The organism is Dyella mobilis (assembly GCF_016904945.1).
In the GTDB taxonomy this organism is placed as follows: domain Bacteria; phylum Pseudomonadota; class Gammaproteobacteria; order Xanthomonadales; family Rhodanobacteraceae; genus Dyella_B; species Dyella_B mobilis.
The window spans coordinates 229,128-285,438 of record NZ_JADIKF010000039.1; the positions used below are offsets into that span (position 1 = coordinate 229,128).

A 56,311-nucleotide genomic window follows, 5' to 3' on the forward strand; every position below is an offset into this window, starting at 1 on the left:
CCGACGTGCGTGTGTGGATGCCGGAGATTCGCGTCGCGCTGCGCACGCGCCTGGAATCGCGCCTGGCCGACCTGAAGCAGCCCGCCGATCCTGGCCGCCTGGAGCAGGAACTGGTTTTGCAGGTCACCCGTTCCGACGTGGACGAGGAGCTGGACCGGTTGAGCACCCACATCACCGAAACGCGTCGCGTGCTGGGCCTCAAGGAGCCGGTGGGCCGGCGCCTCGACTTCCTGATGCAGGAGTTCAACCGCGAGGCGAACACGCTGGGTTCCAAATCGGTGGATGCGCGCAGCACGAACGCAGCGGTTGAGCTGAAGGTGCTGATCGAGCAGATGCGCGAACAGGTGCAGAACATCGAATGAGAACGCTGCGCGCTACTGCGACGCCACGCTCATCGTGGCCCCTTACCCCAGGACGCCTCCCCCTTTTTAATCGGGGCTGGGGCAGCGGGGACGAAGGAGCTGCGCGTCATGTCGGCTAATCACGGCGGCACGCTGTTTATCGTGGCGGCCCCCTCCGGGGCGGGCAAGTCCACCTTGGTCAATGCCTTGCTGGAGCGCGAACCCGGCATTTCGCTGTCGATCTCGCACACCACGCGCCCGCCGCGGCCGGGTGAGCAATACGGCCGGCACTACTATTTTGTGGAGCGCGCGGAGTTCGAGCGCGAGGTGGCCGAGGGCATTTTTCTCGAGCACGCCGAAGTGCACGGCAATTTCTATGGCACCTCGTGCAAGACGGTGCAGGAGTTGTTGGAGCAGGGCCGCGACGTGCTGCTGGAAATCGATTGGCAGGGGGCGGCGCAGATCCGCAAGACCAAGCCCGATTGCGTGAGCGTGTTCATTCTGCCCCCGTCGCGGACCGAACTGGAGCGGCGCCTGCGCGGTCGCGGATCGGACAGCGAAGAGGTGATCGAGCGGCGCCTGCGCAACTCGCGAGGCGAGATCGCCCACGCCCACGAGTTCGATTACATCGTCGTCAACGATCGTTTCGAGGACGCGCTGGACGGGATTCAGGCCATCGTGCGGGCCGTACGCCAGCGCAGCGAACTGCAATGCCAGCGGCATGAAGCCCTGATCGGGGAACTTCTGGCCGAGGACTAGGCTCTCTTTGGGCTCGGGTGATTACTACACTGGTCCGTATAGCATTGGATGCCCACTTCAGTTAACTTCAACACTTTGGCTGCTCCCCCGCCTATGACCACTACCGTCCCCGCCAAGTCCGACGATCGTGCCCTGGTGCGCATCCGTGGCCTCACCACGGTGCTCAGCGGCAAGACCGTGTTCGACGCCCTGGACCTGGACATCCCGCGGGGCAAGGTCACGGCCATCATGGGCCCCAGCGGCACCGGCAAGACCACCCTGCTCAAGCACATTACGGGGCAGATGCGCAGCGGCCGGGGCGAGGTGCGGGTGGATGGCCTGAACGTGCCGGAGCTGTCCCGCGACCAGCTTTTCCAGCTGCGCGAGCGCATCGGCTATCTGTTCCAGAATTCCGCGCTGCTCACCGATTTCGACGTCTTCGAGAACGTGGCCTTCCCGCTGCGCCAGCACACCAAGCTGCCGGAAGTGCTGATCCGCAATATCGTGCTCACCAAGCTGCAGGCCGTCGGCCTGCGCGGTGCGGCCGCGCTGATGCCCAACGAGCTGTCCGGCGGCATGGCGCGGCGCGTGGCGCTGGCGCGTGCGATCGTGTTCGACCCCATGCTGATCCTGTACGACGAACCGTTCGTGGGGCTGGACCCGATCGCCCTCAACCAGGTGCTGAAGCTGATCCGTACGCTCAACGACACGCTGGGCATCACCAGCGTGCTGGTCGCGCACGAGCTGGCGGCCATCAAAGAGGTGGCCGATCACGTTTTCCTGATTGCCAACGGCAAAGTGGTCGCCCAGGGCGACCCGAAAACCATCGCCGACGACGGTTCGCCGTGGACGCGCCAGTTCTTCGGGGGCGAGGCCGATGGCCCGGTGCCGTTCCAATACCCGGCTGGCGATTACGCGCAGGCCCTCGGTTTCAAGCAAGGTGAGGCATGAGCGCGCAAACCGGACGCAGCAATAATGTGGTGATGGATTCGCTGGCGCAGATCGGCCACTGCGGGCTGTTCCTGCTGCGCATCCTCGCGTCCGTTCCGCGCAGCATGCGTTACGTGCGCGAAACGGTGCGCCAGCTTTGGTTCGTGGGGGCCATGAGCCTCACCATCATCATGACTTGCGGCTTGTTCGTGGGCATGGTGCTGGGGCTGCAGCTCTATCACGTGCTGGCCATCTTCGGCGGCACTTCCGCCACCGGATCGGTGGTGGCGCTGGCCATTTACCGCGAGCTGGGGCCGGTGGTGACCGCGCTGCTGTTTGCCGGCCGCGCAGGCACTTCGATCACCGCAGAAATCGGCCTGATGCGCGCCACGGACCAGATCGCCGCGATGGAAATGATGGCGGTCGATCCGATCGCCTATGTGGCCGCTCCGCGCTTCCTGGCCGGCCTGATCGCCATGCCGCTGCTGTGTTGCGTGTTCTGCGCCATGGGCGTTTTCGGCGGTCATCTGGTGGGCGTGTCCTGGCTGGGCATCGATAACGGCACCTTCTGGTCGAACATGACCGCCACCGTGGACGTGTGGCAGGACATCGTCAGCGGTGTGGTGTGGAAGAGCGCCGCCTTCGGTGCGGTGATTGCGCTGATTGCCGTGTTCCAGGGCTATACCACGCCCCCCACCAGCGAAGGCGTGGCGTATGCCACCACGCGTACCGTCGTGGCCTCGTCGATCGCGATTCTCGCGTTGGACTTCGTGCTCACCGCCTTCCTGATGTGACCATCATGACTATTTGCTTCTTTTTGAGGACTTTGCCGTGAGCCAGAGAAAATCCTATGCCGTCGGCACCGGCATGTTCATCGTGCTCGGATTTGCCGCGCTGGCTTATCTGGCCACGCAGACCAGTTCGATCGCCAACAGCCACCAGGGCGCCAGCTATGCCGTGCAGACCCAGTTCGCCAATGTCGGGCAGCTGAAGGAGCGCGCGCCGGTCAAGGTGGCGGGCGTGCGCGTGGGGCAGGTGCAGTCGATTTCGCTGGAGCCGGGCAAGGACGTCGCCGACGTGACCTTGTCCATCGAAAAGAAATACGGCCAGATCCCCACTGACTCGGTAGCGACGATCTACACCAGCGGATTGCTGGGCGACCAGTATGTGGGCGTGCAGTTCGGCAGCGCAAAAACCTTCGTCAGCGATGGCGGTCACCTTGGCCTGACCCGCTCGGCGACGTCGCTGGAAGACATGCTCAGCAAGTTCGTGGGTGCGGGCGGGGCTGCCGATGCGATCGGCGGCACGTTCTCGGTCAAGGCCGACTTCACCAACGTGGGGGCGCTCTCGGTGGGCGCGCCGGTGAAGATGTCCGGCGTGGCCATCGGCAGCGTGGCCTCGATCAAGGCCGATCCGACCAAGCTCGACGCCGAGGTGACCCTGGCCATCGATAAAAAGTTCAGCCAGATCCCGGACGATTCGTCGGCCGCCATATTCACCAGTGGTTTGATTGGCAGCCAGTATGTTGCGATCCAACCCGGTGGCTCGCCGAATTCCCTCAAGGATGGTGACCAGCTCGTGCTGACGCAGTCGTCTATGCAGCTGGAAGACCTGATCGGCAAGTTCCTGGTGAATGGTTCGTCCAGTGGCGCCAACAACGCCGGTGGCAACGGTTCGTCCAATACCCCTGCCGGCAAGCATTGAGCCGGCCTTACTAGGAGTCATCCATGTTGCGTCACCTGGCTATTGCCACCGCCATCGCCCTGGGCAGCATCGTGATCGCCGCTCCCGCCTTCGCGCAGGATGCATCGAGCGCACAAGCATCCAACGCAGCGACACCCGAAGCGGTGGTGCAGGACATCGTCAACAACCTCAACACCCAGATTGCCGACCACAAGGCCGAGCTGCAGAACAACAAGCAGAAGCTGGTCGGGGTGATCAACCAGATTTTCCTGCCGCATTTCGATACCGATTGGGCATCGATCCTGGTGTTGGGCATGCATGCCCGCGAGGCGACGCCGGAGCAGCGCGCGCGCTTTGCCAAGGCGTTCTACAGCTCGCTGACCAGCCGTTACGCGGAAGGGTTACTGAGCTACTCCAAGGGTTCGGTGAAGGTGTTGCCGTTCCAGGGCGAGCTCAACGACAAGTACACCGTGGTGAAGACCCAGGTCGAAACCGACGACAAGAAGCAGATCGCCGTGAACTACGTGTTCCACAAGACCGCCGACGGTCAGTGGAAGGCGTATGACGTGATCATCGAAGGTATTTCCTACATCACCAACTATCGCAACCAGGTTGATGCCCAGATCAAGAAGGAAGGCCTCGACAAGCTGATCCAGGATCTGGAATCCGGTGGCGACAAGGTGTTGCAGCAGATGGACAAGGACAACAAGGGCAATGGCGCCAAGTAAATCTGGCCAGTTTCAGGTCGCATCGAACATACCGGACACGGTCAGCGTGTCCGGTACCTTGAATTTCGCCACGGCGGCGAGCGCGTTGAAGGCCATGCGCGCGGCATTCGACAAGCACGATCGTCACACGCTGGACCTGTCCGGCGTGGTTATCTGCGACAGTGCCGGCCTGGCCTGCATACTGGCGGCGCTGGCGGAAGCCGACCAGTGCGGCCAGCGGGTCGCCGTGCACCACGTCCCGGAAGGCATGCAGGCGCTGGCGCAGGTTTGCGGCGTGGAGCCGATGCTGCACTAAGGGAAGGGCTGTTTCGGGACGCATAAAAACGGGGCTTTGAGCCCCGTTTTTTTGCCTTCGATGAATCGCCGACCTTACTCGTTTCCGGACGGCTTGCTCGAAGGGTTCTGCTTTTGCTTCTGCTCCCACTGCTGTTGTTCTTTCAGCAGTTCGGCGGGATCGAAATTCTGGTTGGAGTTGTTGTTGTTCGAACCCTGGCCCTGCTGCAGTTTCAGCATGACGTCTGCGGGCGGGTTGCCGTCGTAGAGCTTGTTGAGACGGGTCTGGCGCCACGCATCGCGTACGAACGCATAGGGATCGTAGGCCGACTGCAGGAAGCTGTCGGCATCGAGCAGCTGCGCACGCATCTGGATGAAGTACACCGCCTCGGGGATGTAGTACTGGCCCCAATGGAACTGGTGATTGCGCTCGAAGTAGCTGATGGGATCGAACAGGTAGCCGTCAACCGGGTACTGCCAGACGTCGCGGAAGGTGGACGGCCCCAGCAGGGGGATCATCAGGTAATCGCCTTCAGGCACGCCCCAACGGGCCAGGGTGATGCCGAAGTCGGTTTCCTTCAGCGGGATCTTCATCTTGGTGGCCGGGTCGAAGAAGCCCGCCAGGCCCACCGTCATGTTGATCATGAAGCGGCCCGTATCGGTGATGGCATCGCTCGGGCGGGCCTGCAGCATGCTGTTGGCGATGCTGATCGGCAGCTTGATATTGGTGAAGAAGTTGCTGACGCCGGTCTGCACCGGCTTAGGGGTGACCTTGGTGTAGCCCACGGCCACCGGACGTAGTACGTGCTTGTCCAGCGCCATGTTGAAGGCGTAGCTCTTGCGGTTGAACTTCTCCAGCGGGTCGTCCGTGCGCGGCGGCGCGATGGCGCAACCGACCAGCAGGGTGACGGCGGCAAGCGGGAGGACGCGGCTCAAAATACGACGAGGCAGGGAGGGCATGGGGGGATCCGCTGCAAATTGGGAGGCTTTCTTAAAATTGTACTTTCTAGTTTTATATTCTGCACGACTTACGGCGGCGTTTCGAGCTGGCGTACGGCAGCCCGACATGATAAGAGTCAATCGCATTGCCAGCCAAGTGGCCGGCCGATAAACTGTAAGGCCGCATAAGTTTTTATTGTTCAAGGATTTCTATGGCCCGCATTACCGTGCAAGACTGCCTCGAGGTGGTCAACAACCGTTTCGAACTGGTGCTGATGGCGACCAAGCGCGCCCGCCAGTTGGCCAACGGAGCTGAACCGGCGGTCAACCCCGACAACGACAAGCCGACGGTGTTGGCACTGCGCGAAATCGCCGACCGCCGCATCGACCAGGCCACTATCGACGAGATCGACCGTGCCGAACGTGAACGCGCCGAACGCGAAGCGCTGGAGTGGGCTGCGCAGGAAGTGGATGACGATCTCTCCAAGGGCGGAGACGACTGATGGAAGGCGGCGGCTGTCGACCCAGTCGTCACGCCGGCCATGCCGGGCAAGCAGGTTGCGTCCCGCATTCTGTTTGCCATGATCCAGACAGTTACCTTTTAGACAGCGAGGCGAGCGCCTGAACGGGCGTCGTGAATCCATGACGGCGGCCACGCATCCCGCTTCGGAGGATACGTCCGTATTGCCGCCCTATGTGCTGGCGCTGAAAGAGCGCATCGCCTACCTGCCTGAGCAGCACGTCGCGCGCGTGGTGCGCGCCTATGAAGTAGGCGCAGTCGCGCACGAAGGTCAGACGCGCAAGAGCGGTGAGCCGTACATCACCCATCCCATCGCCGTGGCCGGCATCCTGGCCGAGATGGGCATGGATGCCGAGACCATCATCGCGGCGATCCTGCACGACACGCTGGAAGACACCTCGTTGAGCCGTGCCGCGCTGGCCGGCGAGTTCGGCGAAACCGTGGCCGAACTGGTCGACGGCGTCACCAAGCTGGACAAGATGCGCTTTTCCAGCCGGCAGGAGGCGGATGCGGAAAGCTTCCGCAAAATGCTGCTGGCGATGGCGCGCGACTTGCGCGTGATCCTGATCAAGCTGGCCGACCGCCTGCACAACATGCGTACGCTGGGTGCGAAGGAATCCGACTCGCGCCGGCGCATCGCGCGCGAAACGCTGGAAATCTACGCGCCCATCGCCCAGCGCCTGGGCATGAACAAGATCAAGGCCGAGCTGCAGGATCTCGGCTTCCACGCACTTTATCCGGACCGCTACCGGGTGATCAGCGAACGCATTCGCGCTGCCCTGGGCAATCGCCGCGAAGCCATGGGGCGCATCGAAGGCGCCTTGTCCGCGCGCCTGATCGACGAGCATATTCCGGTGCGCGTGGTGGGGCGGATCAAGTCGCCGTGGAGCATCTATTCGAAAATGCGCAGCGAGCACAAAAGCTTTGCGCAGCTGATGGATGTGTACGGTTTTCGCGTGGTCACCGACAGTGCGATGAGCTGCTACGTGGCGCTCGGCGTGGTGCATGCGCTGTATAAGCCGGTGGATCGCCGTTTCAAGGATTTCATCGCCATTCCCAAGGCCAACGGCTATCAGTCGCTGCACACCGTGCTGCTGGGGCCGTTCGGGGCGCCGATCGAGGTGCAGATTCGCACCGAAGAAATGGATTCGGTAGCCGAGCGCGGCGTGGCGGCGCACTGGGCGTACAAGACGGAAAGTGGACCGGCCAACAGTGCGCAGGCTCGTGCGCGCGAATGGCTTGCCGCGCTCGCCGACAGCCAGGCGAATACGCCGGAGGCGGCGGAATTCATCGAGAACGTGAAGATCGACCTGTTCCCGGATGAAACCTACCTCTTCACGCCGCGCGGCGACATTCTGTCCCTGCCTCGCAATGCCACGGCGCTGGACTTTGCTTACGCCGTACATACCGATGTGGGCGATCACGCGGTGGCGGCGCGCGTCGACAAAAAGCTGCTGCCTCTGCGCACGCGGCTGGAGTCGGGCCAACTGGTCGAAATCATCACGGCGCCGTCGGCGGTTCCCAATCCGGCCTGGCTGGAATTCGTGGTCACCGGCAAGGCGCGCACCGCCATTCGCCAATACCTCAAGCACCTGCAGCACGAGGACGCGGTCGATTTCGGGCATCGCATGCTCGATCGCGCACTCGACGTGCTAGGCACCAGCCTGGATTCGATCCAGCCCGAAGCGCTGGAAAAATTCCTGCACAAATCCAAATTCAAGCGCCTGGAAGAACTGCTCTCGGATATCGCCCTGGGCAACCGGATGCCCGACCAGGTGGCCAGCCAGCTGGTTGCTTCGCGCGGTGCCACGGCGCGTGGCGCGCCGATCACCCACGTCGCGGAAAAAATTCGCATCACCGGTGCCGAGCGCGGCGTGCTGAGTTTCGCCAATTGCTGCCATCCGCTGCCTGGCGACGACATCATCGGCTATCTCTCGCCCGGCAAGGGCATCGTTGTGCATCGCACCGAATGCCCCAACGTGGTCGAGCTGCGCAAGTTCTCCGAGCGCTGCGTGCAGATCGAATGGGACCGCGACGTGCAGGGCGATTACCGCGCCGAGCTGCGCATCGAAGTCATCAATCGCCCCGGTGTGCTGGCGACGGTGGCGGCGGCCATCGCGGCTGCCGATTCCAATATCGAAAACGTGGAATACGTCGAGCGCGACATGGCGGCGGCCACGCTGCTGTTCACCATCGAGGTGAAGAATCGCAAGCACCTGGCCGAAGTGATCCGGCGTGTGCGGCGGACCGGTGTGGTTAGCGGCGCCTATCGGTATCCCTTGTAACCGGCGCGGACGGTGCAGGTTTTTTCCGTTCCCCGCTAAACTCCTGGGCTTAGCCACTACGGATCATCCCCATGTCTCGCGCGATCATCTCCACCGACAAGGCTCCGGCTGCCATTGGCCCTTACTCGCAAGCCGTGCGTGCCGGCAATACGGTGTATTTTTCCGGGCAAATTCCGCTCGATCCCGCCACCGGGGCCTTGGTCGAGGGCGATATCAGTGCGCAAACGCGCCGCGTGTTCGACAACCTGGTAGCCGTGGCGCAGGCTGCCGGCGGCTCGCTGGGGCAGATCGTGCGGGTGGGCATCTACGTGACGGACCTGGCGAACTTCGCCGCCGTCAATGCAGTAATGGGTGAGTACTTCCAGCAACCGTATCCTGCTCGTTCCACCATCGAGGTGTCCGGCTTGCCGAAGGGCGCGCAGGTGGAGGTCGACGCGGTGATGGTGCTGGACTGATCGATCAGCGCGTTGATAACCGACAACGTTCGTCGGCAATCACGCTGCCGACGTGACGCCGCTCGGTTAGTCTTGCATCGATGGCCGTTTCCCGCACCGAAGCGTCGACTGAATCCGCTGCCGATCCCGGCGGTTTGCCGGTGGGCAGCCTGGGCGGCGTAGGGCCGGCCCTGGTCGATGCCTTGGCGCGCCTCGGGCTGCATTGCGTGCAGGACCTGTGGTTCCATTTGCCGTTGCGCTATGAGGACCGCACGCATCTCATGCCTTTGGGCGATTTGCGCCCGGGCATGCGTGCGCAAGTGGTGGGTGTCGTCGAGGCGGTCGAAAAGGGTTTTCGCTATCGCCCGCAGTTGAAGGTGGCGATTGGCGACGGTGTGATGAACACCTTGCTGTTGCGCTTCTTCCACTTCAATCGCTCCCAGGCCGAGCAGTTTCGCGTCGGCATCAGGCTGTTGTGCTATGGCGAAGTGCGTCAGGGTGCGGGCGGTCTGGAAATGGTGCATCCGCAGTATCGGCGACTGGATGAAGGTGCCGAGGTGACCCTCGACGAATGCCTGACGCCGGTTTATCCGACCACCGAGGGGCTGGGACAGAAGCGGTTGGCCGGCGTCGTGGCAAAGGCGTTGCAACGACTGCCGGCGGAAGCGGAGCTGGAGTTGATTCCGCCGTCGCTGTGCGCCGAATGCGGGTTGACCTCGCTGCGCGAAGCGTTGCTTTACGTCCATCGCCCGCCGCCGGATGCTCACGTGGATCAGCTCTCGCAAGGGCGGCATCCCGCGCAGCAGCGCCTGGCCTTCGAAGAGCTGCTTACCCAGCACATGAGCCTGAAACGATTGCGCGCGGCCGTGCGCGAACGCCGAGCGCCGGCGTTCGGTGGCCGGGGCAGGCTGCGCAAACGCTGGCTGGATGCGCTGCCGTTCAAGCTCACTGCGGCGCAGCAGCGCGTGAGCAAGGAAGTGGCGGTCGATACCTCCCAGCCGCGACCCATGCTGCGCCTGGTGCAAGGCGACGTGGGATCGGGCAAGACGGCGGTGGCTTGTGCGGCGGCATTGTCGGCCGTCGAGGCGGGTTACCAGGTCGCCTTGATGGCCCCCACGGAATTGCTGGCCGAACAGCATCTGCGCAATTTCCGCCACTGGCTGGAGCCGATGGATATCGCGGTGGAATGGCTCGCCGGCAAGCAGCAGGGCAAGGCGCGCAAGCAGGCGATGCAGCGGGTTGCCGACGGAGCATCGATCGTCATCGGCACGCACGCCTTGATGCAGGAAGGGGTCGAGTTTGCGCGCCTTGGCCTGGTGATCGTTGACGAGCAGCATCGCTTCGGTGTCCAGCAGCGCCTTGCGTTGCGCGACAAAGGGCTGGAGGGCGAGCTGGTGCCGCATCAGCTGGTGCTCACTGCGACGCCGATTCCGCGCACGCTGGCGATGAGCGCTTATGCCGATCTGGATATTTCCGCGATCGATGAGCTGCCGCCGGGACGCACTCCCGTGCAGACCATTGCGATTTCCAACGCGCGTCGCGAAGAGGTTGTCGAGCGCATTCACGTCGCCTGCATGGAAGGGCGACAGGCCTATTGGGTCTGCACCCTGATCGAGGAAAGCGAGCAGTTGCGCGCACAGGCCGCCGAGGCGGCGCATGCGGAGCTGACGCACGCGTTGACCGATTGCAAAGTCGGCCTGATCCACGGGCGCATGAAGCCCAAGGAAAAGCAGGCGATCATGGATGCTTTCAAGCTCGGCGAGTTGTCGGTGCTGGTGGCCACTACGGTGATCGAAGTGGGCGTGGACGTGCCCAACGCCAGCCTGATGGTCATTGAAAACAGCGAGCGCCTTGGCCTGGCTCAATTGCATCAATTGCGAGGGCGCGTCGGGCGCGGCGCGGTGGCGTCCAATTGTGTGCTGCTCTATCAGCCTCCTTTGGGGCAGCTGGCGCGCGAGCGCCTGCAAGTGATGCGTGAAACCAACGACGGCTTTCGCATCGCCGAAAAAGATCTGGAGTTGCGCGGTCCCGGCGAAGTGCTGGGTACGCGGCAGACCGGGCAACTCAGCTTCCGCATGGCCGATCTTGCGCGCGATGCGCATTTGCTCCCGGCGGTTCAGCGCGTCGGCGAACAGATGCTGGCGCATCATTCCGAACGAGCAGGGCGTCTGATTGAGCGTTGGATCGGCGGCGCTGCTCGGTACGTCAACGCTTGAGCGCGGATAGCATGCTTGTTCGCCTTTGCTTGGCCGCAATAAGCTAGCCCGCCCACGCAAGGAATTCCCATGAGCAAGCCGCTACTTCTGATCGATACCGATCCCGGTGTGGATGACGCGCTGGCCATTCTGATGGCGCACGAGCACGCCGACGTGTTGGGGCTGAGCATTGCCGCAGGCAATGTCGGGCTTTCGCATACGGTGCGCAACGCACGCACGCTGGTGGATCTGGTGGGGGCGTCGACTCCAGTGTTTGCCGGTTGTCCTGCTCCGCTGGTGCGTCTTCCGGAAGAGGATGCGGCGTTCGTGCATGGCCGCGATGGTTTGGGTGACGTCGGTTTTCCAGAGCCGGGCAGCCGCATTGACGACGAGCATGCCGCGCTGGCGCTGTTGCGTCTGACCCGTGAGCATCCGGGGGAAATCACCCTCGTGGCGCTGGCGCCGCTGACCAATCTCGCCTTGGCGTTGAAGCTCGATCCTTCGTTGCCGCAGCGGGTGAAGCGTCTGGTGGTGATGGGTGGGGCCGTGACCGGCCACGGCAATACCGGCCGGGTGCCTGCCGAATTCAACGTCGGCTTCGATCCTGAGGCGGCGCACGTCGTGTTCGAGGGGTTCCCGGAATTTGACCTGGTCGATTGGGAACTCACCCTTCGGCATGCCTTCGACGAGGCCGATTTCGATCAATGGTTGGCACAGGGCGATCGACGGGCGGCGTTTTTCGGTCGGGCATTCCAGGTGGCGCGGGAGACCAATCGACGCAGCGGCCGGCGTGGCATCATTGCCGCCGATGCGTTGGCGATGGCCGTGGCGATCGATCCGTCCGTGGTCGTGCGCAGCGAACGCCGTCACGTCGGAGTGGAGCTGGATGGACGCCTGACGCGCGGCGCCACGGTGGTGGATTGGCAGGGCCGCCTGAAACGGCCGGCGCAGGCCAATGTCGTGCTCGAGCTGGATCAGCCGAGGTTTGCGGCGATGGTGCGCCGGGCCTTGGGCGCGGATGGGGCGGCCTGAAACGTGCCATTGCCCCTGATTGGCGCCAGGGCAGGGCGGGTTGACTAAGTGCTTGGATGGTCAATATAATGCCGCTCTTTTCACCCACCGCTTTGAGTCTGTCATGAAGCCCGATATCCATCCGAATTACCGTCAGGTGGTGTTTCAGGATCTCTCGTCCGAGTTCGCGTTCCTGACGCGTTCGACGATTGCCTCCAAGGAAACCATCAAGTGGGAAGACGGCAACGAGTACCCGCTGATCAAGGTGGATATCTCCAGCCATTCGCATCCTTTCTACACCGGCAAGCAGAAGACGCTTGACGTTGGTGGCCGCGTGGACAAGTTCCGTCGCCGCTACGCGCAGAAGTAAGCATTCTGCATACCTGCTGTCATCGGCGGGTTAGCTGTTCCACACAGGGCAGGCCGAGCGCCTGCCCTGTGTTTTTTCGTGTGTCAATTGGACCATGCGGCCTCGGATGTTCATCTGCCGTTGTGCGATAATGGATGGGATGCATCGTCGATTCCCCGCGACGGCGCGCCTTTCCTTCGCCGGCTGGTTGCCGTTCCGCGGCTACCCCGGCGGCGACCCATGTGTAGGAGGTTTCCGTGTCCGATTCAAAGTCCGTCAAGCTGGTAGATGAGTCCAACGGCCGTAGCAGCGAACTCCCGTTGCTGACCGGTACGATTGGTCCCGCCTGCATCGACATCGCCCCGCTGTACAAGGACACCGGGCACTTCACCTACGATCCGGGGTTCGGCAGCACCGCCAGCACCAAGAGCGCCATCACCTACATCGATGGTGATCAGGGCGTGCTGATGTATCGCGGCTACCCGATCGAGCAGCTGGCGGAGAAGTCGAGCTTCCTCGAAGTGTCGTACCTGCTGTTGAACGGCGAGCTGCCGAACAAGAGCCAGTTCGCTACGTTCGAAAACGACATCACGCACCACACGATGATCCACGAATCGCTCAAGCGATTCTTCGAAGGCTTCCACCACGACGCTCATCCGATGGCCATGCTGGCCGCATCGGTGGCGTCGCTGTCGGCGTTCTATCACGACGATCTGGACGTCGATAACGCGGAAGACCGCAAGCTGGCCGCGATCCGCCTGATCGCCAAGATGCCGACCATCGCTGCAGCCTGCTATCGCTATTCGGTCGACTGGCCGTTCCGTTATCCGCGCAACAACCTCGAGTACGTCGATCGCTTCCTGCACATGATGTTCGAAGTGCCCAGCGAGCCGCTGACGCTCAGCCCGGTGGCCGCCAAGGCGCTGGATCTGTTGTTCATCCTGCACGCCGACCACGAGCAGAATGCCTCCACGTCCACGGTGCGTCTGGTCGGTTCCACCGGTGCCAACCCGTATGCGTCGATCGCCGCCGGCATTACCGCCTTGTGGGGTCCCGCCCATGGCGGCGCCAACGAAGCCGTGCTGAAGATGCTCGAAGAGATCGGTACGCCGGACAAGGTGGAAACGGCCGTCAAGCGCGCGAAGGACAAGAACGACAACTTCCGCCTGATGGGCTTTGGCCATCGCGTGTACAAGAACTTCGATCCGCGCGCCAAGATCATCCGCGAGATGTGCCACAAGGTGCTGGCGGAGCTGGGCGTCAACGATCCGCTGCTCGACGTGGCGATGAAGCTGGAAGAGGCGGCGCTGAAGGACGATTACTTCGTGGAGCGCAAGCTGTACCCGAACGTCGATTTCTACTCGGGCATCATCTACAAGGCGCTGGGCATTCCGACCGAGATGTTTACGGTGATGTTTGCCATTGCGCGCACGGCCGGCTGGATCGCTCATTGGATCGAACAGCACGAAACGCCCGGTTCGCGTATCGGTCGTCCGCGTCAGTTGTACGTGGGTTCGGACAAGCGCGATTACACGCCGATGGACAAGCGCTGATCATTGCGTTGAGGCACGTGCAAAAACGCCCGGCTATGCCGGGCGTTTTTGTTTGCAAGCCTTGGTGTGCCAGTTAGCGCAAGGCTGCTGCGAGCTTCCTTTCAAATTCGTCCTGCTCGCCTTCCTCCTCGGCCAGCATGATTTCAACCATGGCCAATGATGCTCGGCGCATGGGTTTCTCATCGATGCGGTCGAGCGGGGCCTGCCTCAGTGCGTCGTGCGGGAGCACGGTCAGGTCGAAGGGAAGGTTGTCGGCGGCGAACAGCAGCACGGGATATTCCACTTGTTCTTCGCGACTGATGCGCAGGCGGCGGGTCTGTGTTTCGACCGGTATGCCGCGTTCGCGCAGGAAGATGACGATGGCTTCCGGATCGTCGCTGAAAACGTGCAGACAGACGGCCGAGTGCGAATCGGCAGTCCCGTCGAGCACGGCACCTACCAGTCGCGGTTCGAAGTCTTGCAGGAAGCGCATGGCCTCAATGGCCGCCTCGCGCCTGGCTTTGAGCAACTGCGGTTGGCTGTCGCCCTGGAAAAGACGCTGGTGCTCGCGCAGCGCCTGCTCGATTTCGTGATTGCGGGGGAGCGCCTGTTCGTCGAGGACGCCCAAGCGTTCGGCGGCCTTGCGTTTGGCGTGGTGGAAGTCACGGATGCCGTGTTCGCTCATCAGTCGCGCCGCTTCCTGGGCGACGCGTAACCGGTTGCGCTGCACACGATCGTGTGCGTGGATGCGATGGTGTTCGCCTCGTGCCATGGCTACGGCCCTCAAATTGCGCGTCCGAAGGCAAGACTACCCGAAAATTATCAGGATGTTGAGAACGTGCTTTACTGCACTTTCTCAACTCATCCGGTACAGCTTCAACCGGCCGGGCCCAAGGGCTTCCGGCCGGTACGTTCCGAAACGAACGTTCAGTTTCGGTCAGAAGATGTCGTTGGCCTGTTGCTGATCCTGGTTCTGCTGCTGCTGTTGCTGGGCCTGGTTGTGCAGGCGGTCGACGTCTTCCACCTTGAAGATTTCGGACATGGCATCCGGATCGCCCTGCTCGGTCGGCAGGCCGCTTTCGCGATTGATCTGCACGGTGGTGATGCCGGGGGGCATCGGCAGGCTGCTTTCCGGTAGCCCCTTGAGGGTGTCGCCCATGTAGTCGATCCAGATCGGCAATGCAGCCTTGGCGCCGAACTCGCCCTTGCCAAGGGAGCCGAAGTCGTCGAAACCCACCCATACGGCGGTAGCCAGGTTGCCGTTGAAGCCGACGAACCAGGCATCGCGATGATCGTTGGTGGAACCGGTCTTGCCGGCCAGGTCGGGGCGATTGAGCACCTTGGCGGCGTAGCCGGTACCCATGGGCGACTGGATGACATCTTTCATCAAGGACGTTATCAGGTAGTCGTTGCGGATATCGATGACGTGCGGCGCCAGCACGGGGGCGGCTTCGCCGCCGTGGGCGTCGGCGGGAAGTGCCGTCTCTTCGGCCATCGACGTGCTGCTGGACGAGGCGGGGGTGCTGGTAGAGCCAGCCGGTACGCCATTGGTCAGCAAGTTGGCCGGCGGAGGCGCGGGCGGGGTGTTTTGCAGCAAGCGCGCCTGGCAATTGGCGCATGCCCGGGCCGGGTTGGCGACGTAGACGGGTTTGCCGTCCCGGTCATCGATTTCGCTGATGAAGTACGGGGTGACCAGGTAACCGCCGTTGGCAAACACGGAATAACCGCGGGCCATGCTCAGCGGCGAAACCGAGGCCGTGCCCAACGCCATGGACAGGTTGTTCGGCAGGGCATCGAGCGGGAAGCCGAAGCGGGTGACGTAGTCGCGGGCATAACGCACGCCGATGGCGTCCAGCAGGCGCACCGACACCAGGTTTTTCGACTCGATCAGTGCCTCGCGCAGGCGCATCGGGCCGGCGAACTTGTTGTCGTCGTTGGAGGGGGTCCACAACCCGTTCGGCTGCGAGGGGTCGGGTAGGGCCAACGGAGCGTCATTGACGATCGAGGCGGCGGTGTAGCCGCGTTCGAACGCCGCCGAATAGATGAACGGCTTGAAGCTGGAGCCCGGCTGGCGCGCCGCCATCACCGCACGATTGAACTTGCTGCGCTGGAAATTGAAGCCGCCGACCAGGGATTGGACGGCGCCGTCTTCCGGATCGAGCGAAACCAGTGCGGCCTGTGCCTTGGGAATCTGGGTGAGCTGCCAGTTGCCCTTGTCGTCGCGAATCACGCGGACGATGTCGCCGGGCTTGAGCACCTCATTGACCGCCTTGGGTGCTGCGCCGACGCGGCTGTCGCTCAGATAGGGGCGCGCCCAGTCCATGGCGCCGAGGCTGAGCTGTATGGTCTGCTTGTCGGGCAGGTAGACCGACGCCTCGCTGGCCGAGGAGGCGATGACCAGGCCCGGAACCAGGCCGGCGACATCCGTATAGCTGGACAGGAGATTGCTGTAATCGGCACTTCCGGCCCCCGGAGGGAGTTCCTGGTGGGCCTCCGGACCACGCCAGCCATGGCGATGGTCGTAGATCGACAGGCCATCGCGCACTGCGGCGACGGCGGCTTCCTGGCGGGTGCTGAGGATCGTGGTCTTGACCACGTAGCCTTCGGTCAGTGCATCGTTGCCGAGCCTGTCAAGCGCCTGCAGGCGGACCATTTCGGCCAGATAGGGGGCGTCCACCTGGATCGGCTGCTCGTGCGGGCCGGCATCGTCGGGGGCGTTGATCGCCTCCTGATACTGCGCCTGGTTGATGTACCGATGTTCCAGCATCTGGCCGAGAACCCAATTGCGACGGGCGACCAGGCGGGGGGTATTGGTGAGCGGATTGACCGCCGAGGGCAACTGGAAGGTGGAGGCAATGGCCGCGCACTGGGCGATGGTCAGCTGGTCCAGCCGCTTGCCGTAGTAATACTCGGCGGCGGCGGCGATCCCGTAGGAGCGGTGCCCCAGGAACATTTTATTGAGGTAGAGCTCCAGGATCTGGTCCTTGGTAAGCTCACCCTCCATGCGCAGCGCGATGAACATCTCGATCAGCTTGCGCGAGTACAGCTTTTCCGGGCTGAGGAAGAAGTTGCGGGCGACTTGCTGGGTGATGGTCGAGCCACCCTGGGTCTTGTTGCCCCCGGAAGCCACCACGTGGAAGCCGGCGCGCATGACCCCGCGCCAATCGACGCCCGGATGGCTGTAGAAGTCGGCGTCCTCGGCCGAGAGCACGGCATGCTTGAGCATGTCCGGCACCTGGTCCATGGAAACGGGGATGCGGCGCGTCTCACCGAAGGTTGCGACCAGCTTGCCGTCGGCACTCAGGATGCGCAGTGGCACCTGCATGTGGTAGTCCTTGAGCACCGCCACCGAGGGGAGTCGGGGGGCGACCAGCCAATAGGCGACGCCTGCGGCGGCGGCGATCAGGAGGAGCCCGCTGAAGCCAAGGATGAGGAACCAGCGCAGCAGGGCTTTCAGAATTCGCGTCATGTGGTTGTAGCGAGACCTGAGTCAAAACAGCCCAGAGTATAGATGTTGCAGTATGTGCGCCATTAGCGACGGATTAGCAAAACCTTAATCGCGGTATCCGGCGAGGTGGTCCAAATGTGCAGGCCATCACGCCAAAAGTCTCGAAGAAGATCGTGTAGGCCGTTGCTATTGCGTTAATTTTTGGATCTAATGATCCGGCAATCCTGCCAGTTACTGGCGGAAGCGCCAGGGGTCAAGGGGGAAAAACCGTGGGGCTCTTTACACCCAAGAAGCCGCCGCTCGTTGGTGTCGACGTCAGTTCGACGGCCGTCAAGTTGCTGCAGCTCAGTCAGACCGGAGGCCGCTATCGCGTGGAGCACTACGCGATCGAGCCGCTGCCCCCTAACGCCGTCGTCGAGAAGAACATCGTCGAGGTCGAGGCCGTCGGCGAGGCGGTGCGACGCGCACTGGCCCGTTCCGGCGCCAAGATCAAGCACGCAGCCGCCGCGGTTGCGGGTTCAGCCGTGATCACGCGCATAGTGCCGATGGCCGCCGAACTTTCCGACGAGGATCTGGAAAGCCAGATCCAGGTGGAAGCCAACCAGTACATCCCGTACCCGATCGAGGAAGTTAGCCTCGATTTCGAGGTGCTGGGGCCGGTTCGCGACAACCCCGAAATGAACAACGTGCTGCTGGCCGCATCGCGTACCGAAAACGTCGACATGCGCGTTGCCGCACTCGACCTGGGCGGTCTGACGGCGCAGGTCATCGACGTGGAAGCGTTCGCCATGGAGAACGCGTTCACGCTGATCGCCGATCAGCTGAACGTCGGCCGCGATGCCCTGGTGGCGGTGGTCGATGTCGGCGCGACCATGACCACGCTCTCGGTGCTGAAGAACCAGCGCACCATCTACTCGCGCGAGCAGGTTTTCGGCGGCAAGCAGCTCACCGATGAAATCATGCGGCGCTACGGCTTGTCCTACGAAGAAGCCGGCCGTGCCAAGCGCAAGGGCGGGTTGCCCGAGTCCTACGAAACCGAGGCCCTGCAGCCGTTCAAGGAATCGCTGGTCCAGCAGATCAGCCGCCTGCTGCAGTTCTTCTACGCGGGCAGCGAATACAGCAAGGTCGACCAGGTGGTCCTTGCGGGCGGCTGTGCATCGATCGATGGCATTACCGCGATGTTGGAAGAGCAGCTCGGTTTGCCGTGCATCGTTGCCAATCCGTTGGCCCGCATGTCGCTGTCCAGCCGCGTGCAGGCGCAGTCGCTGACCCAGGATGCGCCGGCGCTGATGATCGCGGTCGGACTCGCCATGAGGAGTTTCGACTGATGGCACGCATCAACCTACTTCCCTGGCGCGCCGAGCGCCGCAAGCAGCGGCAGCGCGAGTTTTTCATGCAGCTGGGCGCCGTTGCGCTTGCTGCCATCGGATTCCTGCTGTTGTGGGGCTTCTGGATGGGCATGCGCATCGACAACCAGAACGAGCGCAACGCTTATTTGAAAGATCAGATCAAACAGGTCGATGAGCGCCTGACCAAGATCAGCGACCTGGAAAAGGTGCGGTCGCAATTGCTGGCGCGCAAACAGATCATCGAGCAATTGCAAGCCAATCGTTCGCAAATGGTGCATCTATTCGACGAACTGGTTAAGACCATACCGGGTAGTGCACGCCTGACTTCGATCAAGCAGGCCGGCGACACCATGGTGCTCGACGGTGTAGCGCAGTCGAATGCCAGCGTCGCCGACTACATGCGCAACATCGAGGCGTCGCCGTGGATGGGGCAGACCGACCTCAGCAAGACCGAGAACACCCACGACGCGTCGCGCATGCCGTTCACGTTCGGCTTGACCGTTGCCTTGCAAAAACCCAAGTCGGACGACGGCACCGGTCAAGGCGTGGCGCCGGCTTCATCGAGCAGTAGCAGTTCGGCGACTACACCTGTGGTCCCTGCAAAACCTGCTGCAAGTCCTCAGGCAGTTGCGCCAGTTGCAACCAAACCTAGTGCTGCACCGGTCAAGGGAGGAGCCAAGGCATGAAACTCCTCGACGATCTGCGCAGTCTGGATCGCAACAACGTAGGTGGCTGGCCCAAGTCAGTCAAAACCTTTTTTACCGCACTTTTGTTTGTCGTCATCGTGTTCTTCGGCTGGTATCTGTTTATCAGCAATCAGCAGGACTCGTTGCAGGGCCTCGTCGGCCAGGAAGACAAGCTGAAGCAGGAGTTTTCGGAAAAGCAGGCCAAGTCGGTCAATCTCGAGGCGCTGCAGCAGCAGTTGGACGAGATGAAGGACATGCTCCGCCAGTTGCTCCGTCAGCTGCCGAGCAAGACCGAAATGCCCGAGCTGCTGGTGGATGTCTCGCAGACGGCACTTTCTGCCGGCCTGCAGCAGGAGCTGTTCCAGCCCGGCACCGAGGTCGTCAAGGACTTCTACGCCGAGAAGCCGATTCAGTTGAAGATGATTGGTACCTACCATCAATTCGGCACCTTCATCAGTGGCGTGGCTTCGCTGCCGCGGGTGGTGATTCTCACCATGCACGACGTGTCGCTCACACCGTATAACCCGACCGGCAAGGGAGCGGAACCGGGCCCCAACCAGCTGCTGGTGCTGCAAGGCACGGTAAAGACCTACCGCTATCTCGACGATGCGGAAACGAGCGAGGCCGCGGCCAAAGAGAAGAACAAGAAATTTGGGGGGCGGAAATGAGCAACGTATCTGCCATGAAACCCCTCCGTGTGGCGAAGGCATGCCTCTTGGCAGGCGCCTTGCTTGCGCTCGCCGGCTGCACCCGTGGCACGTCCGACCTGCACGACTGGGTCGCGCAGGAAAAGGCCAAGCGGGGCGCTCCCATTCCGCCGTTGCCGGTCATCAAGACCTTCGAGACATTCGTCTACAACGACCAGGACAAACGCGACCCGTTCAGTCCCAGTCCGGACGAGCTCAACCAGAACAACGGTCCCCGGCCGGACGAAGGCCGAGCCCGGCAACCGCTCGAGGCCTACTCGCTGGATAGCTTGAAGATGGTTGGCACGATCGGTGCTGGTGCCAACATGGAAGCCTTGATCAAGGATCCGGGCGGAGTGATCCATCGCATGCGCACTAACGAATACATGGGCCAGAACTATGGCCGCATCACTGCCATCAGCAGCGATCGGGTCGATCTGGTCGAACTGGTTTCCAACGGCAATGGCGGCTGGATGGAACGTCCGGCCAGCATCGCGCTCGTCGCGAACGCGAAATAGAAATACAGGGGCTGATGCAATGACTAATTCAATCAAACCAGTCCGGAGCCGAGCCATGCACCTGGCTAGCCGTTGCCTGATGACGATGATGATGTTCGGCGCAGTTGGCTGGGCGCAAGCTGCCACAGCGACCAGTACGCTGCAAAACATCACCTATAAGAGCCTGCCTGGTGGGCGTGTCGAGTTGCGCATGAGCTTCGACAACAGCCAGGTTCCACAGCCGAATATCTTCACCACGGACAATCCTCCGCGAATCGCCATCGATCTTCCCGATACGGTGAACGACGCGGCGCGTCACCAGGATATCGGCGTCGGCACCACCAGCGGCGTCTCAGCCGTCGCCGCTGGTGGCCGCACGCGCGTGGTGGTCGAGCTGATGCAGGCTTCGACGTACAAGTCGCACGTCGAGGGCAACAATCTGGTACTGGATGTTAACAATGGTGCGCAGACGCAGCCGATGACGACGGCGTCGACCATCGATCCGTCCAAGGCGCTGCCTTCGGCATTGAACGGTCCTGCGATCACTAATATCGATTTCCAGCGTGGCGCCAACGGTTCTGGCCGCGTGCTGATCAATTTCAACGGTTCCGGCGCCAATGCCAATATGCATCGGCAGGATGGCAGCATCAGCGTGGATATCGACAACGTGCAAATGCCGGCCGACCAGGCCAAGCGTTTGAATGTGCTCGACTTCGCCACGCCCGTGCAGTCGATCTCGCCGCGGTCCACGCCCAATGGCGTGCACGTCGATATCGCTTATAGCGGGGACGTGGAAACCTCTTCTTACCAGACTGCCAATCAATATGTCGTCGAGGTCACGCCCAAGAAGCAGGCGTCGAAGGATACGAACCCGGGTTCGTTTGCACAGCCGGTGTATACGGGCAACCGCGTGACCTTCAACTTCCAGGACATCCCGGTACGCTCCGTGCTGCAGTTGCTGGCCGATTATTCCGGGCTGAACATGGTGGCCTCCGATACCGTCGGCGGCAGTATCACGCTACGCCTGAATAATGTGCCGTGGGACCAGGCGCTGGATGTGATTCTGCGCGCCAAGAGTCTGGACAAGCGCCGTGATGGCAACGTGATCTGGATCGCCCCGCAGAAGGAACTGGCCGACTACGAGCAAAATATTGCGGATGCCCGCTTCAAGGCCGAAGATACTGCGCCGTTGATCACCACTTATGTGCCGATCAGCTATGGCAAGGCGGTGGATATTGCCAAGTTGTTGACGACTGGCAGCATGCAAAGTATTGCTGGTGGTGCTGGCAGTGCTGGTGGTTCGGGCGAGGCGAGTACTCACCGTGGTTTCCTTTCCCCTCGCGGCAGTGTTACTTATGATCAGCGCACCAACACGTTGCTGATCAACGACACGGCGGAAAAGACGGCTGAGCTGCGCACGATCATTTCGCAGCTTGACCGCCCAGTGCAGCAGGTCATGATCGAATCCCGCATCGTGATCGCCAGCGACTCGTTCGAGCGCGACTTGGGCGTGATGTGGGGTGTTGCCGGCCGACAGGTTAACCCCAGCGGGCAGGTGCTGTCCGTCGGCAGCGGCATTCCTACGACGCAGCAGATCGCGAACGGAACCACCAGCAGCACGTATCCGTTGATCTCGGGCATGAACGTCAATCTCCCCGCTGCTCCGAACACGGGCGTAGCCTCGACGATTGCCGCTGGTATCCTTGGCAAGAACTACGCGCTGGACCTGGAACTCTCGGCGGCACAGGCCGAGGGTCGCAGCGAGGTGGTGTCCAGCCCGCGTGTGATCACCGCTAACCAGCAGGAAGCGGATATTCGCCAGGGTCAGGAAATCGGCTACGTGACGTTCCAGAACACCAGTGGCGGCTCGGGTACCAGCGGTACGGCCACGGTGTCATTCAAGGATGCCGTGCTGGAGTTGAAGGTCACCCCGACCATTACGGCTGACCGGCGCGTCTTCCTGGCCATCAACGTGAACAAGGACTCGCTCGATCACTACATCACGGTGACGGGCAGCGGCCAGGTTCCGGTGATCGATACGCGCTCGCTCAACACCTCGGTGCTGGTTGACGACGGTCAGACCGTGGTACTGGGCGGCATCTATGACGTGACCAAGTCGGACACCGTCAACAAAGTCCCTGGTCTGGGCGACATTCCGGGTCTGGGCTTCCTGTTCCGCAACACCCAGCACATTAACGACCGGGACGAGCTGCTGATCTTCGTGACGCCGCGCATCCTTAGCGATAGCCTGCAATAAGGCGGACGTTGAACCAGGTAGAAAGGGCGGCCTCTGTGCCGCCCTTTTTGCGTCAAGCGGTACTGGGATGGCAAACTTTTTTGCCTCGCCGCGGTCTGAGCCGGCACGAAGCAGTACAGGATTGTCGGATGGATATGCCTCAAGTCTCCGCCCCAGGGCACCTGCAACAAGCGTTTTCCAGGCTCCGCGATGATTTGCAGCAGCACGTCATTGGCCAACCCCGGCTGATCGACTGCCTGTTGATCGCCTTGTTGGCCGACGGCCACCTGCTGGTCGAAGGTGCCCCCGGGCTGGCCAAGACCACTGCCGTGAAGGCGCTCGCCGGGTGCATCGAAGCCGATTTTCATCGCGTACAGTTCACGCCGGACCTGTTGCCGGCGGACCTCACCGGTACCGACATTTTCCGGCCGCAATCGGGCAGCTTCGAATTCGAACGCGGGCCGCTGTTTCACAACATCGTGCTGGCCGACGAAATCAATCGCGCGCCGGCGAAAGTGCAATCGGCGTTGCTGGAGGCCATGGCCGAACGGCAGATTACGGTAGGGCGCAATACCTGGCAGCTGCCTGAGCTGTTCATGGTGATGGCAACGCAGAATCCGATCGAGCAGGAAGGTACGTTCGCGTTGCCCGAAGCGCAGCTGGACCGCTTCATGATGCACGTGACGATCGGCTATCCCGACGCCGCCGCGGAGCTTGCGATTCTGCGTCTGGCGCGCGAGCAAGCGGCGAAAACGGTGCGGCAACCGGTCAAAGCACCCGCCGTGGTCACGCAACAGGATGTGTTTGCAGCGCGCGAAGCCGTCCTCGGCGTGCACGTAGCACCCGCGCTGGAGCAGTACCTGGCGCAGTTGGTACTCGCAACGCGCGATGCAGGGCGTTACGGCCCCGAGCTGAAACGTTGGATCGCGTGGGGCGCGAGTCCCCGAGCCACGATTGCCCTGGATCGTTGCGCCCGTGCCCATGCCTGGCTGAGCGGGCGCGAGTTTGCATTGCCGGAGGACGTACACGCGATCGTCTACGAGGTTTTGCGTCACCGCGTACTGCTCAGCTACGAAGCGGAAGCCGAAGGCGTGCGTAGCGAAAAAGTCATCCATCGCCTGCTGGATCTCGTGCCCCTGCCGTGAGCGCCGTGGCCTCGAACCAAGCGGATGGCGATGGTCGCGTCACCGTCTCGCTGGCGGAGCTGATCTCGCTGCGCAATCGTGTCGCGCGTTTGCGATTGCCGCCGCAGGACAGTCGCGCGATGCGCGTCGGCGCGCAATCCAGTCGCCTTTATGGACGAGGCATGGACTATGCGGAATCCCGCGCGTATCAGCCGGGCGACGACGTGCGCCGCATGGACTGGCGTCTCACTGCACGCAGCGGTCGCCTGCATACCAAGCTGTTTCAGGAAGAGCGGGAAGGTCAGTTGCTGATCGTGCTCGATCGACATCCCTCCATGCATTTTGGAACGCGGGTGCGCTTCAAGTCCGTGCAGGCGGCGCGAGCGGCGGCGTTGGCGGCGTGGTACGCCGTGCGCGCGGGGGAACGAGTCGGGTTGATGCAATTTGGAAGCCACACCCACCTGCAGCGTCCGCGCGGTGGCGTGCACGGTGCTCTCGATGTATGCGGTGCCATAGCAAAGGGCGATGCAGGCTCATCCGGTCACTATGAGTCGCTGTCGCAAGCATTGCAGCGCGTCAACAAACTTCAGCACGGCGCGAATCGCCTGGTGCTGATTACGGACGGACAAAGTAGCGACGATTCGGCCCACCGTCATTTGCTGGAGACGATGCGGCATACGGCGGTGCGCGTATTGATCGTTGCCGATGCGCTGGAGTTGGCTCTGGCGCCGCCTGGTCATTACCCTATCGAGCACGATGGAGAGCGGCGCACCCTGGTTCTCCGATCGGAAACCCAGCGTGCATCCTTCCAGCAAAGCCTGGGCGCCAGCTTGTTGCGGCTTGCGACCATGACGAAGTCACTCGGTATCCCTACGCGCACCATTGATACGGCTGGCGATCCTCTCGACGCCGTGTCCGCCCTGCTGCGCGACGGTGGGACGAGACGATGAACGGGTTGTCTTCCGAACCGCAGAATGCCTTGGTCTTGCGGGACATCCATCTACCGCCGGCACCCTCGTGGTGGCCCCCGGCGCCAGGATGGTGGGTGCTTTTCGGTCTTGTATGCGTGGCTGTGATCGCGACTGTCTCGCTATATCGAAGGGCGCGCAGGAAGCGCCTCATCCGCCAACGCGTGCTTGCTGAAATCGATGCATTGGCGGCACGCCATCCTGAAGACGATGCGGCCTACGCGACGGCCCTGCACCAGCTGCTGCGCCGGGCGGCACTTCGTTACGCGCCGGATGCGCACGTCACACGAGGCGAGCACTGGCGGCAGGTATTGGCCGGGGTGCCGGCGGATGACGCGACACTCGACGCGTTGATGACACTGGAGGCACGCATGTATCAGCCGCGAGCGGAATTCGATCGACGTGGCGTACAGGCGGCCGCGCAACGATGGCTTGCCGCCGCTGTGCGCCACGCAAACGTCGGGGAGCCGGGGCATGCCTGAATTTGCCTGGCCCTGGGTATTTGTCCTGTTGCCATTGCCTTGGCTGATGTGGCGGACGTTGACGCCGGCCGCGCCGGGGCAGGCGATGCGTTTGCCGCATGCGTCGCTGAAGTGGGCGACGGCTGAGCGTGGTCAAGCCCGCAACGCAAGCACGTGGCTGTTGAGTTTGGGATGGCTGTGCCTGCTCGTCGCGGCAGCGAGGCCGCAAATGCTGGGGCCGCCCCAGACTCAGCAGCATAGCGGCCGCGCGATGATGCTGGCGGTGGATTTGTCGGGCAGTATGCAGACGCCGGACATGCAACTTGGCGGCCAGCAGCTCAGCCGTTTCGGTGCCGTAGAGGCGATCGCGGGAGATTTCATTTCGCGGCGGAAAGGCGACGAACTGGGATTGGTGCTGTTCGGAACGAATGCCTTCCTGGTGACGCCGATTACCTACGACCTGCATGCGGTGCGCACGCAATTGCAAGGTGCCGCGGTGGGGCTGGCCGGTACGGAAACGGCCATTGGTGATGCGATCGCCGTGGCAACCAAGCGCCTGGCGGCGCTGCCCGAACAGGCCCGCGTACTGATTCTGCTCACTGACGGCGTCAACAATTCCGGCAGCATTACGCCGTTGGACGCGGCCAAGGCGGCCAAGGCGGCGGGCGTCCGCATCTACACCATCGGTGTCGGCGCGACTCGCATGACGGTACCCGGCTTGTTCGGCGACAGCGTCATCAATCCTTCGGCCGATCTCGACGTGGATATGCTGACCACCATCGCCAATGAGACCGGTGGACATTTTTATCGCGCGACGGATGGGAATCAGCTGGCCGATGCCTACCGTGCGATCGACGCGCTGGAGCCCATGCCGCAGCACGGCCCCAGCTTTCGCTTGCGGCACGAACTATTCCGCGCCCCGCTGATCGCAGCCGCCTTGTGTTTGCTGCTGGGGCTGTGGTGGCCGCGCTGGAGGGGCATTGGCGCATGAGCCAGTGGCTGCATCAGTTCCATTTCCTGGAGCCGGAGTGGCTGTTTGGCCTGCTGGCCCTGCCGCTGTTGTGGTGGTTTGGCTCGCTTGGCGATGCCTCCCGGCGTGAGCTCAGTCGCTTGGCCGATCCGGAACTGCTGCCGCATCTGCTTGGTGGCAGTGTGCAACGTGCGCGATGGCCATCCGGACTGCTTGCCCTGGGATGGATACTTAGCGTGCTCGCCTTGTCCGGTCCGACCTGGAGTCGCATCGCCGAACCTTTCTATGCGAATCGTGCCGCACAGGTCGTCGCGATCTCGCTGTCGCAGCATGCGCTCGCGCACGACGTAGCGCCCAGCCGCATGGATCGGGCGCGCTACAAGGCACGGGATCTTCTCGCCGCGAACAAGGACGGCTTGAATGCCTTGATCGGTTACGCCGGGCAATCCTTTGTCGTCGCACCGTTAACCAGCGATGCACATAGCCTGGATGACCTGCTCGATGCCATGGCGCCCGATACCATGCCGGTGGATGGCAATGATGCCGCGCAGGCCATAGAGCAGGGCGTGCAGTTGATTCAGCACGCCAAGGAGGCAGGCGGTTCGATCGTGCTCATTACCGATGACGCCGATGCGGATGCGCAGGTGGCCGCACGCAAGGCATTGGCCTCCGGCGTACGCGTTTCAGTGCTCGGCATGGGAACCGAGCAAGGTGCGCCAGTAACGCAATCGGACGGAAGTTTCATGCACGACGACCAGGGCAATATCGTGGTGGCGCGCCGTCACGATCAGAATCTGCGCGAGCTGGCGCAGGCAGGTGGTGGTGCCTATGTCGCTATGAGCGATGACGGCAGCGACGTTGCCGCATTGCGCGCCCAACTGCAGCCGGCGCAACACGCTTCCCTTGCGCAGGGCCAAAGCGGCGATGCATGGCAGGACCGCGGACCGTGGCTGCTATTGCCTTTGCTACTGGTGGTGGCCATGGCGTTCCGGCGCGGCTGGGTGTTGGTGTTGCCTTTGGTGCTGCTGCCGCTTCTGCCGATGAATGCCCATGCATCGGGGTGGCAAGACTGGTGGCGGCGCCCCGATCAGCAGGCGGCAAGCGCACTCAAGCAAGGCAATGCCGCAGAAGCTCAGCAATTGGCACAGGATCCCGCGTTGCGCGGTGCCGCGGCCTATCGCGCCAAGGATTTTTCCGCATCCGTGCAGGCGTTGCAGCAAGCCAAGGGAGCGGATGCGAAGTACAACCTCGGCAATGCGCTGGCTCGATTGGGCCGCTATCCGGACGCCATCAAGGCTTACGACGAAGCGTTGAAACTCGATCCGCGCAACGAAGACGCGATCGCCAATCGCAAAGCGGTGTATGACGCAATGCAGCAGTCGACGCAAAAATCGTCTTCGCAGCAGCAACAGAAGTCAGGCAGCGGTCAGAACGGCAAAAGCGGTCAAGCCGGGCAGGGTAGTCAATCGCAACAGTCGCCGGGTCAGCAAGGTCGCGGCTCGTCTTCCGGGCAAGGCCAGTCTGGCCAGCAGCAAGACAGCGCACGACAAAATGGCCAGGACCAAAACAATCCGCAGCAAAGAAATGACGAGCAGAACGGCGAGCAGAAGAAAGATCAACAACCGTCGTCGCAGTCGGGCAATGATTCCGACCAGGCTAAGCAACGAGCGAACCGGGACGCAGCCAGCCAGAATCCCGCACCTTCTTCTTCGACGGAACAAGCGAAGGCCGACAAGGCCCAGCAAGGTTTGCAGGCGCAAATGAACAACGCGCTCGCGCAGGCGGAAAAGCCTGCGCAGAAGCCCGCGCCTACGCACGAACTGGGTATGACCGACAGCGACGATCCCCTGTCGAAACTTCCCAATGACGTGCGGCGCAATCTGCAACGCGTGCCTGATGATCCGGGTGCATTGTTGCGAAGGAAGTTCGAGCTGGAATATCGCGAGCGCATGGGTGCCCAACCGGATGCTGGAGATCAACCATGAGTTATCGCTGGTTGCTGCTGCTTTGCCTGCTGCTTCCGCTTGGTGCGTCGGCAGCCAGCGTGCAGGCTTCGCTCGACCGCAATGATGTCCGTCTCGGCGAGACCGTGACGCTCAATGTGCGCATCAATGGCAGCATGAATGCGAACACGCCCGATCTCAGCGTGCTGGACAACGATTTCGAGGTGCTGGGCAGCTCGACCAATAGCTCACTAACGGTGGTGAACGGTCGTCAGAATGCAGAGCTGATCATAGGCATCGCTTTGCGGCCCAAGCACGTTGGCGATCTGCAGATCCCGTCGCTGACGGTGGCCGGTAGCCAGACCGCGCCGCTGACCCTGCACGTAGGACCGCCGGACACTTCCACCAGTACGAGCGCGCGCAAAGACATCTTCATAGAAACGAGCGCCGCACCGGACCACGTCTATACCGGCCAGCAATTGCTCTACACCGTGCGCCTGTTTCTGGCCGTCAATCTCAACGGCGGCACCCTGCCTGACCCGCATCCCGACGGCGTGGACGTACGGCGCCTCGGTAACGACACCGATTACGAAGTCGAGCGCAACGGTCGCCGCTATCAGGTGATCGAGCGGCGCTACGCGATGATTCCGCAACGTGCCGGTGCGCTGACCATTCCCTCGATCGAATTTCAGGGCGAGGCGGTGGAGCCTGGTAATCCGAACGATCCAGGCAGTTTTTTCGGTCAGGGCGGCTTGTTCGGCAACACCTCGCCGGTTACCGCCGATTCGTCTCCCGTCTCCGTGGATGTCCAGGCAGCGCCTGCCGATTGGGGTGCGACGTCATGGCTGCCGGCGCGCGACTTGACCCTCAAGGTCGAAGGTTTGCCGGGTGACGACAAGGCGCAGGTAGGACAACCCATCAATCTGCGCATGAGTATCGATGCGAAGGGGCTGCCTGCGGAGAGTTTGCCGGAGCCGAGCCTTCCGGCCATCGACGGCGCAACGGTTTATCCCGACCAGTCGACCACCGCCACGCACGATGACGGTCAGTGGCTGAGCGGACACCGTGGGCGCGGTTTTGCGATTTTTCCGCAGCATGCGGGGACACTGACCATTCCGGCGATCAGTCTCACCTGGTTCGATGTGCAAAGCGGGCAGAAGAAAACCGCAGCCATTCCCGCACACACCTTGACTGTCGCGGCGGCGGCAAACAGTGGCCCAACGGCTTCCTCGTCGACAGGCACGGCTGCGGCACCTGTCCCGGCGCAAGCACAGAGCGCGAATCAAGGCGTGCCGGCTGTATCGACTACGCCATGGCGTTGGATTGCGCTTGGCAGCATCGGTCTGTGGCTGATCAGCATGCTTGCGTGGTGGTGGTCGCGCCGCCAACGTCAAACGAAGCCGCCGGTTTCCGGACCATCTATCCAGGAATCGTCACGGGCATCGCGCCAAGCCTTCATGGAGGCAGCGCGTGGCAATGATCGAGCGACGCAGGCGCGGCGCCTGCTCGCGTGGGCACGCAGCGAACGGCCGGGATTGCACAACCTCGGGCAGCTATCTGCGGCGCTCGCATCGGAACCGCAGCGCGCTGCGATCGAGCGGTTGCAGCAACTGCAGTACGCCCGAGCGGGGGTTGACGACGGCAGCGACCTGGCGGCGGTATTCGCGCAGGGTTTCGACTGGAAGAGTGAGGGTGGGCCGCAACAGGATTCGCCCTTGCCGCCGCTCTATCCCTTCAAGCTTGATTGAGCGCGTGTTGCCAGATCGCGGACATCGCCTGGTCGAAGCAGCACAGTTGTACGTCCAGATTGGGGCGATCAGCCAGTTCGTCGCGTAAGGCAGCGATGGCAACCACGGCGGCCTGCTCTGGCGGATAACCGTAGACGCCGCAGCTGATCGCCGGGAAGCCGACACTGTGCAACTGATGCTGGACGGCCAGTGCCATGCTGCTGCGATAGCAACTGGCCAGCAATACCGCTTCCCCGGCGCGGCCTCCATGCCACACGGGGCCGACAGTGTGGATTACGTAGCGTGCCGGCAGTCGGAAGCCTGGTGTTATGCGGGCCTCGCCGGTAGGACAGCGGACACCTGGTGCTACCTCTGGCAATGCCCTGCAGACAGCCAGCAGGTCCGGTCCTGCGGCCCGGTGGATGGCACCATCCACGCCGCCGCCACCCAATAGCCCGGGGTTGGCGGCGTTGACGATGGCATCCAGCGCCAGTCGGGTGAGGTCGGCGGTGATGACGACAATCGGCATTCGTTGAGGTTGCTCTGATCTATTCCACGCACCCGGCATGACGTCCAGAAGGCCCGCAGGCTGCACCGCGCGGCGCAGGGCATGGCCGTCTGTTCAAGACGCGCGGTGCAGCCTGCGGGCCTTCTGGACGTCACCCCGTCTTTCAATTCTGACTGCTGGGGCCGCACAGTATGCGCGTTGGGCGGCATCCCAGCGTCTTGACAGACAGCCAGTCTGCCTGCACCGCTGGGATGCCACCCAACGCGCATACTGTGCGGTGACGGGTACGTGGAATAGATCAGAGCAACCTTAAGGCCGTTTAGGCTTATGCTTGGGGCACGTAACACCCAGAGTGCTACACATCATGGCAAACCCGGAAGACATTTCCTTTGGTTACCTGCTCAATGACGTCACCTTGCTGTTCCGCAAGCACTTCGACCGGCGGGCGGTGAAGTTTGGGCTGACTCGCGCCCAATGGCGCGCCACCAAGATGCTGTACCACCGCGAAGGCCTGCGGCAGACGGAGCTGGCTGAATTTCTGGAGATGGAGCCGATCGCGGTAGGTCGCGTGATCGATCGCCTGCAAGCTGCAGGGTTCGTCGAACGGCGGCCCGATCCGAAAGACCGGCGTGCCTGGCGCCTCTACACCACCGCGCAGGCCAGCGGGGTGATTGACGACATGGAGCGCATTGCCTACGAGTTGCGCCGCGAGTGCACGGCGGGCGTCACCTATGAGGAGCTGTCCCAGGCGATGGACGTGATGACCCGCATCAAGGAAAACCTGCAAGCGCTCGATACGAGCGAGGCACCCGCCGAATCAGTGGCAAAACAGGGCTGAAACTGACGCCGGCGGCATGACGGAAAAAGGCGGCCATGGGCCGCCTTTTTCACGTTGATGGCATGGTGCGGCGGGATTCAATCGCCAGCGCCATCGCCGGCAAAGGCCCCTGGAGCCGAACCGAAATCGCCGTCGGCCTGCGCTGCCATGTAGGTGAACACGGCGTACACCGCGACATTCTGCGCGAGTTGCTGCGGGTCGATCTTGTCCAGCGTGTCGTTGGCCGTGTGGTGCCAATCGAAGTAGTGAGTGGCATCCTGACTGAGCGTCAGCGCGGCCATGCCCTTGAGGTGCATCTGCGAGAGATCCGATCCGCCGCCGCCCGGGAGCTTTGCGTCGTAGGCCACCCCAATCGGCTTGAGCACCTTGGCAATCTGCTCGATCGCGCCGCGTGCTTGCGGTTTGACGCTTGCGCTCATCTGGTACACCGGTCCTGCGCCCAGATCGGATTCGGTGCCGAGCTGGAATTTGCCCACTTCCGCAGCGTGTTTCTCCGCATAGGCGCGCCCGCCCCACAGGCCCATTTCCTCGTTGGCGAAGGCAATCACCCTGACCGTGCGATCGGGGCGTTGCGGCAGGTCGTGGATCAATTTGGCGGCGCCCAGGGCGATAGCTACCCCCGCACCGTCGTCGATGGCGCCGGTGCCCGGGTCCCAGGAATCGAGATGGCCGCCGATGACGACCACCTGGTCGGGGTATTTGCGCCCGACGATATCGCCGATCACGTTGTAGCCGGTGTATTGGCCTTCGATGCCGCAATCCAGGTCAAGCTTGACCGTGACGGGCTTGCCGTAGGCCAGTACGCGTTCGAGCTGGTCGGCATCCGGATTGGACAGGGCCGCGGCAGGGATGGACTTGGCCGGATCGCGAAAATCGGTGAGGCCGGTATGCGGCGTGCGACTGTCGGCATCGGTACCGGCCGAGCGCAACAGGAACCCGGCGGCGCCTTTGGCGGCAGCCGTCGGCGGCCCTTCTTCGCGGATGCCTCCGCCGATGCCGTAATCGTGCCCATCCTTGGTGCGATGCATGCGATAGCCGATATAGACGATTTTGCCCTTCACGGTGCCAGGATCAGCGGCCTTCAGTGCTTCCAGGCTCGGGAATTGCACGATCTGCGCGGTAAGCCCGCCGTTGGGCGTGCCCGGCGAGTAACCCAGGGCGGTCAGCGTCAGCGATTGCGGGAAAGGCGCCACGATCGCTCCGTGTTCGCTGCGGCGTACCCACAGCGGATACGTCACCGCCTCGGTATAGACCTTGTCGAAACCCAAGGCCTTGAACTTGGCGATCGCCCATTCGCGTGCGCGCGGATCGTTGGCGCTGCCGGCCAGGCGGGGACCGATTTCCGTCGTCAGCGACTTGACCACCTGATAAGCGGTGTCATCGTGCATCGCCTCGTTGCGCAGTTGCTCGGCGGTTTGCACGGCGGCAGCGGGAATGGTGGTGGGCGCTTCTGCAGCGCAGGCACGTCCATGGGCCAGCACCAGGCTGGCGGTGAGCAGGGCAAGAACGGGGCGTTGCATGGTGGCTCCTGATGATCCGGCGAAGTGCAGAGGGCCTGAAGATGCAGCCGACAACGTGCCATGCCGCCACGACCGCACCTGCATGCAGGCGGAAAACGGCTGCATGGTCGTGGATCGATCAGAACCCCTGCGAACCCTCATTATGGAGTGATTCCCGGGCGGCGCTCAGGCCGGAAGTCACGACTTCTGACGCGCAGCCCGGTTTTTGCGCTTACTGTTTGTTCTTCAGCAGATCGCGAATTTCAGTCAACAAGACCACATCCGGCGGCGTGGCCGCGGCCGCCTTGGTATAGAACTTGTTGACGACCTTCACCAGGATGAAGATGGCGAACGCAAGGATGATGAACGCGATGATGGTGTTGACGAAGCTGCCGTAGTTGACGGCGATTTCCGGAATCTTGTGCGCCGGATTGCTGTTGTCGGCAGGCCGGATCACCCATTTCATCGCCGAGAAATCGATGCCTCCGGTGAGCCACCCGATCGGCGGCATGATGACGTCGCTGACCAGCGAGGTCACGATCTTGCCGAAGGCAGCACCGATGACGATACCTACGGCCATGTCCACCACGTTGCCGCGGACGGCAAATTCCTTGAATTCCTGCAGCATGCCCATTGTCGTCTCTCCGATTTGTACGCCGGATGGCGGTGTCGAGGTTAGTCAGGATATTGAGAAAGTGCTTTTCCCCCGCGACAGGCTGTCCACAACCTGCTTGAGCAGGCCGCTTCTCGCCGGCCCACCAACGCATGATGCAAAAGGAATGGCGATGAGGGAATAGGGGGCGCCTGCGAAAGGCGCCGGATTGCGTATCAGACGACTTTGCCGTCGAGCGTGGCGATACCCTGCAACGCCGCGTGAAAGTGATCGCCGCGGTGCAGCGCAGCTACGCCGGCAGGCGTGCCCGTGAAGATAATGTCACCGGGCTTGAGTTCGAACAGCGTCGATAAGGCCTGGATGATGTCGACCACGCTATGCACCATCTCGCCGAGGCGGCCGCGTTGGCGCAGCTGGCCGTTCACTTCCAGGCTGATTTCGGTGTCGGCATTGGGGTAGACCTCGGTGGCCGCCCGCAAGGCGGATACCGGCGCGGAATGATCAAAGCCCTTAGCCACGTCCCAGGGATGGCTTTTGGTCTTGGCGATGGCTTGCAGGTCGCGACGGGTAAGGTCCAGCCCCACGCCATAGCCGAACACGGCCGAGGCTGCCTGGGCGGCATCCAGGTCGCGTCCCCCGGACTTGAGCGCCACCACCATTTCCACCTCGTGGTGCAGGTCTGCGGTCGCCTGGGGATAGGGCAGGTCGGCACCGTCGGTGACCACCGCATCGGCGGGTTTGCAGAAGAACATGGGCGTGGAGCGGTCCACGCTGGCGCCCATTTCGCGGGCATGCTCGGCGTAGTTGCGGCCGACGCAGAATATGCGGCGGACCGGGAAACGTTCCTCGCGGCCGATGACGGGAAGGCTGGGAATGGCGGGCGGATCGATGACGTAGCGCATGGCCCAAGACTAGCAGCTATGTCTGGGCGTCTTCATGCCTGGTGCTTGCGAAACAGGATGTCGAACAGCACGGTCCAGGTCTTGCCGCCGTCGCGCGAACCTTCGCAGGTTTCGCGCACGCCGCCCTGCCAGGGCTCCCAGCTTACCCGTTGCAACTGCACGCCTTGCCCGTCGGTTACTTCACCGCTAAGTACGATGCGATCCCCTTGCTGGGTGCCCTCCATGACATTCAGTTCGCCCTGATTGCTCACCCAGGTCTGGTGCCACACTTTGCGGCTGGCGTCATAGCTGGTGTAGCTCTCGCCTGCGTAGCCATCGTTTCGCGTATAGGCTTCGTGCAGTGCACAGCCGTCCAGCATCGAGGTGACGCGATTGCGTGCCACCGAAACGTCGCCGGGTTTGTCGTCCTTGATCCGATACGTATCCCAGTCCCCCAGCCAGAAATCGAATTGCCGATAGGCTGGTGCCGAGCAGTACGCGTGATTAGATGTCATGGCAGGTGTTGCGGCCGCCATCTTCGGGGCAGCCATCAGGCAAATGGCCGCAGCACAGGCGGTGAGAGACAGTTTCAGCACAAAGCGCTCCGGTTTTCGAGGCGAAGGCGTCAGCGGCGCGCAAGCCTTCACGCGCCGCGCTGGAGCCTGTCACCGTGCCAGCGGCAGGTCGCGTGCATCAATGACCACTTTGTCCGGTCGAATACCGACCACTTCATCCGTCGCTAGATGTGACAGCTGTCATCGACAAAGGCTGATGCGCGAGCATGGTGCCAGTAAGCTCGACCTATTATCGTGCGCTCCACTGGGAAGGAAGGATGAGGGGTAAGCGTGAACAACGCCGATCTATTGAAGGAACTGCGCATTGAGCGCCATCAACGCGAAGAGCACGACAACCGTGGCCCCGGGCGCTGGACGTGGGTGGTGGGCGTTATCGCCATCATCGTGCTGGCGGCCGCTGCCGGCGGCTGGTGGTTGTCATCGCATCGTGCGATCCCCGTAAGCACGGCGACCGCCGTGACGGTGGGCAGCGATCCGTCAGCGGGAGCGGTGCTGCAAGCCACCGGTTACGTTACTGCGCGCCGCCAGGCTACCGTGTCCGCGCAGATCACCGGTACCTTGACTGAAGTGCTGATCGAGGAAGGTGACCGGGTCAAGAAAGACCAGGTGCTGGCACGTCTGGACAACAGCGCCTACAAGGCGGCGCTCGACACTGCGGTGGCGCAGGCGAAGGCCGCGCACGCTCTGGTCGATCAATACCGGGTGCAGCTTGCGCAAAACCTGCGCGATGCTGCGCGCGATGAAGCGCTCGCCAAGCAGGGCCTGGTTTCCAAGCAAGCGGCCGAACAGGCGGGAACGCTGGCCGACAGCACGCGTGCGCAACTCGTCTCGCAACAGAAGCAGGCTGCCGCCGCCGATGCCAATGCGGTGCAGGCGCAGGTGAATTTCGACTATTGCACCGTGCGCGCACCCTTCGATGGGGTCATTACCACCAAGGATGCGCAAGTCGGTGAAATCATTTCGCCGTTCTCCGCCGGCGGCGGCTTTACGCGCACCGGCATCGGCACCATCGTGGACATGGATTCGTTGGAAGTCGACGTCGACGTCAACGAAGCCTATATCGGCCGGGTCACGCCGAACATGCCGGCCGAAGCCGTACTCGATGCGTATCCGGACTGGAAGATTCCCGCGCACGTGATTGCCATCGTGCCCGCTGCCGATCGCGGCAAGGCCACGGTGAAAGTGCGCGTTGCCATGGAAAAGAAAGATTCGCGCATCGTGCCCGACATGGGCGTACGCGTATCTTTCCTGGAGGCCAAGCCCGCCGTGGTCACGCAAGCGCCCAAAGGCGTGCTGGTGCCGGCCAAAGCGATCGTCAAGCGCGATGGCGGCGACAGTGTCTTCATCGTCGCCAATGGCAAGGTGCGGCAACAGTCCGTGCAGCCGTCTGCGCAGGAATACGGCGAGATGCGCCTGATTCCCGCGTCGGTGCAGGCGGGCGACGAGGTGGTGCTGTCTCCGCCGGCAGCCTTGCACGACGGCTCGGATGTAAGCGTACAACCCCATTCACCATGAACCACTGCCGGTGCCTGATGCGCCGGAGTTAGCGATCCACTCGGGAGGCTGTAGCTATGGGTACCTTGATCGAGATCCGCGATCTTTCCAAAGTCTATGAGCGTGGCAGGCAGAAAGTCGAAGTGCTGCATCACATCAACCTCAACATCAAAGAGGGCGATTTCCTTGCGTTGATGGGGCCCTCTGGTTCGGGCAAGACGACCTTGCTGAACCTGGTCGGCGGCCTGGACTCGCCGACCGGCGGCAGCATCACCGTGGGCGATCAGCGCATCGACAAGCTGAGTGCCGGAGATCTCGCGCGCTGGCGCGCCACGAATGTCGGCTTCGTGTTTCAGTTCTACAACCTGATGCCGATGCTCACCGCGCAGAAGAATGTCGAGCTGCCGTTGCTGCTGACCAAGCTGTCGGCGGCTCAGCGGCGCAAGAACGCGGGTATAGCCCTGCAATTGGTGGGGTTGGCCGAGCGCGCCTCGCACAAGCCGGCCGAACTGTCAGGCGGCCAGCAGCAGCGCGTGGCGATTGCGCGGGCGATCGTTTCCGATCCCAGCCTGCTGGTTTGCGACGAGCCGACGGGTGACCTGGATCGACAGTCCGCCGAAGAGGTGCTGGGCCTTTTGCGCCAGCTCAATCGCGAACACGGCAAGACCATCGTGATGGTCACGCACGATCCCAAGGCGGCCGAATACGCGGACCAGACACTGCATCTGGACAAGGGCACGCTGGTCGAGCAGGCGATCGCCTGAGGAGACAGTGATGAAATACTTTCATCTGATCTGGGCAGCGCTGTTTCGGCGCAAGACTCGCACGGTACTCACCCTGGTATCGATCATTGCGGCCTTCCTGTTGTTCGGCATGCTCGATGCGGTACGTACTTCGTTCGATCAGGCAGGCAAAAGCGCCAACGGTGCACAGCGCCTGCAAACCGGATCGAAGCTGTCCTTCATCGAGACCTTGCCGCAGGGACTGGGCGAGAAGATCGCCACCGTGCCCGGCGTGAAGTCGGTGGCTTACGCCAACTGGTTCGGCGGGGCGTATCAGGATCCGCACAACCAGGTGTTCACGTTTGCGGTAAGCGACAACTACATCGACCAGTATCCGGAAGTGCAAGTCACCGACGAGGCGCGCAAGGCGTACTTGAATACGCGCACGGGCATCCTGGTCGGCGAGAAGTTGATGGAAAAATATCACTGGAAAATCGGTGACAAGATTCCGTTGCAGTCGAATATTTTCCCGCAGCAGGACGGCAGCAAGAACTGGACGTTCGACATCGTCGGCGTTTTGCATCCTACGGAGCAGAGCGTGGCCTTCTATGGCCAGATGATCCTGATGCACTGGAAATACTTCGACGATGCCGTGATGAAGGGGTACAACGACGGCCACGTCGGTTGGTACGTGACGCGCGTCAACGACGTCAACCAGGCCGACCAGGTTGCCAAGGCCATCGATGCGATATCGGCCAATTCCGACCACGAAACCCGAACGCAGACCGAAGCGGCCGCCACGGCTTCGTGGATGAAGCAATTGGCTGACATCGGCTTGATCGTCGGTTCGATCATGGGCGCGGTGTTCTTCACCCTGCTGCTGTTGACCGGCAACACCATGATGCAGGCGGTGCGCGAGCGCACGTCGGAACTGGCCGTGCTGAAAACCCTGGGCTTCTCCGACACCAGTGTGCTGGTCATGGTGCTGGCGGAATCGGTGTTGCTGGTGCTGCTCGGCGGCGTAATCGGCATCGGGCTGGCGTCGGTACTGATTCCCTTTGTCAGCGCCGGTAGCGGCGGCATGCTGAATCTGCCTACGGTGGGGGTGAACAGCTGGATGCTGGGTATCGCGCTGATGGTGGCGATTGGTGGGGTGGTGGGCGTCATTCCCGCATGGCGCGCCATGCGCCTGAACATTGTCGATGCACTGGCCGGCCGGTGACAGGAGTCGTGATCATGAGATTTCTATTTAACCTGTTCGTGCTGCTGATCCTGATCGTGGCACTGCTGGTATGGGCGAATCTGCCCTGGTATGGCGTGCTGGCGCTGGCGTTGGTGTTCGTCGGGTGGATGGCGTTCTTCCGGCGTGGTCGGCAGGCGGCGTCCGTCACCGGCGTAGGCATCAGTACGCTCAAACAGCGACTGGGGTCCTCTTCGGTCGTGGTGATCGGCATCGCCGGCGTGGTCGGCGTGCTGGTGGCCTTGCTGGCGATGGGCGAAGGCTATAGCGAAACGTTGCGCAAAACCGGCAGCGAAGATACGGCCATCGTCTTGCGCGGCGGATCAGCCAGCGAAGTGAGTTCGGTGCTGACCCGCGACAGCATCCTGGTGATCGAACAAGCGCCTGGCATCGCGCGCGACAAGCAAGGCAAGCCTATTGCGTCGGGCGAGATCGTGGTGGCGGCCAATCTGCCCGTGAAGGGCGGCGGCCCTGATGACGAAGGCAGCGTGCAGGTGCGCGGCGTGGGGGATCAGGCATGGGCGTTGCGCCCCACCGCCAAGATCATTGCGGGTCGCGCGTTCCGTACCGGTATGCGCGAGCTGGTGGTCGGGCAGGGTGCCCAACGCCAGTTCGCGGGTCTCGAGCCGGGGCGCGAAGTAAAGCTCGGCGCGCAAGCCTGGACCGTGGTGGGCGTGTTCGCATCGGGCGATGCCTACGATTCGGAAATCTGGGGCGATGCCGACGTGGTTGCGGAAACCTACCGGCGCGGCAGCAGTCGCACCTCGGTGTTCGCCAAGCTCACCGACGCCAAGGCCATGGACACGTTCAAGGCGGCGCTGGCGGGTGATCCGCGCTTGCAGGTGGATGTCGATTCCACGCTCAACTACTTCAGCAAGCAATCCGAAGGCATGAGCAAAGTGATGCGCATCATGGGCATTACCGTGGGTTCGATCATGGCGATCGGTGCCATCTTCGGCGCGCTCAACACCATGTTTGCCGCCGTGGCCGCTCGAGCGCGGGAAATTGCCACGCTGCGCGCCATCGGTTTTCGTGGTGTGCCGGTAGTGGTGGCAGTGATGCTGGAAACGACGTTGCTGGCACTGCTCGGCGGCATCATCGGCGGCCTGCTGGCCTGGTTGATCTTCAACGGATGGACGGCTTCCACGTTGGCGTCAGGCACTACCGGGCAGCTCGCCTTTACCTTCAGGGTGACGCCGGAGCTGTTGTGGGAAGGACTGAAGTGGGCGCTGGCGATCGGTTTCGTCGGCGGCTTGTTCCCCGCGTTGCGGGCGGCGAGGTTGCCGGTAACCACCGCCTTGCGCGAACTGTAAGAGGATGGGAGCGCAGTTACGCCTGCGCTCCCATCGTCTTTCTCACTCCATGCTCGTCACGGTCGCGCGCAAGCCTCGCTGGGGCTTGCGCCCAAGGGCCAGCGAAAGCAGTGAAATAATGGCCAATGCGACAACGTTGCAACTCAGGCTGACCGCAAACGCGTGCGCGTAGGCCCCCGCTGTTTCCTGTCCTTTCAGCGCGCCGTAGAACACGCCGCCGATAATCGCTACACCCAGCGCGGCGCTGATTTGCAAAGCCGTGATCACCGTACCCGAAGCCAGTCCGGCGTGATGTGTTTCCACGCTGCTGATCACCACCCGGATCAACGCCGGCATGGCGACGCCGAATCCAAGGCCGGCAAGCGCAAGTCCAGGGAATAGCGCATCACGTTCCAGGTGATGCGAAACCACCGCCACCACCATCGCAAAGCCGGTTGCCTGCAACGCGCACGACAGTGGCAGTGTGCGGTGACCAAGCATGCCGATGACGCGTGCGGCGACTATCGACCCGCAGAAATAGCCGACAGTGAAAGGCACCGTAGCCAGCCCTGCCTGCAGAGCGCTTCGTTGCAGTCCGTTTTGCAGATAGACCGCATAGGTGAGGACGAAGGCGGAAGTGAGATAAAAGCCAAGCGTGACGAGAATGCCTAGCGAGAAGTCGCCTTCGCGAAACAGCTGCACATCGATCAGGGGCGAGCCGCCATGTCGGGCCAGGCGGGCTTCATAGCGTACGAATGCGCCGAACATTGCCAGTGATCCGGCCACCATGGCATAGGTCCAGGCCGGCCAGCCTTGTTCACGTCCCTCGACCAATGGGTAGATCAGCAGCCCGAGCGCCAACGACAACGAACACACGCCGCCTAGATCGAGCTTTGGCGCGCGTGTCTCGTTGGATTCGCGCAACAGGCAAAAGCCGCTGATGAGCGCCGCGAGACCTATCGGTAGATTGACCAGGAAGATCAACTGCCAGCCCAGCCCCAGCCAATGGCCGGAAATGAGAACGCCGCCGAGCAATTGCCCAAGTGTTGCGGCGATGCCGAACGTGGCCACATACAGGCCCAGTGCGCGCGATTGCTCGTGCGGAGGAAACATCACGCGAATCGATGCCAGCACTTGTGGCGCCAGCGCGGCGGCGGCCATGCCCTGCAGCATGCGCCCAACCAGCAATATTTGCGGCGACCAGGCGAATCCGCACAGCAGGGAAGCCAGCGTAAAGCCGGCGATGCCGAACAGAAACATGCGCCGGCGCCCATACAGGTCACCCATGCGGCCGCCGGTGATCAGGAACACCGCATAGGTCGCCGCATAGGCTGAAATGACAAATTGCAGCTCCGCCGAACTGGCTTTCAGCGATGCGCGAATAGATGGCAGCGCGACGTTGACGATGAAGAAATCCAGCGGCGGCAGGAAGGCGCCGGTCAGCAAGATGGGTAAAGCCAACCAGCGTCGCGGGTCGCCCGCGGCGTGATGCGTGTTCATGGTGGGACTCCTTGGGGAGGAGGGGATCAAGCAAGTCTGGCGAAGATGCTAGTCCTGTCCTAAGATAATGAAAACTCATGCTTGGATATTTCAATCATGACTAATCAAAATGAATCGTTGACCCGTCCGCTGGATCTCGATGCCGTGCAGGCCTTTGTGCTGGTGGCCGATCTCAACAGCTTCACCCGTGCCGCCGAGGCATTGGAAACCACTCAATCGGCGGTAAGCCTGAAGCTCAAGCGGCTGGAAGATCGCCTGGGTCGCCGACTGCTGGAACGCACGCCGCGGAAGGTCAGGCTGTCGTCTGAAGGCGCCGAATTCCTGGCGGCGGCTCGCGTGCTGCTCGACGCGCACGACCGGGCCGTGAACGGTCGAGTGAGTCCGCGCATGAGCCTGCGCATCGGTATCAGCGATCAGGCTGCGGGTACCGAGTTGCCGACATTGCTGGCCAAGGTAGGCGCGTATGACCGCTCGTTGTGCATCGAGGTGCGAATTGCCGCTTCCTATCATTTGCTGAGTGCCTACGATCGTGGCGAGATCGACGTGGCCGTCGTCTGCCGCGATAGCGCGCGCGCCGATGGCGAGCTCTTGTTCGCGGAACCCTATGGCTGGTTTGCGGTGCCCGATTGGGAGCAGCATCCCGATGAGCCACTGCGTATCGCTTCTTTGGCGGCCCCTTGCACCGTGCGCGCGATGGCGCTCAAGTCGCTGGACGATGCGGGTGTGGCGTGGACCGAAGTCTTCGTTGGCGGAGGACTTCCGGCCGTGGCTGCGGCCGCTTCGGCGGGGCTTGCCATTGCGCCGCTGCCGCGTCGTTTTTGTCCGCCGCGCATGGCAGACGTCGGCGAGCGCCTGGGACTTCCCAGGCTGCCGCTGACCGAGGTGATGCTCTACAACCGCACCGCCGATGCGCGCACGCGCGAGGCGGTGCGCATTCTGGTTGCCGCGCTGAAATCGTCGGCTGCGAACCAGCTGCCAGCGGCGTCCCACGTGGCAGCCTGATATCGGCTTTCACGCGGGGCTTCCTTTCCGGTTTTCAGCGCGTGCGCCGTTGCCTTACCAGGGTAATGATGATGACGCCAAACAGGATGATCGCCATGCCGGCCACGTCATAGGGGCCGACTCTTTCGCCCATCAGCATCACCCCGAACAGCACGGCCACCGGCGGGTTGACGTAGGCATAGCTGGTGGCGAGTGCGGGGCGTGCATGCTTGAGCACATACAGGTAGGCACTGAAAGCGATGAGCGATCCGAACACCACCAGGTAAGCCGCCGCAAGGGTGGCATGTAGCGTCGGGTGCGCAGGAAATTTTTCGCCGCCGAGGAATCCTGCCAGCAGCAAGGCAAAGCTGCCGCACAGCATCTGCGTGGCGGTGTTCATCATGCCGCTGGGCATGTCCTGGCGGCGGCTCCACACCGAACCGAAGGCCCACGCCATGGCTGCCGTGAGCAAGGCGATGGCACCGATGTGAGAAGCGGACAGCGAGCCGCCGAAGTTGAGCACGACCACGCCGACAAAGCCGATCAACAAGCCCAGCGTTTCGCGACGCGTTGGCCATTCACCGTACAGGCCGGTAAACAGTGCGGCAAACAGCGGCATGCTGGCGACCACCACGGCCGAGATGCCCGAACCCACGCTTTCTTCCGCATAACAAACCAGGCCGTTGCCGAAACCCAGCAGCAGTACGCCGGTCAGTGCAGCGTTGCGCCATTGGCGCGCGGTGGGCATGGCGGCGCCACGCCAGCGCAAATAGCCGAACATCAGCAGGCCGGCAATGGCAAAGCGGACGCCGGCCAGCAAAAACGGTGGATAGCTCTGCAGGGCCAGGCGTATGCCGAGATAGGTGGAGCCCCAGATGATGTACAGCGCGAACATCGACAGCGGCACCCAGGCGCCAGCCTTGTTTTGATCTTGAGCAGGAGTGTCGATCGCTTGGGTGGTCGTGTCGGTCATCGATAGAGATGCTGTAGTCCGCGTTTACGATATCCGGAAGAGAGGGCTTGCCGTAGCGCAGGTATTGCAAGACTGCGTTGAATGGCTGGCAAAGGTCTGGCGCCGGCGGCTCTGAGCGGTACCCTGTTCGTCGTCGTGATGTGGTGAGCGCTGTCCACGCGAAACAAAAGCTCCGCGCCCCGGATGTCGCCGGGGCGCGGAGTGTGCAGCGTCTGGCTGGCTTCAGGCTTTCTCGTTGAGCGACGGATGGCTTGCTTCGCGTTGCTCGTGAGCGAGCAAGGCGCGTTTGCGTTCCACGCCCCAGCGCCAGCCGCCGGGTGAACCGTCTTCGCGTACGATGCGATGGCAAGGCACCAGCAGCGCCAGGCGATTGCTGCCGCAAGCCTGGCCGATGGCGCGTGCTGCGCCTGGCTGACCCAGCTCTGCTGCCAATTCGCCATAGCTCTTGGTGGTGCCCGAGGGGATGCGTGTCAGTGCGTCCCATACGCGCCATTGAAAGGCGGTGGCGGCAACGTCCAGCGGAGGCATGTCCGGTGCGGCACGATCGCTCCATCCCAATTCGCTGGCAATGCGTGCAATGACGGCGTCCAGCCATTCCTCGCGGCCGTTGTCGACGCGCTCGCGCGAAGCCTTGGGGAGTTCGTCAGCCAGGCGCCGCTCCAGCTCTTCGTCCGTCGCGCCGATCGTCACGGCGCAAATGCCCTTGGCCGTCGCTGCAACCAGCAACTGTCCCAGGGGAGTGCTGACGGTCGTGTAGTGAATGTCTGCGCCAGCGCCACCGGCCCGGTAACTTGCGGGGGTCATGCCGAGCAAACGATTGGTATGTTCGTAGACGCGGCTGCCGGAACCGAAGCCTGCGTCGTAGACCGCGTCAGCGACAGCCGCGCCTTTGCGCAATGCTTTTTTGAATTGGCCGAAGCGGCGGGCGCGATGGTATTCGGCCGGGCTCATGCCATAGCGGCGACGGAACGCGCGTTGCAGATGGCTGGGGCTGAGCTGGGCAGCGCTGGCCAGGGTCGTCAGCGACGGTGCTTCGATCGCACGCTCGATCAGCGCGCGGACACGTTCCAGCGGAGCTTCAAGGGTGGCGAGAGAAGAGTTGCGCATGGCGGCATCCGGGGAGGGGTGCCTTCAGCTTATGAATGATGGCTGCCGGCTGCTATCCGAATCTTGCGCCGGCCCGCGGGCATCAATGGTGGGCGACCGGGCGGGACGAATGGACCACCACGTACTCGCCTTCCAGCACTTCAGGTTGACGCTCGGCGGGACGCGCCACGCCGGCGCGCTTCCACTGGCGCCAAACCAGCCACAGCGCACCTCCCACCATCAGCACGCCCCCTACCACCAGCCCGAACACCATCAAAACACCGATGACGAGCAGGCCCAGCACCAGGGACAATGCCTGGGCCAGCGGGTTGCGACGGCGATGCATCAAGGGAAGAACGATGCGCATGTTAAAAATCCGTATGGTAAAATCAATGACTTACACGCGTAACGATGAGGCCTTAGGGCCTCCAAGGCAAGTGCCGATGGATACAGCTACCTCTCCCCGCCGCCTGTGCCGGCTCGATGACATGCCCGACGGCGAGGCGATGGCGCTGGATGTCTCGCTGCCCGAGGGCGAAGAAAGCGTGATCCTGCTGCGCCAGGGAGCGCGCGTGAACGCCTGGCTCAATATCTGCCCGCATGCCGGTCGCCGGCTCGATTGGGCGCCGGGCAAATTCCTGATCTCCAAGGGCATGCTGGTCTGCGCCGCGCATGGCGCATGCTTCAACGTCGATAACGGCGAGTGCATTGGCGGTCCCTGCAAAGGCGAGAGTCTGCGCACGGTGCCCGTGCAGGTGGAACAGGGCGATGTCTTGCTGGACGTTTGAGCGAGGCGGCTGTTACAGCCGCCCGTCGACCTGGTCTTTCGGCAGCACGCCCTTGATGTCATAGACAACACCATTGGACATGGTCAGTGCCTGCGTGTCGTAGGCGCCGCCCGGCTGGAATTGCTGGTGCGCCACGGCGAGCACGACGGCGGCATAGTCGCCATTCGTCTCGACTGCCGGCAGCAGGTTCAAACCGTAGCTTTCCAGCGCTTCCTCGGCATCGGCCCACGGATCGTGCACATCGACCGATGCACCGTAACTCTCCAGCTCGCGCACCAGGTCTACCACGCGCGTGTTACGCAAATCCGGGCAGTTTTCCTTGAAGGTGAGGCCTAGCACGAGTACGCGACTGCCGCGTATCGCATGCCCCTGACCGACCATCAGTTTGATCACTTCGCTCGCGACGTGCTCGCCCATTGCATCGTTGATGCGGCGGCATGCCAGCAGGATGTCCGGATAGTAGCCGGTCGATTGTGCTTTCTGGATCAGGTAATACGGATCGACGCCGATGCAATGTCCGCCGACCAAACCTGGTCGAAAGGGCAGGAAGTTCCACTTCGTGCCTGCGGCGGCGAGTACGTCCTGGGTGTCGATGCCCAGGCGATGAAAGATCAGCGCAAACTCGTTGATCAGTGCGATGTTTGCATCGCGCTGCGTGTTCTCGATCACCTTGGCCGCCTCGGCCACTTTCAGGCTGGGCGCCTTGTGCGTGCCGGCGGTAATGATGCGTCTGTACAAGCCATCGACAAAATCGGCGGTTTCGGGCGTCGAGCCGGAGGTGATTTTCGGAATGGTGGTCAGTCGCCGCTGCTTGTCGCCGGGATTGATGCGCTCGGGACTGTAGCCCACGGTGAAATCCTGGTTGAAGCGAAGCGTAGAAGCACGCTCCAGTTCCGGTACGCAGATTTCCTCCGTAGCGCCGGGATACACCGTGGATTCGTAGATCACCACGTCGCCCGGTTTCAACACGCTGCCTACCATCTGGCTGGCGCGGATCAGCGGCGTAAAGTCCGGACGTTTGTGTTCGTCCACCGGCGTGGGCACGGTGATGATGAACACGTTGCGTTCACGTAAGGCTTGGATGTCGGTACTGAAGCGCAGTTGCTTTGCGTTCGCCAGTTCCTCGGCGGTCGTTTCCTGGTTGTTGTCCACGCCATTTTTCAGGGCGGAAACGCGTGCAGTATCGATATCAAAACCAAGTGTGTCGATTGAGCGACCAAACTCTACGGCAAGCGGCAGGCCTACGTAGCCCAGTCCGATCACGGCAATACGACAGTTTTCTGGATGATTCATATGACTGTTTTCCAGAGGTCCGCGTTTTTGACGGCGAGCCATCTTAGCGGCTGTCGATAGGATTGGTCTGAACCAAAGCCGGCGTCGTGCCTTGCCGTTTAGCGGAACATCAGGTTTATCACGACGAGCGTGATGATCAGCACGATGAGGGTGAGCGGTGCGCCTGCACGCAGAAAATCCCTGCCGCTGTAGTCGCCGGGGCCGGTGACCATCATCAATGCCGGATGCCCCGAGCTAAGCAGGAAAGTGTTGGACGATGACACCGCCACGATCAATGCGTAAGCGGAAGGATTGCCTCCCGTGGCGACCGCAACGCTGATCGCGACCGGCACCATCATCACCGTGGCGCCGACGTTCGACATGACTTGCGAGAAAAGCAGCGTGAGTATCGCCAGCGAAGCTTGCAGTATCCACGGCGATGCATGCCCCAAATGCAGCAACACTTCCTGCGCCACCCATGCAGCAGTGCCGGTCGTATCCATCGACCAGCCGAGCGGAATAAGGCACGCCGTGACGAAGATGGTTTTCCAATTGACGGCTTTGTATGCCTCATCCATGTTCAGCACGCCGCTCAGCAGCATGCCGATGGCGCCAGTCATCATTGCCACCGAAAGATCGAGGTTGGTGAACAGCGCCAGGCACTTCGCTAGCAGGAAAAAACCGACCGCCTGCCAGATTTTGTTGGGGCGTTGCTCTTCGCGCGGGATGTCGGTGACGACCACGAGGTCTTTGTCTTCGGAGACTTCCTGCAATGCTTTCCAGCTCGAATGCAGCACCAGCGTATCACCGGTGCGCAAACTGACGGCACGCAGATCATCGCGATACACGTGATCGCCGCGCGTTACCGCCAACACCGAAATGCCATAGCGCTTGCGCAGGCGCAGGTCGCCCACCGATTGCTTCAGGAAGCGCGAGTTGGGCGGAATTACCGCCTCGGAAATGCCGGCGCGACTAGGGTTGAACAGATCGCCCAACTGGCGCATGCGGGGCGACACTTTGCAAAGCTGGTTGTTGGCAAAGCGATTGAGTTCCTCGCGCGGGCCCAATACGCCGAGCACCGAGCCTACCCAGATTACCTGGTCGGCAGGCGGCGCCATGCGCGAATCGTTGCCGCTTTTGATGGCGAGGATCAATGGCGCGCCATGCAGCTGTTCCACTTCGCCGATGCTCATGCCGACCAGCGGACTTTCCGCGGTGACGGTGAGTTCGGCGGTCTCGCCGACGATGCCGTAGGTCTCCGCGAAATAACTTTCCGTGCGTCCCGGCGTTACTTTCTGGCGTTCGTCTTCGCGATCGGGCAGCAGTTTGTTGGTGAACAGATAGAAGAACACGATGCCCGCCACGGCCAGTGCCAGACCCACCGGGGTCACGCTGAACAAGCCGAATTTGGGCACGGTTTGCGCGCCTGGAGGCAGGTTGGCGTTGGCGCTGGCGATCAGGTCGTTGAGCACGATCAGCGGCGAGTTGGCGATCAGTGTGGTGTTGGTTGCGGTGAGAATGCAGAACGCCATCGGCAACAGCAGTCGCGAGATCGGCACGCCGGTACGCGCCGAAAGGCGGCTGGTAACGGGAATCATCAGGGCAGCCAGGGCCTGGCTGGGGATGACCGCGCTGAACAGGCTGGTGACGGCATTGATCACCACGCCCAGGCGCGATTCCTTGCCGCGCGCCATGCGCATCACGAATTGCGCGGTCAACCCCAGCACGCCGGCGCGGTCCAGGCCGGCGCCCATGATCATGATGGCGATGATCGCGATCACCGCGTTGCCGGCGAAGCCGTTGAAGACGCGGTCCGAGGGGATCAGTCCGGTCAGGCCGATCACCACCACGACCAGCAGTGCCACCATGTCGGCGCGGATCCACTCCAGCACCAGCATGAGCATGGTGAAGCACACCAGCCCGAGTACCAGGATCATTTCGGGGGTGAGGGTCAGTGCCACTATGGATCGTCCTTGCGAGCGTTTTTCCCGTGTCCGCGCACCGCAAATTGGCCATAGACCGGTGCTATGGGCGTTGGGCAAGGCTGGATGCAGTTGGGCAGCAGTTGCTTCACGCGGCGGCTCGTCCCTGTTTGACGGGAAAGTATAAGCGTCCAGGCCGCGTGGCTGGTGAACCGATGCCGCATCGTGGGCATCGGCCATGGTTTTTCCTCGCTTGGGCTGCCGTGCCGACGAACGGGTGGATCAGGTCCTTCGGTAGAGCAAATCCCATACGCCATGGCCGAGCTTCAGCCCGCGACGCTCGAAGTGCGTTTCGATGCGCCAGTCCGGCTTTTGGGCAAACTGGCCGGGACCGACTGCGTTGCGCCAATCGAGGGCCGCTTCCATCACCTCGAGCATGTGCTGGGCATAAGGCTCCCAGTCGGTGGCCAGATGCAGCAGACCATCGCGGGTCATGCGGGAGGCCAGCAGGGCGACGAAATCAGGTTGAACGATGCGACGCTTGTTGTGGCGCTTCTTGTGCCAGGGATCCGGGAACCAGATGCGCGCCTCACTCAACGCGCCGGCCGGAATTTCGTGCTCCAGCACTTCCACCGCGTCGTGCTTGTAGATGCGCACATTGCTGGCATCCCGCGCGGCCAGGGCATTCATCAGCCGGCCTACGCCGGGTCCATGCACTTCCACGCCCAGGTAGTCGCGTGCCAGATCGTGTTCGCTCGCCCAAGCCAGGGCTTCGCCATTGCCGAAGCCGATTTCCAGTACGCGGGGGGCGTGGCGACCGAAGCGTGCGTCGAAATCCTGCCCGCTAGCGGTGTAGTCGATGCCGAAACGCGCCCAGTGCTCGTCGAAGGCTCGCTGCTGGGCGGGTGTCATGCGACCTTCGCGCAGCACGAAGCTGCGGATGCGCCGCAGATGTCCGGGAGCGTCGTGATCGGCGTGATCGCTCATCAGCCGATGGTGCCGTCGATGGGACTGGATGCCGAGGCAAAACGCTTGCGCGGAATACGGCCGGCACGGAAGGCAGCACGACCGGCTTCAATCGCCAGCTTCATCGCGTGCGCCATCAGTACGGGGTCTTTGGCGCCCGCAATGGCCGTGTTCATCAGCACGCCATCGCAGCCCAGCTCCATCGCGATGGCCGCATCCGATGCGGTGCCGACGCCTGCATCGACGATGATCGGCACTTTGGCGTTCTCGATGATTTCAAGCAGGTTGTAGCGGTTCTGGATGCCCAGCCCGGAGCCGATGGGGGCTGCCAGCGGCATCACCGCCACGCAGCCGATCTCTTCCAGCTTGCGGGCCAGGATCGGATCGTCGCTGGTGTACACCATCACGTCGAAGCCATCGGCTACGAGCTGCTCGGCAGCCTTCAGGGTTTCCACCACGTCCGGGAACAGCGTGCGCTCGTCGCCCAGCACTTCCAGCTTTACCAGTTTGTGGCCGTCCAGCAATTCACGGGCGAGCTTGCAGGTGCGCACGGCGTCGACCGCGTTGTAGCAACCCGCGGTATTGGGCAGCAGGGTGAATTCGTTGGGCGGCAGCGCATCGAGCAGGCTCGGTGCGTTGGGATCTTGGCCGAGATTCACGCGACGGATCGCTGCCGTGACGATTTCCGCTCCGGCTGCCTGGGTGGCGCGGCGCGTTTCATCCAGGTCTTTGTATTTGCCGGTGCCGGTGAGCAGGCGCGAGCCGTAGCTTTTGCCGGCGATGATCAACGGATCGGTGCTGTCGAATGTCTTGATATTCATAGAAATAAAGTCGGCTGGCGGACGCGTGGAGGGGGCGGATCAGCCGCCGCCGATGGCATGGACGATTTCCACTCGATCGCCCTCGCGCAATTCGTGACCATCGTGCAGGCTGCGTGGCACGATTTCGTGATTGATCTCCACCGCAACGCGGCGGCCGGCGTAGCCGGCCTGGTGGAGCAACTGAGTGACGGTGGCGCTTTGGCCACAATCGTGCGGGTGGCCGTTCAAGGTGATCTGCATCCGCCCATTGTAGCGGCAGCGGCCCGGCGGTTGGCCGGGCCGCGAGCGATCAATGCTGGTTGCCCTCGCCATGCGCCGGAGTTGGCGCGCTGGCGTGTGGATGTGGCGAGCTTTGCGGGTGTGTTTCCGGTTGGAAGCGGGTTTGCAGCTCGGGGCGAGGCGTGTCAGGGCGTGCGTAAGGTTGATAGGACGGGTTGACCTGCTGCGCACGCTGCTCGGGCACGTAGCTATGCGAACGCTGCACCGCTTCGTAGCGCGCCTGCTCCGGGTTTTCCTCGCGCGGCGCGAAAGACCGGGTCGCCGGCTGATAGCGCGGCACTTGCTCGACCGGCTTTATCTGCTGGGCCGATTCGAAGTGCGGTATTTGCGGCAGCGTGGCGGGGCGTGAAGGTGGCTGTTCTGCCGCTGGCGGCGAAATCTGCGTCGGAGCGGTAAATCGAGATGTTTGTGTTGCCTCGGCGCCGCCGGATGCCTGAACGCGGCTGATGGCCTGCGGGCGGGGGCGGATATCGAGCACGCGCACATTCGACGTGGGCAGGCCGGCACGGGTCGATGCGGTGGTCGTTATCGCCGTAGCAGGGTGACCTATTGCCACCACCTGGCGGTTGAAGCCGGCTGATGGCAGGGAGCGGCCGTCAATCAGCCGCGGCTGGCCGAAACTGCCGCCACCGGGGCGTTGCAGCGCCGTGGGCGCCATCATCGCTGCCGTGGCCAGTTGCTGCGGATCGAGACGAACCTGGTTGCCGCGCACGTCGTGGGCGTTTGCAAATGCCTGCGCAGACACCGCCGTCAATGCCGCCGGCGTATTGCGATAAGCGTACGACGTACCTGCTGCGGTCCGACCGCTTTGATAAAGGCCGTACTGGTTGTGGATCCGATCGATCAGGCCGGTTTGGTCGCCATCGTGGCCGGCGCCGAGATTCGCCAGGTTCACGCTCGTGTAGTAGTTGTGCGACGCGCGATACCAGGGGCTGTAGACATCACGTGGCCCCAACGGGAACCAGCCTACCGGGCGGCCGGCACCGGCACCGACGAAGGCCACCAGTGCCGGCGCGTAAATCGGGCGGGCATGGCGCGGTCCCGGTATCCAGCCCCAATGGTTATGCAGGAAAGCCCAGCGGCCGTAGTGATAGGGCGCGAACCCCCAGGGCAGGCTGTCCACCCAGGTCCAGCCCCATGGCGCGATCCATACCCAGTGGCCGAAGCGATAGGGCGCCCAGCCCGCCACCACGTTGACGGGATACCAGACCGGTCCGTAGTCCTCATCCTCTTCCCAATTGCCCCAGCCGTTGAGGTCATCGCCACCCACCACGTCGTCCGAGACGTATTGGGCGCTGGCCTGGCTCGCTTCCTGCGTGTCGAGATTGCTGCACCAGAGATCGAAGGCGTCACTGCCGGTGATATCGCTGACCGTTACGTCGTTGAGCGACGAATCGTTGAACTGGTAGCGCCGGCCACTGTAAACGTCGCGCTGCGCCTGGTTCTGGCCGTAGACCATCGCCAGTCCGTCGTTGACGGATACGACAGTGGAGTTGCCATCCGCGGCGACGTCGACCCGAAAACTTCCAGGCTGGTTGATGACCAAGGCCAGGGTAGGGGTGTCGATTTCATACGTCGAACCCTGGTCGATGTTGCGCACGGTGAGATTGAGCGTGCCCTGGGTGAGCTCGAACTGGCCGGTTTGTCCGTTGAGATTGAGAATGCCGATGTCGCTTTGGCCATTGATGCGCAAGGCGGCGCCGCCGAGGTCCAGCTCGGCGCGGGCGCCGGGGCCGCCGGAAAGCTTGTCGCCATTGGTGAGCGGGCGATTGACGTCCGCGGCGGTCCAGGCCGTGCTGCCGGCGGGCAGCAGTCCGAGGTCGCCGCCGGCAAAGGAGAGGCGCGCCACGCGCGTGGGCGGATCGTTGGCCTCGGTGCCTTGCCCATCGCCCGATTGCGCTCGTGCGAGGCCGGCGAAGATCAGCAGCACGCCGGCAAACAGAACCTGCCAGCGACGTGAAAAGAAAGCATGTGGCTCGTGCATGGGGTTGCTCCCTACCGTGTCGCGCGAAGCGGTCGCGCTTCCGTAGGCGTCCGTGACTGCGGAAGGATTATGGGCGCACTTTTCTGAGGAATAGCTTTGCGCGATGCCATCGCCATCCGGCGATTCAGCCAGGCGACACCAAGCGCCTCGCGATGATCTCTTCGCGGCCTTTACGGGGCACTTTTGATGGCCAGGATTCCCAAAGCGGCACGTGCCGGTTACCATCGCGCAGTCGTTGCGGGTGTAGCTCAATGGTAGAGCTGTAGCTTCCCAAGCTACTGACGAGGGTTCGATTCCCTTCACCCGCTCCAACTTCCTTCCGGCTCCCCTCCGAGATATTCCAAACCCGACAGCGTGAGCTGACATGGCGGACGTGATTACCCTCGGTTGGCGGGAGCGACTGGCATTGCCCCAGTTCGGCATCGTCAGCCTCAAAGCCAAGCTCGACACCGGTGCGCGCAGCAGTTCACTGCACGTGGACGAACTGGAAACCTTTTCCCGCGACGGCGAAACGTGGTTGCGCTTTGTCCTGGGGCTCGGCCGGCGCTCCGCGCACCCGGTGCAGTGCGAAGCGCAGGCGCGCGACCGGCGTGTGGTGGTGGATACCGGCGGCGGTCGCAGCGAGCGCTGGTTCATTCGCACCGAAGTGATGCTGGCCGGCAAATGTTTCGACGTTGACGTCAATCTGACCGATCGCCGGCACATGCTGTTTCCGATGTTGCTGGGGCGCACGGCTTTGGCCGGGCGCTTCGCGGTCAATCCAGCCCTTTCCTATACCCTGCCCAGGCCTGCGCACCCGATGGTAAACAAACCATGAAAATCGCCATCCTTTCGCGCAATGCGCGTTTGTATTCCACCCAGCGCCTGGTTGAAACGGCGCGCGAGCGCGGTCACGTGGTGCGCGTGCTCGATCCGCTGCGCTGTTACGTACGGATTGCCCCGGGCGAGGTGGAGATTCGCTACAAGGGCAAGGCGTTGCACGATATCGATGCGGTCATTCCACGCATCGGCACGTCGAGCACTTTTTATGGCACGGCCGTACTGAGGCAGTTGGAGATGATGGGGGTGTACACGCCCAATTCTTCCGACGCCGTGCTGCGCGCGCGTGACAAGTTGCGCTGCCTGCAGATCCTCTCCGCCAAAGGTCTGGACATGCCGGTGACAGTTTTTGGGGACAACCCTGACGACACCACCGACGTGCTGGACATGCTGGGGGAGCCGCCGCACGTCATCAAGCTCAACGAAGGCAGCCAGGGTACCGGCGTGGTGCTGGCTGAAAAGCGCAGCGCGTCGCAGAGCGTGGTGGAAGCCTTTCGCGGCCTTTATGCCAACTTCCTGGTGCAGGAGTTCATTGCGGAGGCCAAGGGCAGCGACCTGCGTTGCTTCGTGGTCGGCGGCCAGGTTGTGGCGGCCATGCAGCGCGACGCCGTGCCCGGTGAGTTCCGGGCCAACCTGCATCGCGGCGGCACGGCGGTGGCGGCGAAGCTCACTGCCGACGAAAAGCGTATTGCGGTGAGTGCGGCGCAGGCACTGGGCCTGGGTATTGCGGGTGTGGACCTGCTTCGTTCCAACCGTGGTCCGCTGGTGCTGGAAGTGAACGCCTCTCCAGGCTTGGAGGGCATCGAGGCGGCATCGCGCATCAACGTCTCCGATCACATCATCCGTCACCTCGAGCGGCACGCCGGGAAGGGCGCCAAACGGGAAAAGGAAAGCACGGAGAAGGCCAGGTAGCCAGCCATTTCGTTTTTTCACGATTAACTGGGCAGTGAGTGCCGGTTAACTGTCACGTAACCCCCCCGGCCCTATAAAGGCTCCACTGTTTGTTTGCTCGCCACTTCAATCGCAAGGTCCGGTGACAGCAGACGACGGTATCGGGGCAGTAGCTTCAGCCCGGAGGCAGCGACGTGCAGTCGCAGACTCCGGGCTTTTTCTTTGTGGGAACCGGATGCTGGCTCCCGTTCAGTATTCCGCTTAACATTTGCCGGTCGCAGTCGTTAAGCTTGGGCCTCCGCCGGCTCATGGCCGGCTGCGTAGCGGGAGAGACGCATGCGCGTTCTGGTGATTGAAGACAACAGCGATATTGCGACCAATATTGGCGATTATCTGGAAGATCGTGGCCACGTGGTGGATTTCGCCGGAGATGGCGTCACGGGCCTGCATTTGGCCGTGGTCCACGAATTCGACGTCATCGTGCTGGATCTCACCCTGCCGGGCATGGATGGCCTGGATGTGGCGCGCAAGCTGCGCCACGAAGCCCATAAGCAGACTCCCGTGTTGATGCTGACCGCCCGCGACGCCCTGGAACAGAAGCTCACCGGCTTCGAGTCCGGCGCCGACGACTACATGACCAAGCCCTTCGCCCTGCAAGAACTGGCGGCCCGCCTGGAAGTGCTGGCGCGCCGCGGCAAGGGGCCGCAAAGCCGGGTGCTGAAGGTGGCCGATCTCACCTACAACCTCGACACGCTCACGGTCACCCGCGAAGGCAAGTCGATCCAGCTCAACCCGATCGGCCTGAAGTTGCTGCAGGCCTTGATGGAAGCCAGCCCCTCGGTCGTCACGCGCCAGGATCTGGAGCAGAAGGTGTGGGGCGAGGAGCTTCCCGACAGCGACAGCCTGCGTGTGCACATCCACGGTCTGCGCGCCGCGATCGACAAGCCGTTCGACAAGGCGTTGATCCACACCAGACACGGCATCGGTTACCGCATGGTCGATCCGGATGCAGTCCAGGCGTAAGCTGCGTTTTCGCCTGATCCTTTCGTTCGCGCTGTTTGGATTTGGCCTCAGCGCGTTGTTTGCCGTGGCTTCGCTGTATGTGCGATCCAAGGTCGAAAATCAACTCGTTAACGCGAGCTTGCAGAGCGATGTCGATCAGGCGGTCGAGGCCACGCACGTTGATCCGAGCCAACGCATTGGATCGAGGTTGATCGACGCGTGGATGTGGAGCGACAGAACCATCTATAGGGCCCCGTTGGCGTGGCAAAACCTCGCTCCCGGCGTCTACGACATGCACGACGTGGACAAGGATGGGCGCACGCGGCACTACAAACTGGCCGTTGCGCGCAAGTACGGCCTGGTCGGTTTCATCAGCTACGACATCAGCCGAGAGGATCTGAGCAAGCGGCAACTGGATACGTCGCTGATTGGGTCGGTCATTCTTTTCAGCCTGCTTTCCCTGGCGATTGGCCTGTGGTTGTCGCGCAAGGTGCTCAAGCCGGTCAGCGAATTGGCGCATCGCCTGCGCGATTTTCGCAAGACCGGACGGGCCGAACCGCTCGCCCCCCATTTTGCTGACGATGAAGTGGGCGAGCTGGCCCAAGCACTGGACGAGTATTCCTCGCGGCTCACGGCGATGGTCGAGCGCGACCGCGAATTCAACTCCGACGTCAGCCACGAATTGCGCACGCCGCTGGCGGTGATTTCCAGCACGACCGAACTGTTGCAGGGCTCGCCCGACCTCACCGACAAACTGCGCGAGCGCCTCAAGCGCATCGAGCGTGCGTCGCGTCAGGCCACCGAGCTGATCGAGGCTTTGTTGTTGCTGTCGCGTGCCGAGCGCCGCGGCCCGACCCGCGGCGAAACCACGGAGGTGGCCAAGGTGGCCGCCGAAGTGATCGAAAGCCAGCGTCCGCAGTTGCGCGACAAGCCGGTGGAAATCGTGCTGGTGCAGACCGACCCGGTCACCGTCAATGCGCCTGCTTCGGTATTGTCGGTGGCGCTCACCAATATCATCGGCAACGCCATCAAGTACACCCTGGAAGGCCGCGTCACGGTAAGGGTGGAAAAAGGGGCGATCGAGGTCATCGACACCGGCCCCGGCATCAAGCCGGAAGATGCCGAACGCCTGTTTCAGCGCGGCGTGCGCGGCGAGGGCGCCGGTGGCAGCGGTGCTGGGTTGGGCCTGGCCATCGTACGTCGCCTGTGCGAACTGTACGGCTGGAATGTGTCGATGCGACCGCGCGCCGACGCGAATGGCGCCGTCGCCAGCATCGTGTTCGAGCGCGGCGCCAACAAACCCACTTGAGCG

Annotated in this window: 54 protein-coding genes and 1 tRNA gene (1 of these 55 running past the window's edge); 37 read left to right on the top strand and 18 right to left on the bottom strand. The window is 62.6% G+C overall.

What is annotated here, in order from left to right:
- From ISS99_RS11845 to ISS99_RS11875, 7 genes are all read left to right on the top strand, one after another.
- Positions 1-362, top strand: partial view of a YicC/YloC family endoribonuclease gene (locus ISS99_RS11845; protein ID WP_204632655.1) — the final stretch only. 496 nt of this gene lie to the left of the window's left edge; only the last 362 of its 858 coding nucleotides appear in the window; its start codon lies off the left edge, out of view; its stop codon occupies positions 360-362.
- A gap of 108 nt (positions 363-470) precedes the next feature.
- Complete coding sequence (gene gmk / locus ISS99_RS11850; protein WP_204631825.1) at positions 471-1,100, top strand: guanylate kinase; 630 nt, start codon at positions 471-473, stop codon at positions 1,098-1,100.
- Between the two features lie 93 nt (positions 1,101-1,193).
- On the top strand, positions 1,194-2,030 hold the full coding sequence (locus ISS99_RS11855) for an ABC transporter ATP-binding protein (protein WP_204631826.1): 837 nt from the start codon (positions 1,194-1,196) through the stop codon (positions 2,028-2,030).
- Entirely contained in the window at positions 2,027-2,803 is a 777-nt protein-coding gene (gene mlaE / locus ISS99_RS11860; protein WP_204631827.1) for a lipid asymmetry maintenance ABC transporter permease subunit MlaE, read from the top strand. The genes ISS99_RS11855 and mlaE overlap by 4 nt, the downstream gene beginning before the upstream one ends.
- A gap of 37 nt (positions 2,804-2,840) precedes the next feature.
- The gene (gene mlaD, locus ISS99_RS11865) at positions 2,841-3,713 is read left to right on the top strand and encodes an outer membrane lipid asymmetry maintenance protein MlaD (protein ID WP_204631828.1); all 873 of its coding nucleotides are present in this window, start codon (positions 2,841-2,843) and stop codon (positions 3,711-3,713) included.
- A 23-nt stretch (positions 3,714-3,736) separates the two neighbouring features.
- Positions 3,737-4,420: an MlaC/ttg2D family ABC transporter substrate-binding protein gene (locus ISS99_RS11870; RefSeq protein WP_204631829.1), complete on the top strand. Its 684-nt coding sequence runs from the start codon at positions 3,737-3,739 to the stop codon at positions 4,418-4,420.
- Positions 4,407-4,715, top strand: coding sequence for an STAS domain-containing protein (locus ISS99_RS11875; protein ID WP_204631830.1), 309 nt, complete (start codon positions 4,407-4,409; stop codon positions 4,713-4,715). The genes ISS99_RS11870 and ISS99_RS11875 overlap by 14 nt, the downstream gene beginning before the upstream one ends.
- 74 nt (positions 4,716-4,789) lie before the next feature.
- On the opposite strand, the gene ISS99_RS11880 is transcribed toward ISS99_RS11875, so the two are convergent.
- The gene (locus tag ISS99_RS11880) at positions 4,790-5,653 is read right to left on the bottom strand and encodes an MlaA family lipoprotein (RefSeq protein ID WP_204631831.1); all 864 of its coding nucleotides are present in this window, start codon (positions 5,651-5,653) and stop codon (positions 4,790-4,792) included.
- 191 nt (positions 5,654-5,844) lie between these two features.
- On the opposite strand from ISS99_RS11880, the gene rpoZ reads away from it, so the two are divergent.
- The 7 genes from rpoZ (at position 5,845) to ISS99_RS11915 (ending at position 13,979) form a co-directional block, all read left to right on the top strand.
- The gene (gene rpoZ, locus ISS99_RS11885; protein WP_204631832.1) at positions 5,845-6,135 is read left to right on the top strand and encodes a DNA-directed RNA polymerase subunit omega; all 291 of its coding nucleotides are present in this window, start codon (positions 5,845-5,847) and stop codon (positions 6,133-6,135) included.
- A 139-nt stretch (positions 6,136-6,274) separates the two neighbouring features.
- The gene (locus ISS99_RS11890) at positions 6,275-8,437 is read left to right on the top strand and encodes a RelA/SpoT family protein (protein ID WP_204631833.1); all 2,163 of its coding nucleotides are present in this window, start codon (positions 6,275-6,277) and stop codon (positions 8,435-8,437) included.
- 71 nt (positions 8,438-8,508) lie between these two features.
- Positions 8,509-8,892, top strand: coding sequence for a RidA family protein (locus ISS99_RS11895; RefSeq protein ID WP_204631834.1), 384 nt, complete (start codon positions 8,509-8,511; stop codon positions 8,890-8,892).
- A gap of 80 nt (positions 8,893-8,972) precedes the next feature.
- A complete protein-coding gene (gene recG, locus ISS99_RS11900) occupies positions 8,973-11,087 on the top strand; it encodes an ATP-dependent DNA helicase RecG (RefSeq protein ID WP_204631835.1) in 2,115 nt (704 codons plus the stop codon).
- Positions 11,088-11,156: 69 nt separating this feature from the next.
- Positions 11,157-12,098 (top strand): nucleoside hydrolase, encoded by a 942-nt coding sequence (locus ISS99_RS11905; protein WP_204631836.1) that lies wholly within the window; start codon positions 11,157-11,159, stop codon positions 12,096-12,098.
- Positions 12,099-12,201: 103 nt separating this feature from the next.
- Positions 12,202-12,447 carry a type B 50S ribosomal protein L31 gene (locus tag ISS99_RS11910; protein ID WP_204631837.1) on the top strand — a complete coding sequence of 82 codons (246 nt, stop codon included), beginning with the start codon at positions 12,202-12,204 and terminating at the stop codon, positions 12,445-12,447.
- 236 nt (positions 12,448-12,683) lie between these two features.
- Positions 12,684-13,979, top strand: coding sequence for a citrate synthase (locus ISS99_RS11915; RefSeq protein WP_204631838.1), 1,296 nt, complete (start codon positions 12,684-12,686; stop codon positions 13,977-13,979).
- 73 nt (positions 13,980-14,052) lie between these two features.
- Here ISS99_RS11915 and ISS99_RS11920 read toward each other — a convergent pair whose 3' ends face one another.
- Both ISS99_RS11920 and ISS99_RS11925 read right to left on the bottom strand, forming a co-directional pair.
- Positions 14,053-14,730, bottom strand: a complete 678-nt coding sequence (locus ISS99_RS11920) for a hypothetical protein (protein ID WP_204631839.1) — start codon at positions 14,728-14,730, stop codon at positions 14,053-14,055.
- 165 nt (positions 14,731-14,895) lie between these two features.
- Positions 14,896-17,427, bottom strand: a complete 2,532-nt coding sequence (locus tag ISS99_RS11925) for a penicillin-binding protein 1A (RefSeq protein ID WP_204631840.1) — start codon at positions 17,425-17,427, stop codon at positions 14,896-14,898.
- A 248-nt stretch (positions 17,428-17,675) separates the two neighbouring features.
- Between ISS99_RS11925 and ISS99_RS11930 the strand changes: the two genes are divergently transcribed.
- The 11 genes from ISS99_RS11930 (at position 17,676) to ISS99_RS11980 (ending at position 30,074) form a co-directional block, all read left to right on the top strand.
- On the top strand, positions 17,676-18,734 hold the full coding sequence (locus ISS99_RS11930) for a pilus assembly protein PilM (RefSeq protein ID WP_204631841.1): 1,059 nt from the start codon (positions 17,676-17,678) through the stop codon (positions 18,732-18,734).
- Positions 18,734-19,441 (top strand): PilN domain-containing protein, encoded by a 708-nt coding sequence (locus tag ISS99_RS11935; protein WP_204631842.1) that lies wholly within the window; start codon positions 18,734-18,736, stop codon positions 19,439-19,441. Before ISS99_RS11930 ends, ISS99_RS11935 begins: the two co-directional genes overlap by 1 nt.
- Positions 19,438-20,109 carry a type IV pilus inner membrane component PilO gene (locus ISS99_RS11940; protein ID WP_204631843.1) on the top strand — a complete coding sequence of 224 codons (672 nt, stop codon included), beginning with the start codon at positions 19,438-19,440 and terminating at the stop codon, positions 20,107-20,109. The genes ISS99_RS11935 and ISS99_RS11940 overlap by 4 nt, the downstream gene beginning before the upstream one ends.
- Complete coding sequence (locus tag ISS99_RS11945; protein ID WP_204631844.1) at positions 20,106-20,645, top strand: pilus assembly protein PilP; 540 nt, start codon at positions 20,106-20,108, stop codon at positions 20,643-20,645. The genes ISS99_RS11940 and ISS99_RS11945 overlap by 4 nt, the downstream gene beginning before the upstream one ends.
- A gap of 55 nt (positions 20,646-20,700) precedes the next feature.
- Positions 20,701-22,881: a type IV pilus secretin PilQ gene (locus tag ISS99_RS11950; protein ID WP_204631845.1), complete on the top strand. Its 2,181-nt coding sequence runs from the start codon at positions 20,701-20,703 to the stop codon at positions 22,879-22,881.
- A 128-nt stretch (positions 22,882-23,009) separates the two neighbouring features.
- Positions 23,010-24,005 carry an AAA family ATPase gene (locus tag ISS99_RS11955; protein WP_204631846.1) on the top strand — a complete coding sequence of 332 codons (996 nt, stop codon included), beginning with the start codon at positions 23,010-23,012 and terminating at the stop codon, positions 24,003-24,005.
- Positions 24,002-24,934 carry a DUF58 domain-containing protein gene (locus ISS99_RS11960; RefSeq protein WP_204631847.1) on the top strand — a complete coding sequence of 311 codons (933 nt, stop codon included), beginning with the start codon at positions 24,002-24,004 and terminating at the stop codon, positions 24,932-24,934. Before ISS99_RS11955 ends, ISS99_RS11960 begins: the two co-directional genes overlap by 4 nt.
- Complete coding sequence (locus tag ISS99_RS11965) at positions 24,931-25,434, top strand: DUF4381 domain-containing protein (protein WP_204631848.1); 504 nt, start codon at positions 24,931-24,933, stop codon at positions 25,432-25,434. Before ISS99_RS11960 ends, ISS99_RS11965 begins: the two co-directional genes overlap by 4 nt.
- Entirely contained in the window at positions 25,427-26,404 is a 978-nt protein-coding gene (locus ISS99_RS11970; RefSeq protein ID WP_204631849.1) for a VWA domain-containing protein, read from the top strand. The genes ISS99_RS11965 and ISS99_RS11970 overlap by 8 nt, the downstream gene beginning before the upstream one ends.
- Entirely contained in the window at positions 26,401-28,368 is a 1,968-nt protein-coding gene (locus tag ISS99_RS11975) for a tetratricopeptide repeat protein (protein WP_204631850.1), read from the top strand. Before ISS99_RS11970 ends, ISS99_RS11975 begins: the two co-directional genes overlap by 4 nt.
- Complete coding sequence (locus ISS99_RS11980) at positions 28,365-30,074, top strand: BatD family protein (RefSeq protein WP_204631851.1); 1,710 nt, start codon at positions 28,365-28,367, stop codon at positions 30,072-30,074. The genes ISS99_RS11975 and ISS99_RS11980 overlap by 4 nt, the downstream gene beginning before the upstream one ends.
- On the opposite strand, the gene ISS99_RS11985 is transcribed toward ISS99_RS11980, so the two are convergent.
- Positions 30,061-30,582, bottom strand: coding sequence for an O-acetyl-ADP-ribose deacetylase (locus ISS99_RS11985; protein ID WP_204631852.1), 522 nt, complete (start codon positions 30,580-30,582; stop codon positions 30,061-30,063). The two genes, ISS99_RS11980 and ISS99_RS11985, sit on opposite strands and share 14 nt — an antisense overlap.
- A gap of 343 nt (positions 30,583-30,925) precedes the next feature.
- Here ISS99_RS11985 and ISS99_RS11990 point away from each other — a divergent pair, with 343 nt between their 5' ends.
- A complete protein-coding gene (locus ISS99_RS11990) occupies positions 30,926-31,399 on the top strand; it encodes a MarR family winged helix-turn-helix transcriptional regulator (protein ID WP_204631853.1) in 474 nt (157 codons plus the stop codon).
- A 77-nt stretch (positions 31,400-31,476) separates the two neighbouring features.
- On the opposite strand, the gene ISS99_RS11995 is transcribed toward ISS99_RS11990, so the two are convergent.
- From ISS99_RS11995 to ISS99_RS12010, 4 genes are all read right to left on the bottom strand, one after another.
- Positions 31,477-32,919: a M20/M25/M40 family metallo-hydrolase gene (locus tag ISS99_RS11995; RefSeq protein WP_204631854.1), complete on the bottom strand. Its 1,443-nt coding sequence runs from the start codon at positions 32,917-32,919 to the stop codon at positions 31,477-31,479.
- Positions 32,920-33,130: 211 nt separating this feature from the next.
- On the bottom strand, positions 33,131-33,532 hold the full coding sequence (mscL, locus tag ISS99_RS12000) for a large-conductance mechanosensitive channel protein MscL (RefSeq protein WP_204631855.1): 402 nt from the start codon (positions 33,530-33,532) through the stop codon (positions 33,131-33,133).
- Between the two features lie 194 nt (positions 33,533-33,726).
- Complete coding sequence (locus ISS99_RS12005) at positions 33,727-34,413, bottom strand: fumarylacetoacetate hydrolase family protein (RefSeq protein WP_204631856.1); 687 nt, start codon at positions 34,411-34,413, stop codon at positions 33,727-33,729.
- Between the two features lie 32 nt (positions 34,414-34,445).
- Positions 34,446-34,988 carry a hypothetical protein gene (locus tag ISS99_RS12010; RefSeq protein ID WP_204631857.1) on the bottom strand — a complete coding sequence of 181 codons (543 nt, stop codon included), beginning with the start codon at positions 34,986-34,988 and terminating at the stop codon, positions 34,446-34,448.
- 249 nt (positions 34,989-35,237) lie between these two features.
- Here ISS99_RS12010 and ISS99_RS12015 point away from each other — a divergent pair, with 249 nt between their 5' ends.
- Genes ISS99_RS12015 through ISS99_RS12030 form a run of 4 tightly spaced genes read left to right on the top strand, consistent with a single transcriptional unit; the run spans position 35,238 to position 39,736 of the window.
- Positions 35,238-36,482, top strand: coding sequence for an efflux RND transporter periplasmic adaptor subunit (locus tag ISS99_RS12015; RefSeq protein ID WP_204631858.1), 1,245 nt, complete (start codon positions 35,238-35,240; stop codon positions 36,480-36,482).
- 56 nt (positions 36,483-36,538) lie between these two features.
- Entirely contained in the window at positions 36,539-37,225 is a 687-nt protein-coding gene (locus ISS99_RS12020; RefSeq protein ID WP_204631859.1) for an ABC transporter ATP-binding protein, read from the top strand.
- A 10-nt stretch (positions 37,226-37,235) separates the two neighbouring features.
- The gene (locus ISS99_RS12025; protein WP_204631860.1) at positions 37,236-38,405 is read left to right on the top strand and encodes an ABC transporter permease; all 1,170 of its coding nucleotides are present in this window, start codon (positions 37,236-37,238) and stop codon (positions 38,403-38,405) included.
- A gap of 11 nt (positions 38,406-38,416) precedes the next feature.
- Positions 38,417-39,736: an ABC transporter permease gene (locus ISS99_RS12030; RefSeq protein ID WP_425490479.1), complete on the top strand. Its 1,320-nt coding sequence runs from the start codon at positions 38,417-38,419 to the stop codon at positions 39,734-39,736.
- A gap of 42 nt (positions 39,737-39,778) precedes the next feature.
- On the opposite strand, the gene ISS99_RS12035 is transcribed toward ISS99_RS12030, so the two are convergent.
- Entirely contained in the window at positions 39,779-41,215 is a 1,437-nt protein-coding gene (locus tag ISS99_RS12035; RefSeq protein WP_204631862.1) for an MFS transporter, read from the bottom strand.
- Positions 41,216-41,311: 96 nt separating this feature from the next.
- On the opposite strand from ISS99_RS12035, the gene ISS99_RS12040 reads away from it, so the two are divergent.
- Complete coding sequence (locus ISS99_RS12040; RefSeq protein WP_204631863.1) at positions 41,312-42,217, top strand: LysR family transcriptional regulator; 906 nt, start codon at positions 41,312-41,314, stop codon at positions 42,215-42,217.
- 34 nt (positions 42,218-42,251) lie between these two features.
- Here the strand turns inward: ISS99_RS12040 and yedA are convergent, their stop codons facing one another.
- The 3 genes from yedA to ISS99_RS12055 all read right to left on the bottom strand — a co-directional run bounded on the left by yedA (position 42,252) and on the right by ISS99_RS12055 (position 44,622).
- Positions 42,252-43,169, bottom strand: a complete 918-nt coding sequence (gene yedA / locus ISS99_RS12045; protein ID WP_204631864.1) for a drug/metabolite exporter YedA — start codon at positions 43,167-43,169, stop codon at positions 42,252-42,254.
- Between the two features lie 222 nt (positions 43,170-43,391).
- Complete coding sequence (locus ISS99_RS12050) at positions 43,392-44,276, bottom strand: bifunctional transcriptional activator/DNA repair enzyme AdaA (protein ID WP_204631865.1); 885 nt, start codon at positions 44,274-44,276, stop codon at positions 43,392-43,394.
- 82 nt (positions 44,277-44,358) lie between these two features.
- The gene (locus tag ISS99_RS12055) at positions 44,359-44,622 is read right to left on the bottom strand and encodes a hypothetical protein (RefSeq protein WP_204631866.1); all 264 of its coding nucleotides are present in this window, start codon (positions 44,620-44,622) and stop codon (positions 44,359-44,361) included.
- Between the two features lie 76 nt (positions 44,623-44,698).
- On the opposite strand from ISS99_RS12055, the gene ISS99_RS12060 reads away from it, so the two are divergent.
- Positions 44,699-45,043: a Rieske (2Fe-2S) protein gene (locus tag ISS99_RS12060; RefSeq protein ID WP_204631867.1), complete on the top strand. Its 345-nt coding sequence runs from the start codon at positions 44,699-44,701 to the stop codon at positions 45,041-45,043.
- 12 nt (positions 45,044-45,055) lie between these two features.
- On the opposite strand, the gene tviB is transcribed toward ISS99_RS12060, so the two are convergent.
- From tviB to ISS99_RS12090, 6 genes are all read right to left on the bottom strand, one after another.
- Positions 45,056-46,336, bottom strand: coding sequence for a Vi polysaccharide biosynthesis UDP-N-acetylglucosamine C-6 dehydrogenase TviB (tviB, locus tag ISS99_RS12065; protein ID WP_204631868.1), 1,281 nt, complete (start codon positions 46,334-46,336; stop codon positions 45,056-45,058).
- A gap of 98 nt (positions 46,337-46,434) precedes the next feature.
- The gene (locus ISS99_RS12070) at positions 46,435-48,252 is read right to left on the bottom strand and encodes an SLC13 family permease (protein WP_204632656.1); all 1,818 of its coding nucleotides are present in this window, start codon (positions 48,250-48,252) and stop codon (positions 46,435-46,437) included.
- Between the two features lie 267 nt (positions 48,253-48,519).
- On the bottom strand, positions 48,520-49,224 hold the full coding sequence (trmB, locus tag ISS99_RS12075) for a tRNA (guanosine(46)-N7)-methyltransferase TrmB (protein ID WP_204631869.1): 705 nt from the start codon (positions 49,222-49,224) through the stop codon (positions 48,520-48,522).
- Complete coding sequence (locus ISS99_RS12080; RefSeq protein WP_204631870.1) at positions 49,224-50,024, bottom strand: thiazole synthase; 801 nt, start codon at positions 50,022-50,024, stop codon at positions 49,224-49,226. Before ISS99_RS12080 ends, trmB begins: the two co-directional genes overlap by 1 nt.
- A gap of 39 nt (positions 50,025-50,063) precedes the next feature.
- On the bottom strand, positions 50,064-50,264 hold the full coding sequence (thiS, locus tag ISS99_RS12085) for a sulfur carrier protein ThiS (RefSeq protein ID WP_204631871.1): 201 nt from the start codon (positions 50,262-50,264) through the stop codon (positions 50,064-50,066).
- 49 nt (positions 50,265-50,313) lie between these two features.
- Positions 50,314-52,287: a DUF6600 domain-containing protein gene (locus tag ISS99_RS12090; RefSeq protein ID WP_204631872.1), complete on the bottom strand. Its 1,974-nt coding sequence runs from the start codon at positions 52,285-52,287 to the stop codon at positions 50,314-50,316.
- A 237-nt stretch (positions 52,288-52,524) separates the two neighbouring features.
- On the opposite strand from ISS99_RS12090, the gene ISS99_RS12095 reads away from it, so the two are divergent.
- The 5 genes from ISS99_RS12095 to ISS99_RS12115 all read left to right on the top strand — a co-directional run bounded on the left by ISS99_RS12095 (position 52,525) and on the right by ISS99_RS12115 (position 56,308).
- Positions 52,525-52,598, top strand: a tRNA-Gly gene (locus ISS99_RS12095).
- A 53-nt stretch (positions 52,599-52,651) separates the two neighbouring features.
- Positions 52,652-53,104 (top strand): ATP-dependent zinc protease family protein, encoded by a 453-nt coding sequence (locus tag ISS99_RS12100; protein ID WP_204631873.1) that lies wholly within the window; start codon positions 52,652-52,654, stop codon positions 53,102-53,104.
- Positions 53,101-54,018, top strand: a complete 918-nt coding sequence (gene rimK, locus ISS99_RS12105) for a 30S ribosomal protein S6--L-glutamate ligase (RefSeq protein ID WP_204631874.1) — start codon at positions 53,101-53,103, stop codon at positions 54,016-54,018. The genes ISS99_RS12100 and rimK overlap by 4 nt, the downstream gene beginning before the upstream one ends.
- A 315-nt stretch (positions 54,019-54,333) precedes the next feature.
- The gene (locus tag ISS99_RS12110) at positions 54,334-55,020 is read left to right on the top strand and encodes a response regulator transcription factor (protein ID WP_204631875.1); all 687 of its coding nucleotides are present in this window, start codon (positions 54,334-54,336) and stop codon (positions 55,018-55,020) included.
- Positions 55,004-56,308 carry a sensor histidine kinase gene (locus ISS99_RS12115; protein WP_204631876.1) on the top strand — a complete coding sequence of 435 codons (1,305 nt, stop codon included), beginning with the start codon at positions 55,004-55,006 and terminating at the stop codon, positions 56,306-56,308. The genes ISS99_RS12110 and ISS99_RS12115 overlap by 17 nt, the downstream gene beginning before the upstream one ends.
- Positions 56,309-56,311: the final 3 nt, after the last annotated feature.

Bases quoted from the DNA above. Each gene is read 5' to 3' on its own strand.
- ISS99_RS11935 (WP_204631842.1), top strand. From the start codon at position 18,734: ATGGCACGCATCAACCTACTTCCCTGGCGCGCCGAGCGCCGCAAGCAG.
- ISS99_RS11910 (WP_204631837.1), top strand. From the start codon at position 12,202: ATGAAGCCCGATATCCATCCGAATTACCGTCAGGTGGTGTTTCAGGAT.
- mlaE (WP_204631827.1), top strand. From the start codon at position 2,027: ATGAGCGCGCAAACCGGACGCAGCAATAATGTGGTGATGGATTCGCTG.
- trmB (WP_204631869.1), bottom strand. From the start codon at position 49,224: ATGAGCGATCACGCCGATCACGACGCTCCCGGACATCTGCGGCGCATC.
- ISS99_RS11945 (WP_204631844.1), top strand. From the start codon at position 20,106: ATGAGCAACGTATCTGCCATGAAACCCCTCCGTGTGGCGAAGGCATGC.
- ISS99_RS11990 (WP_204631853.1), top strand. From the start codon at position 30,926: ATGGCAAACCCGGAAGACATTTCCTTTGGTTACCTGCTCAATGACGTC.
- recG (WP_204631835.1), top strand. From the start codon at position 8,973: ATGGCCGTTTCCCGCACCGAAGCGTCGACTGAATCCGCTGCCGATCCC.
- ISS99_RS12020 (WP_204631859.1), top strand. From the start codon at position 36,539: ATGGGTACCTTGATCGAGATCCGCGATCTTTCCAAAGTCTATGAGCGT.
- ISS99_RS12110 (WP_204631875.1), top strand. From the start codon at position 54,334: ATGCGCGTTCTGGTGATTGAAGACAACAGCGATATTGCGACCAATATT.
- ISS99_RS11995 (WP_204631854.1), bottom strand. From the start codon at position 32,919: ATGCAACGCCCCGTTCTTGCCCTGCTCACCGCCAGCCTGGTGCTGGCC.
- ISS99_RS11920 (WP_204631839.1), bottom strand. From the start codon at position 14,730: ATGGCACGAGGCGAACACCATCGCATCCACGCACACGATCGTGTGCAG.
- ISS99_RS11925 (WP_204631840.1), bottom strand. From the start codon at position 17,427: ATGACGCGAATTCTGAAAGCCCTGCTGCGCTGGTTCCTCATCCTTGGC.
- ISS99_RS11980 (WP_204631851.1), top strand. From the start codon at position 28,365: ATGAGTTATCGCTGGTTGCTGCTGCTTTGCCTGCTGCTTCCGCTTGGT.
- ISS99_RS11895 (WP_204631834.1), top strand. From the start codon at position 8,509: ATGTCTCGCGCGATCATCTCCACCGACAAGGCTCCGGCTGCCATTGGC.
- yedA (WP_204631864.1), bottom strand. From the start codon at position 43,169: ATGACCGACACGACCACCCAAGCGATCGACACTCCTGCTCAAGATCAA.
- ISS99_RS12080 (WP_204631870.1), bottom strand. From the start codon at position 50,024: ATGAATATCAAGACATTCGACAGCACCGATCCGTTGATCATCGCCGGC.
- ISS99_RS11855 (WP_204631826.1), top strand. From the start codon at position 1,194: ATGACCACTACCGTCCCCGCCAAGTCCGACGATCGTGCCCTGGTGCGC.
- tviB (WP_204631868.1), bottom strand. From the start codon at position 46,336: ATGAATCATCCAGAAAACTGTCGTATTGCCGTGATCGGACTGGGCTAC.
- ISS99_RS12115 (WP_204631876.1), top strand. From the start codon at position 55,004: ATGCAGTCCAGGCGTAAGCTGCGTTTTCGCCTGATCCTTTCGTTCGCG.
- ISS99_RS12055 (WP_204631866.1), bottom strand. From the start codon at position 44,622: ATGCGCATCGTTCTTCCCTTGATGCATCGCCGTCGCAACCCGCTGGCC.
- ISS99_RS11970 (WP_204631849.1), top strand. From the start codon at position 25,427: ATGCCTGAATTTGCCTGGCCCTGGGTATTTGTCCTGTTGCCATTGCCT.
- ISS99_RS12100 (WP_204631873.1), top strand. From the start codon at position 52,652: ATGGCGGACGTGATTACCCTCGGTTGGCGGGAGCGACTGGCATTGCCC.
- ISS99_RS12090 (WP_204631872.1), bottom strand. From the start codon at position 52,287: ATGCACGAGCCACATGCTTTCTTTTCACGTCGCTGGCAGGTTCTGTTT.
- ISS99_RS12060 (WP_204631867.1), top strand. From the start codon at position 44,699: ATGGATACAGCTACCTCTCCCCGCCGCCTGTGCCGGCTCGATGACATG.
- ISS99_RS12035 (WP_204631862.1), bottom strand. From the start codon at position 41,215: ATGAACACGCATCACGCCGCGGGCGACCCGCGACGCTGGTTGGCTTTA.
- ISS99_RS11965 (WP_204631848.1), top strand. From the start codon at position 24,931: ATGAACGGGTTGTCTTCCGAACCGCAGAATGCCTTGGTCTTGCGGGAC.
- ISS99_RS11985 (WP_204631852.1), bottom strand. From the start codon at position 30,582: ATGCCGATTGTCGTCATCACCGCCGACCTCACCCGACTGGCGCTGGAT.
- ISS99_RS11940 (WP_204631843.1), top strand. From the start codon at position 19,438: ATGAAACTCCTCGACGATCTGCGCAGTCTGGATCGCAACAACGTAGGT.
- thiS (WP_204631871.1), bottom strand. From the start codon at position 50,264: ATGCAGATCACCTTGAACGGCCACCCGCACGATTGTGGCCAAAGCGCC.
- ISS99_RS12005 (WP_204631856.1), bottom strand. From the start codon at position 34,413: ATGCGCTACGTCATCGATCCGCCCGCCATTCCCAGCCTTCCCGTCATC.
- gmk (WP_204631825.1), top strand. From the start codon at position 471: ATGTCGGCTAATCACGGCGGCACGCTGTTTATCGTGGCGGCCCCCTCC.
- ISS99_RS11880 (WP_204631831.1), bottom strand. From the start codon at position 5,653: ATGCCCTCCCTGCCTCGTCGTATTTTGAGCCGCGTCCTCCCGCTTGCC.
- ISS99_RS12070 (WP_204632656.1), bottom strand. From the start codon at position 48,252: ATGATCCTGGTACTCGGGCTGGTGTGCTTCACCATGCTCATGCTGGTG.
- ISS99_RS11950 (WP_204631845.1), top strand. From the start codon at position 20,701: ATGCACCTGGCTAGCCGTTGCCTGATGACGATGATGATGTTCGGCGCA.
- ISS99_RS11870 (WP_204631829.1), top strand. From the start codon at position 3,737: ATGTTGCGTCACCTGGCTATTGCCACCGCCATCGCCCTGGGCAGCATC.
- ISS99_RS11890 (WP_204631833.1), top strand. From the start codon at position 6,275: ATGACGGCGGCCACGCATCCCGCTTCGGAGGATACGTCCGTATTGCCG.
- ISS99_RS11905 (WP_204631836.1), top strand. From the start codon at position 11,157: ATGAGCAAGCCGCTACTTCTGATCGATACCGATCCCGGTGTGGATGAC.
- rpoZ (WP_204631832.1), top strand. From the start codon at position 5,845: ATGGCCCGCATTACCGTGCAAGACTGCCTCGAGGTGGTCAACAACCGT.
- ISS99_RS11975 (WP_204631850.1), top strand. From the start codon at position 26,401: ATGAGCCAGTGGCTGCATCAGTTCCATTTCCTGGAGCCGGAGTGGCTG.
- ISS99_RS11955 (WP_204631846.1), top strand. From the start codon at position 23,010: ATGGATATGCCTCAAGTCTCCGCCCCAGGGCACCTGCAACAAGCGTTT.
- ISS99_RS12040 (WP_204631863.1), top strand. From the start codon at position 41,312: ATGACTAATCAAAATGAATCGTTGACCCGTCCGCTGGATCTCGATGCC.
- rimK (WP_204631874.1), top strand. From the start codon at position 53,101: ATGAAAATCGCCATCCTTTCGCGCAATGCGCGTTTGTATTCCACCCAG.
- ISS99_RS11875 (WP_204631830.1), top strand. From the start codon at position 4,407: ATGGCGCCAAGTAAATCTGGCCAGTTTCAGGTCGCATCGAACATACCG.
- ISS99_RS12050 (WP_204631865.1), bottom strand. From the start codon at position 44,276: ATGCGCAACTCTTCTCTCGCCACCCTTGAAGCTCCGCTGGAACGTGTC.
- ISS99_RS12025 (WP_204631860.1), top strand. From the start codon at position 37,236: ATGAAATACTTTCATCTGATCTGGGCAGCGCTGTTTCGGCGCAAGACT.
- mscL (WP_204631855.1), bottom strand. From the start codon at position 33,532: ATGGGCATGCTGCAGGAATTCAAGGAATTTGCCGTCCGCGGCAACGTG.